The sequence below is a fragment of the Roseburia inulinivorans DSM 16841 genome (genome assembly GCF_000174195.1).
In the GTDB taxonomy this organism is placed as follows: domain Bacteria; phylum Bacillota; class Clostridia; order Lachnospirales; family Lachnospiraceae; genus Roseburia; species Roseburia inulinivorans.
In genome coordinates this window covers 1-57,671 of record NZ_ACFY01000165.1, presented here as the reverse complement: position 1 = coordinate 57,671, position 57,671 = coordinate 1, and the positions used below count along the sequence as shown (strand labels likewise).

Genomic DNA, 57,671 nt, shown 5'->3' with positions numbered 1-57,671 from the left:
GAAAAGGAAAACCGTAGAAATCTGGTGGCGGACAAAGAATTTTTAAATACAGCGTTCAGCCTGTTGTCACATGCAAGGGATATCAATGGTTCTCTGAATGTGCTCTTAGAACAGATTGGCAGAAAATATCAGATGAATATGGTATCTGTTTTTGAATATGCACCCGATGGAAAGAATATGCTACTTACCAACTGCTGGAGTGACATGGGACAGATTTATGAGAAGAATATACTTCCGATTACCTGGCCGAAACTGATGAAGGCTGACGTGGGAGAATTTGTACAGACAACTCCAAAGTGGCAGGAAAAACGGAAGAAAGAGTGGCTAGAATGGTCAGGAAATGCCATCCCGATCCAGTCAATCGCTGCAGTAAAGTTTGAGTATTCGAATGGAAAAACCGGATGCATCGATGTTGGCTCGGTTGAACAGGGCAAGCAGTGGCGCACAGAGGAGATTGGAACTATCTGCGAACTGAGCAGAGTGGTTGCCGTATTTGTGACGCTGCGTGAGAAAATGCAGGAAGATCAGCAGGCAATCCATAAATTAAAAACAGAGACCGGCTGACGGGCTTATATAATATGGAAGCTTTCAGGATAAAACTGGTACAGCTTCTGGAGGCAGAGGAAAATCCACAGGAGAATACTTATGCACTGACCATGGTGGATGTCAATAACTTTTCTTATGTCAACGAAAATTTCGGCGCAGAGATGGGAGACAGTATACTGAAAGAATTTTCCCGGCTGCTGGAACGCAAAAAAGTAATGGCAGCATGCCGTATGTACTCGGATTATTTCCTTGTATTGTCCAGGGGAAAGAGCCAGCAGGAGATCCGGAGGCGCGTTAAGGAAGGAAATGAAGAGTTTGAGGCAAAGCTGCAGGAACGTTATCCCGCTGGAGGAATGAAGCTTTCGGCAGGAATCTGCTTCCTGTCAGGAAAGAGTTCGTTTGAGACGATACTGGAGAGCGCAAATCTTGCAAGAAAATATGCAAAAGAACACAATATCACATCCGGTGTTGTCTATATAGAAAAAATGCGTCAGACACGTGACGAACAGGTGCTGATCGCAACACGGTTTCATGCTGCGATCCAGCGTGGGGAGTTTGAAATGTTTTTACAGCCAAAGTTCCGGCTGAAAGAGAATACGATTTATGGGGCAGAGGCACTTGCAAGATGGCATTTCGGAGAGGACGGATACTTACAGCCAAACCGCTTTGTGCCGGCACTGGAATTGATGGGATATATCAAAGACCTTGATTTCTTTATATTAGAGCAGCTGCTGAAATATATGACAAAGTGGAAGAAATCCGGAAAAAGCCTGTTTACGATCTCAACTAATTTTTCGAGAAAACACTTTGAAAACGGTGGCGAGGCATTTTTGCAGCGGATGCATGAGACAATGGACAAGTATGACATTGATCCTTCCTATATTGAAGTGGAAGTTACCGAGAGCGTCATGACAGAAAAACTCGAAGACCTGAAGCACTGCATGATCGAACTGGCACAGATGGGATTCCGCATTGCCATTGATGACTTTGGTACGGGGTATTCGTCTTTGAGTGTCCTTTATGAAATACCGGCGAATGTTGTCAAGATAGATAAAAGTTTTACCGACAAAGTGATGGTGGACAACAAGGGGGAATTTGTATCCCAGATGGGAAAATTTATCCGTGCAGCCAAAGAAGAGATCGTTGTGGAGGGAATTGAGACGGAAGAACAGCGTCAGTTCTTGGAAAGCCATGGGTTTGAATATGGGCAGGGGTATCTGTTTGACCGGCCGATCCCGGCAGATGAATTTGAAAGAAAATATTTATAAATCTGTGCTTTTGGCAAGTGTTTTACTGCCGGGTGAGCAGTAACGTTTATAACTTTGTACTTTGTTTTGTACAGTCTGAATTCTTTACAACGGACAAATTAAATGCTAAAATGTGAATTAAGTCGAAAGCTGGCGGGGATAGTATTCTGCCCCGGGTTAGCAAAGACATTCTATCAATTTTTTATAATTTTAAGGAGGAATAAGTAATGTCCAGAGCAAAACAGTCAATGGACGGTAATACAGCAGCAGCTCATGTAGCATATGCGTTTACAGATGTTGCAGCTATTTACCCAATTACACCATCCAGCCCTATGGCAGATACTGTCGATCAGTGGTCAGCAGCAGGACAGGAAAATATCTTTGGCAATCAGGTCAAAGTTGTAGAAATGGAATCCGAAGCAGGTGCTGCAGGTGCAGTTCACGGTTCCCTTGCTGCAGGTGCATTAACAACAACATTTACAGCTTCCCAGGGTCTTTTATTAATGATCCCTAACATGTACAAAATCGCTGGTGAGCAGCTTCCATGTGTATTTGATGTTTCTGCACGTACCGTTGCAACACAGTCTTTAAATATTTTCGGTGATCACAGTGACGTATATGCCTGCCGTCAGACAGGTTTCGCTATGTTATGTGAGACAAACCCACAGGAAGTTATGGACTTAAGCCCGGTTGCTCATTTAGCAACAATCGAAGGAAAAGTTCCATTCATCAACTTCTTTGACGGATTCCGTACATCCCACGAGATCCAGAAGATCGAGAAATGGGATTATGCAGATTTGAAAGAAATGTGCAACATGGACGCAGTTGCTGCATTCCGTGCACATGCATTAAATCCAGAGCATCCGGCTATGCGTGGATCTCATGAGAATGGTGACGTTTTCTTCCAGCATCGTGAAGCTTGTAATACAGCTTACAATGAATTACCAGCTATCGTTGAAAAATACATGGCTAAGGTTAATGAAAAATTAGGAACAAACTACGACTTATTCAACTACTACGGAGCAGAAGATGCAGAGCGCGTTATCGTAGCTATGGGTTCTGTAAATGACGTAGCAGAAGAAGTAATCGACTACTTAACAGCTAAGGGCGAGAAAGTCGGATTAGTTAAAGTTCGTTTATACCGTCCATGGGTATCTGAAGCATTCTTAAAAGTTCTTCCAAAGACAGTTAAGAAAGTTGCAGTACTTGACAGAACAAAAGAGCCAGGAGCGCTTGGTGATCCATTATACTTAGACGTAGCAACAACTCTTCGTGAGGCAGGTCTTGATACAATCGTATTAACAGGCGGACGTTACGGATTAGGTTCCAAAGATACACCACCTTCAAGCTTATTCGCTGTATACAAAGAATTAGAGAAAGATGCTCCAAAAGCACGTTTCACAATTGGTATCGTAGATGACGTTACAAACTTAAGCTTACCAGAAGTAAAACCAGCTCCTATCACAGCTGCTGAAGGAACTGTAGAGTGCAAGTTCTGGGGACTTGGTGGTGACGGTACTGTAGGTGCTAACAAGAACTCTACAAAGATCATCGGTGACCACACAGACAAATACATCCAGGCTTACTTCCAGTATGACTCCAAGAAAACAGGTGGTGTTACAATTTCCCACTTAAGATTTGGTGACAAACCAATCAGAAGCCCATACTACATCAACCAGGCAGACTTCGTTGCATGTCATAACCCATCTTATGTAACAAAAGGATTCAAGATGGTTCAGGACGTAAAACCAGGCGGAGTATTCATGATTAACTGCCAGTGGTCTGATGAAGAGTTAGCTCATCACTTAAATGCAGAAGCTAAGAAATATATTGCTGATAACAACATTCAGTTATATACAATCAACGCTATTGACAAAGCAATTGAAATTGGTATGGGTAAACGTACTAACACAATTCTTCAGTCTGCATTCTTCAAATTAGCAAACGTAATGCCAATTGAAGAAGCTGTTGATTTCATGAAAGCTGCTGCTAAGAAATCTTACGGTAAAAAAGGTGACGCAGTTGTAGAGATGAACTACAAAGCTATCGACGCAGGTGTTGACGCTGTACATAAAGTTGAAGTACCAGCTTCCTGGTCTAACCCAGAAGCAGATCCAGCTCCTAAGAAATTAACAGGTCGTCCAGAGACAGTTAAGATGGTAGAAGATTTAATGAATCCAATCGCATTAATGGATGGTGATTCTCTTCCAGTATCTGCATTCATGGGCAACCCAGATGGACAGTTCGAGCAGGGTGCATCAGCATATGAGAAACGTGGTACAGCTGTAACAGTTCCTACATGGGATGCTGCTAAATGTATCCAGTGTAACCAGTGTGCATTTGTATGTTCACATGCTACAATCCGTCCATTCATGTTAAGTGAAGACGAAGTAAAAGCTGCTCCGGCTAATATCAAACTTGCTGATACAAAACCAAAGGCAAGCGAATACAAATATACAATGAGCGTATCTCCATTAGACTGTATGGGATGTGGTGAGTGTATCACTGTATGTCCAGTAGGTGCTATCGAGATGGTTCCACAGGAATCTCAGGCAGAAGAACAGCCAGTATTTGACTACTTAGTAGCAAACGTTGGCAAGAAACCTGGTATGCCAGCTGACAACACTGTAAAAGGTTCTCAGTTCAACCAGCCATTACTTGAGTTCTCCGGATCTTGTGCAGGATGTGCTGAAACATCTTACGCTCGTTTGATTACACAGTTATTTGGTGAGCATATGTACATCTCTAACGCTACCGGATGTTCTTCTATCTGGGGTGGCCCGGCTGCTACATCACCATATACAGTAAACAAAGATTCCAAGAAAGGACCAGCTTGGGCTAACTCCTTATTCGAGGATAACGCTGAGCATGGTTTAGGTATGCAGATTGGTCAGGAAGTATTACGTGACCAGGCTATCGCAAGCGTTGAGAAATGTGTTTCTTCTGATAAAGCAAGCGCAGAATTAAAAGATGCATTTGCTAAATTCATGGAGACAAAACAGGATACAAAAGCAAATACACCTGCAACAGAAGCTCTTGTAGCTGAATTAGAGAAAGCTGCAGCAGCTGGATGTCCAGATGCAAAAGCTGCTCTTGAGAAAAAAGATTACCTTGCTAAGAAGTCCGTATGGATCTTCGGTGGTGACGGATGGGCATATGATATTGGTTTCGGTGGATTAGACCATGTACTTGCTTCCGGACATAACGTAAACGTTATGGTATTCGATACAGAGATGTACTCTAATACAGGTGGACAGGCTTCTAAAGCTTCCAACATCGGTGAAGTTTGTCAGTTCGCTGCTGCTGGTAAAGAAGTTGGCAAGAAGAGCCTTGCTGAGATCGCTATGAGCTATGGTTACGTTTATGTAGCACAGATTGCTCTTGGTGCTAACATGGCTCAGGCTGTTAAAGTTCTTGCAGAAGCAGAAGCTTATGACGGACCATCCCTGATCATCGGATATGCTCCATGTGAGTTACACGGTGTGAAAGGTGGAATGAACCACTGCCAGGATGAGATGAAGAAAGCAGTAGCTGCTGGTTACTGGAACCTCTTCTCCTTCAACCCAGCTCTGAAAGCTGAAGGAAAGAATCCATTCACATTAACATCTAAACCAGGCGATGGAACATATCAGGAGTTCTTAAATAACGAGACACGTTACAGCAGATTAACAAGATCCTTCCCAGAAAGAGCTGCAAAACTCTTTGCTGCATCTGAGGAAGCTGCAAAAGCTCGTTACGAACATCTGTTAAGATTAGTTGAGTTATACAAATAAGATTTGGACATTGTCTGAGTCATTGTAAATTCCAGAAAGCCCGGAAAGGCGTAAGCCTTTCCGGGCTTTCTGCATTCAGGACAATAGAATGTTCGCGGAACATTCATTTTATTGTTTATAGAGAAAATGAAAAAAAGATTTTTTGTAGATAGTAGATTTTAAAAGATAGAAAGTTTATAATAACAATCATCAATCCGAATGATAAGAAAAGGAATTGTGACAAACCTATGAAATCAGTTTTAGAAATCTGCTGCGGCAGTTTTGAAGATGTAAAAACAGCATATGAAAATGGTGCCGACAGGGTAGAATTAAACAGTGCATTATATCTTGGCGGTCTTACCCCATCACTGGCAAATCTGATCTGCGCGAAGGAACAGTGTGAGATTCCTGTTGTGGCGATGGTACGTCCGAGAGGTGGTGGATTCTGTTATTCTGCGGAGGAATATCAGACAATGATTTTGGATACAAAACTTTTGCTGGAGCATGGAGCAGACGGGATTGCTTTCGGATTTTTAAAAGAGGATCAAACCTTAGATACAGAACGTACAAAAGAAGTCATCTATCTGATACATGAGCAGGGAAGGGAAGCGGTGTTTCACCGCGCTTTTGACTGTGTTGCCGATCAGAAGAAAACGATCGAGCAATTGATTGGGCTTGGGGCAGACCGAATCTTAACGAGCGGCGGCGCACCGGATGTGTGGAGTGGAAGAGAACGGTTAAAACAGCTTCAGAAGGAATATGGAAGTGAGATTGAAATTCTTGCCGGAAGCGGTGTGAATGAGAACAATGTTAGAGAACTAATGACATATACAGGAGTTCATCAGGTACACAGTTCATGCCGGGTATGGAAAAAAGACATCACAACTTCGAATGAATACGTTGATTTCTCCTATGCAGGAATACAGGAAAAGAATCAATATGAAGTGGTGGATGCAGCAAAAGTACACAGACTGGCAGAATTGTGTTGACAAATACTTTGTGAAAACTTATAATAAAATTATATTTTAAGGATAGTTCACATGCAAATGTACTAAACCGGAAAAGTAAGACGCCGTTGGCTGCGTGAACTTTTTCGGCTTTTTTAATTTTGACGGCAGATTCCCAAAATGGTATCAGCTGTCTGGTGAGGAGGAGCAAATGCAGAACATAACTGGAAAGATTGCATTCGGGGGAATCGCAATCGGAAAAATCAAAGAGATTTCCAAAGAAAACAATGTAGTCAGACGAGTGAAGATTGAGGATGCGAAAGCAGAGATCGCACGTTTTGAGGCAGCCAGAGATCAGGCGGCAGAAGAACTGAAAGGACTTTATGACAAAGCGGTCAAAGAAGTAGGAGAGGCAAATGCAGCCATTTTTGAAGTGCACCAGATGATGTTGGAGGATGAAGACTATCTTGATTCTGTCCGGAATATCATCGAGGCACAGTCCGTCAACGCAGAGTTCGCCGTGGCAACGACTGGCGATAACTTTGCCAGAATGTTCGCAGATATGGACGACGATTATATGAAGGAACGTGCAGCAGATGTGAAGGACATCTCGGAGCGTGTGATCCGTGTTTTATCGCAGAAAGAAGAAAAGGTGAACACTTCTGGAGCAGAAAAAGAAAAATATATCATAGCAGCAGATGATCTTGCACCGAGTGAGACGATCCAGTTAGACCGTGAGACAGTGCTTGCCTTTGTGACACGACATGGCTCTACGAATTCACATACCGCAATCCTGGCGAGGACGATGAACATTCCGGCTCTGGTATCCACAGCAGTTCCGAAAGAAGTGAATGGAAAAATGGCGATCGTGGACGGATTCAAGGGGATCGTGATCATTGATCCGGATGAGGAGACATTAAGAGAATATGAGAAAAAGCAGCAGGACGAAAAGAACCGTCAGGAATTACTGCAGCAATTAAAGGGAAAGCCGACCGTCACGAAAGAGGGCAAAGAAATAAAATTGTATGCCAATATCGGCGAAGTGAAAGATTTAGGCGCTGTTTTACAGAATGATGCAGCAGGTATCGGACTTTTCAGAAGTGAGTTTTTATATTTGCAGAGTGACCATTTCCCAACAGAGGATGAGCAGTTCCAGTCCTATAAAACGGTTGCGGAAGTGATGGCAGGAAAAAAAGTCATTATCCGTACTCTGGATATTGGAGCAGACAAGCAGATCGATTACTTTGGACTCGAACACGAGGACAATCCGGCGCTTGGTTACCGTGCCGTGAGGATCTGTCTGGATCAGCCGGATATTTTCAAGACACAGTTGAGAGCACTGCTCCGCGCCAGCATGTTCGGCAATATTTCCATTATGATCCCGATGATCGCATCGGTATGGGAAGTGAGAAAAGTCAAAGAGATTATGGAAGAGGTAAAAGCAGAGCTGACCTCAGAAGGCATTCCGTTTAAAAATGTGGAATTTGGCATTATGATCGAGACACCGGCAGCTGTGATGATCGCAGATGAACTGGCAAAAGAGGTTGACTTTTTCAGTATTGGAACCAACGACCTGACACAGTATACGCTCGCGATCGACAGGCAGAATGCAAAGCTTGACCAGTTTTATGACTCCCATCATCCAGCAGTGCTCAAGATGATCCAGATGGTCATTGACAGCGCACACAAAGCGGGAATCTGGGCAGGTATCTGTGGGGAACTCGGGGCAGACTTAACGCTTACGGAGACATTTGTAAAAATGGGAATTGATGAATTATCGGTATCACCGGCGATGGTGCTGCCTGTAAGAGATAAAATATTAAATGCTTAATGTTTAAGGAGGAAATGAAAATGAAATCATTCAGTTACACAGTAAAAGACGAGTTGGGAATCCATGCAAGACCGGCAGGGATGCTTGTAAAGGAAGTGAAAAATTTCCAGAGCAAAGTAACACTTGAAAAAGATGGAAAATCCGTAGATGCTTCTCGCCTGATGGCAGTTATGGGAATGGGAGTCAAAAAAGATCAGACTGTGACTGTAACGGTAGAAGGCGACGACGAAGATGCAGCATGTGATGCAATAAAAGCGTTCTTTGAAACGAATCTGTAAAACTCCGGTAGAAGATGGCAGGGATATTGGCTATTATGTATAGGTTTTAGATGCATATATAGTAAATGCTTACAAAAAAGAAAATAAGCAGGAATAAAACTTGACATAATAAACAATGAATGTTAAAATTTTCTTAAATCAAGCGAATAAAATATTGGATTGTTACTGATAAGCAGGCAAAACCAGATTTTACATTTCTATACTTGGATTTTGTAAAATTTGGTTTTTCTTTTTAGAATGCACAGTAAAACAGAGGCTTTTATCAAATAAAAACGGAGTGGCATATGGTTATCCAGAAAGTGATTAATAACAACGTAATATCAGCATATGATGAGAATCAGCAGGAAGTTGTTATCATGGGTAAGGGGATTGGATTCAAGGCACATACGGGTGATGCGATTGATGAGAGCAGGATCGAGAAGGTTTTCCGGATTGAGAACGAGAAGCTTTCCCGGCAGTTTCAGGAGATTTTAGAGAACATTCCATTAGAGCATATGCAGCTCACGAGTGATATCATTACCTATGCGAAAAAGAATCTGAATGTACAGTTGAATCAGAGTATTTATATCACACTGACAGATCATATCAATTTTGCGATTCAGAGACAGGCGCAGGGAATCCAGCTGAAGAATGCACTGCTGTGGGAAATCAAGAAGTTTTATCATCAGGAATACCTGATGGGAAAATATGCGATCGATCTTTTGAATGAAAAACTCGGAACAAAGTTTTCAGAGGATGAGGCGGGATTTATCGCACTCCATTTTGTGAATGCAGAGTACGATACAACGATCAACGATACCTTTGCAATGACGAATATGATACAGGGGATCTTAGAACTGGTCAAACAGGAGATGGGCATTGAATTTGATGAGGAATCGCTCCACTATGAGAGATTTGTCACACATCTGAAGTTTTTGGCACAGCGTCTTTACCGGCATGAGTTGTTGAAAGATGAGGAGATCGAATTTGCAAAGCTGATGGAGAACAAGTATCCGAGAGAGTATGAGTGCAGTAAACATATTGCAGAATATATCGAAAAAGAGTACGGCGGTCAGATATCCGGCGAGGAGATCATGTTTCTTGCGATACATATTAAGCGTGTCTGCATGACAGACTAAAGTACATCATAATACAGAAAAGAGGGATTAAGGTGTTCGATTTTTTGAAGAAAAAAGACAAAGGAATTGAGATTGGTGCACCGGTCAAAGGAAAGGCAGTTCCAATCAGTCAGGTAAGTGATCCGACATTCGGAGAAGAGATCTTAGGCAAGGGTGTTGCAATCCAGCCGGAAGATGGTAAGATATACGCACCGGCAGACGGCACGATCGAGATGTTATTTGATACGAAGCATGCAGTGAGCATGACGACCACAGAGGGCGTGGAATTGCTTGTGCATATCGGATTAGATACTGTCGCATTAAAGGGAGAACATTTTACCGCCCATAAAGGAAATGGGGATGCGGTGAAAAAAGGAGATCTGCTGATCTCGGTTGACCTTGAGGCAGTGAAAGCAGCAGGTTATGATGTGATCACACCGATGGTTGTATGCAACACGTCGGATTATCAGACCGTGGAAGCAGTGACGGGATCTGATGTCAATGCGGGTGATACAGTTCTGATCTTAAAGAAATAAACAGACAGGGATCTGTGATATGAAAAACGTATTTTAGCCGTGTTTCTAACGGTATAAAATAAAACTAAAAGGGATTATAAAAAAAGGAGGAGCTTTTAGTATGATGAAGTATTTGCAGAAATTAGGAAAAGCTTTAATGCTTCCAGTTGCGTGTCTTCCAATCTGTGGTATCTTAATGGGTATTGGATATGCGCTTTGTCCATCTACCATGCAGGGTGGTGATGTTACCGGTATCGTTCAGATGATCGGTTTCTTCCTTGTAAAAGCAGGTGGCGCTTTAATTGATAACATGGCAATTCTTTTTGTTATCGGTGTCGGTGTCGGAATGGCAGACGACAATGATGGTACAGCAGGTCTTGCAGCATTAGCATCATGGTTAATGATGACAAACCTTCTTTCCGTAGGAACAGTTACAACATTAATGCCAGCAATCGCTGACAATGCAACAAAATCTCTTGCATTTGGTAAAATTGCAAACCCATTTATCGGTATCCTTGCAGGTATTATCGGTGCAACATGCTACAACAAATTCAAAGGTACAAAATTACCTGACTGGTTATCATTCTTCAGTGGTAAACGTTGCGTAGCAATCGTTGCAGGTGTTGTTTCTATTATTGTTTCAGCAATCCTGTTATTTATCTGGCCGGTAGTATTCGGTGCTTTAGTAGCAGTAGGTCAGGGTATTGAAGGTCTTGGCGCAGTTGGTGCTGGTATTTATGCATTCTTAAACAGATTACTGATCCCAACAGGATTACACCATGCATTAAACAACGTATTCTGGTTCGATACGATCGGACTTGGTGACCTTGGACACTTCTGGGCAGGTGAGACATCTGCTGATGTAACATGGGATTTAGGTATGTATATGTCTGGATTCTTCCCATGTATGATGTTCGGTATCCCGGGTGCAGCTCTTGCTATGGTTCACACAGCTAAGAGTGACAAGAAGAAAGTTGCAATCGGACTTGTAGCTTCCGCAGCTCTTTGTGCATTCGTTTGTGGTGTTACAGAGCCATTCGAGTTTGGTTTCATGTTCCTTGCACCAGCTCTTTACGTTGTATATGCAGCATTATATGGTATCTTCACAGTTATTACTGTATTAGTTGGATTCAGAGCAGGTTTCTGTTTCTCCGCCGGAGCAACTGACCTTCTTTTCTCTGCATCCCTTCCTGCAGCAAAGAATACATGGATGATCATTCCTCTTGGAATCGCAGCATTTATCGTATTCTACGTTGTATTCCGTTTCGCTATCACAAAGTTTGACTTAAAGACTCCTGGTAGAGAAGATGATGATGTAGAAGCAGAGAAAAAAGTTGATCTTGGAAGCAGCGATTACACAACTGTAGCAGCAACAATCTTAGAAGGTGTTGGTGGTGCAGCAAACGTTACAAGCATTGATAACTGTATTACAAGACTTCGTCTTGAAGTAAAAGACAGCTCTTTAGTAGATGAGAAGAAAATCAAATCTGCCGGTGCAGCTGGCGTTATCAGACCAAGTAAAACAGCTGTTCAGGTTGTTGTTGGAACAAAAGTACAGTTCGTAGCTGATGAGTTCAAAAAATTATGTAAATAATGAACGGCAATTTTGAAGTATGAATATCATTCATAACAAAATAAGCAAATAAGTATAATCCCTTTCTTATCAGAAGCGGTTCCGTCTGGAACCGCTTCTTTTAAATCCACAGGATACCTTAAACTGTCAGCTACAGGATAACATAATGTAAAGGAAGGTTTTTCCTTTACAAGAAAAAGCGCAAATGGTAAAATAAATATAGTTTATTTTAGGCTGGCTGTGGGAGGAGACGTAAATGGCAGGTCTGTTTCAGAGAATAGCACAGAATTACCGGAAGAAGAAAAAAATTACACAGCCGTCTGCAAGGCTGTATGCAAAAGAAGATAAAACAGAACACGCAGGAAAAGCGGTGCGTGCTAAGGAAAGGATACATAGTAAAGTGGAAAAAGAAGATTTTTTATTAAGTCAGATCGATGAATTCAGGGAGAAAGCAAAACAGTTACAGAATTTATTGACATCCAAGGAGAGCAAGGTACAGGAGCTGCAGAATCTTGTGAATGAGAGAGAAGACAAAGCGCAGGAACTAGAGCAGATCTTAAGTGAGAGACAGGAAGAGGCAGATGAGATCGTATCTGATTTCAGCAAAAAAGTAGACGAGCTTGCAGAACGTGTCACCGCGAAGATGAATGAGATTGAAATAAGTGTCTCAAAGCAGGTCGCAGATGTGAAGAGAGTGACTGAGGAACAGTTAGAGGCAAACCGCAAGTTAAATGAGAATCAGATCGCAGCCAGCAAAAAGCTTGGAGAAGATCAGATCGAGGCAGGCAGGCAGTTTATCGAAGAACAGACAGCAGCCAATAAGAAAGTAAGCGATGAGCAGGTCGCAGAAGTGAAGGCATTGCTGGAGAATGCAACCTCCCAGCTGGATTCTATCAAAACGGATCTTTCAGAGAAAGTTCACTCCGAGAATGTAAAATGCTATCGCAATATTCAGGATCTGTTCAACGAGTTTGATTCTAAAAATTGAAAAAATGGATGAGATGGAGAAAAGCGTTGGCGCTGTAAAGGGATATGTCAAAGTACTTTCCTGGTTTTCCATTATCAATTTTGTGATGTTGGTTGCATTTATTTTATATTCATTAGGCGTTTTTAATTTTTAAGGTAGTGAGGAATTTATGAATATTGAACCAAAAAAAGTATGGGTTGTCGGACATAAGAATCCGGATACGGATTCGATATGTGCGGCAATTTCTTATGCATATCTGAAAAATCAGCTGGGAGAGCGCCAGTATGTACCAAAGCGTGCTGGAGCGATCAGTGAGGAAACCCGGTATGTGCTGGATTATTTTAAGGTGGAGGATCCGAAATTAATTACAGATGTAGGGGCACAGCTCAAGGATATTTCCATCCGCAAAACAGCCGGAATTAGTTCTCAGATTTCATTAAAAAAAGCATGGGAAACCATGAAAAAATTAGATGTCGTAACACTTCCGGTGACAAACCGGCTTGGAAAGTTAGAGGGTGTGATCGTAACAAAGGATATTGCAACCTCTTACATGGATGTTTACGACAACCGGGTGTTGTCCAAAGCGAGAACCCAGTATAAGAATATTGCAGAGACACTCGATGGTAATATTATCGCGGGTAATGAACATGCGTATTTTATCCGTGGAAAAGTTGTTGTCGGAGCGTCTGATCCTGCATATTTATCGGAATATATTGAAGCAGATGATATGGTGATCTTAGGACCACAGAAGGAAGCGCAGATCCGTGCGTTGGAGTCGAATGCAAGCTGCATTATTGTTGGACGTGGTTTTGAAGTGGATCCGGAAGTGGTACAGATGGCAAATAAAAAGACTGTATCATTATCACAACATCATACGACACATTTTCCATTGCAAGGCTCATCAATCAGAGTATGCCGATCAAAGAATTTATGACGAGAGAGCATCTTGTGACATTTGATATTGACGATTATGTGGATGACATCAAGGAGACAATGTCTAAGATCAGGCATCGTGATTTCCCGATTCTGGATGAAAATGGAAACTATCTCGGAATGGTATCCAGACGTAACCTGATGAGCATGCAGAAAAAACAGATCATTCTGGTGGATCATAATGAGAAGTCGCAGGCAGTTGATAATATCAATGAAGCGGAGATTTTAGAGATCATCGATCATCACAGGATCGGAAGCTTAGAGACAATCTCTCCGGTCTATTTCAGAAATCAGCCGTTGGGATGTACGTCCACGATCATTTACCAGATGTTCGGTGAGAAAAATATCGAGATCCCGCAGCATATTGCAGGATTGTTATTGTCAGCGATTCTGTCAGATACGTTAATGTTCCGTTCTCCGACCTGCACACAGCTAGACATTCTGGCTGCAGAGGCTCTGGCAAAGATTGCAAAAGTAGATATTGAGACACATGCAAAGAACATGTTCAAGGCGGGAAGCGATTTCAAAAATAAGACGACTGAGGAAATTTTCTATTCTGATTTCAAGATTTTCCATACGGATGAGTTTGACTTCGGAGTTGCACAGATCAGCGCCATGAGCCGTGAAGAACTTGATAAAGTAGCAGAGAAGCTCCGTCCGTTCTTAAAAGAAGTTCTGGGTGAGAAGCGAATCGACATGGTTTATGTGATGCTGACAGATATTTTAGAAGAGTCTTCCAAGGTGATTTTTGAGGGACATGATGCAGGCAAGATTCTTGCAGATGCATTTGAAAGAGAAGAAAATGAAAATGGCATCCTCTTAGAGGGAATCATTTCAAGAAAGAAACAGTTGATTCCGACTCTTATGAATGCCATGGCTGAAAAAGTGTGATCGGTCATGAAAAGAACAAGAAACGAAAGAACCTGATCATTTATTGGATAAGAGTGCTTTGGCGTAAATCTCTCGGAGATTCGCCAAAGCATTTTTTATAGGCACGGGAAAATGTGGAATAGTTCTTAAATCCACATTCGTAACAGACATCTGTGATCGGTTTCCCGGATAAAATCAGTTCTTTGGCGAGCAGCAGACGCTTGGTGGAGAGATAACTGCCGATGCTGTAGCCGGTCTGTTCCTTAAATGTGTGCATGAGATAATAGCGGCTTAAGTAAAAACGGGAGGAGAGATCGTCAATACTGATGGATTCTGTTAAGTGTTCATTCAGATAATTTAAAATGGACAGTATTTTTTCACTCGAAGCGGAAGTCTCGATAAATTCTATTTTATTGTGTCCGGCGGCGCGGTTTAATTGGATCAGAAACTCTAAAAATAAAAGTTTATGATGCAGTTCATGTGCAAAATCAGAATCCGAGAGGGAAGCATCCAGATCTTTGGTAACCGCACCTAACCGACTGTTTCCAAAGGAGTGGACACGCAGTACATGGGACTTTTCTTCATAAGCTTTTTGAAAACACAGGCTGAGATCGCTGTCCGAATCCCGGTATGCGGTCAGAAAATCCGGCGAAACGTAAATAATAATACGGTCATAGACAGCATCGGAGTGAATGACCGGTTTGTGGACTTCCCCGGCGTGCACTAGGACAATATCATTTTTTTCAGGTCATAAGAACGTCCTTCGATACAGTAGGTCACATCTCCATTCAACAGAATCAGAATCTTGTGAAAATCGTGATAGTGGTAGTGGAAGGAGCGCATTTCCTCGTCTTTTAAATGAAACATTTTTAAAATCTGTTGTCAGATAGCCTACTTTTTTATATTCTGGCATAATAAGTATCCTTTCCGTTTGTAAAATAGCCTGTTTTAAAGTTCAGACAGGTTTTTCGCATGGGTAAGTAAGCCTGCATCGCAAATGATAGATTTATTATAAAGAAAAAAAGCACAATTTGCAATATAGACAACACAGAAGTTGTATATGTTTTAAATTGTGTTTTGTATAATTAGCTTATATATGGAAGGCAGACAGATTTTCTGAGGCTTTACATAGGCAGTTTCAAAACAGGAAAAGATAAAGACAGAAGAACATGATAAGCAGAAAGGCGGATTTATATTATGAAGAATTTCAGCAATTATACAGATTATGACAAAAAAGATAATTTACATTTTGAATCCAAAGCGGTACATGGGGCGCTCGGAACAGAACCGTTGACCGGAGCAGTCAGCATGCCGATTTTCCAGGCAGTGACTTACAGACATCCGGCACTTGGAGAATCCACAGGCTTTGCGTACAGCCGTCTGGAAAACCCTACCAGACAGGAGTTAGAGCGTACCATGGCAATCCTTGAGGGTGGAATCAAAGCATTTGCATTTTCCAGCGGACAGGCTGCAAATATGGCTGTATTTTCTCTGCTGAATCCGGGAGACCATGTTCTTCTTTCTGATGATATTTATGGCGGAACCTTCCGTATTATCGGTGACGTGTTCGGAAAATACGGCATTGAGCACACTTACGTGGAGATGGATGATCTTGACGCAGTGAAGGCAGCAATCAAGCCAAATACAAAAATGTTTTTCGTTGAGACACCGACCAACCCGATGATGAAAGTGGCAGATATTCAGGCTTTATCTGAGATTGCAAAAAGCGTTGGGGCACTTATGGTGGTTGATAACACATTTTTAACACCATATTTCCAGAATCCATTAAAACTGGGAGCTGACATTGTAACACACAGCTCCACAAAATATCTTGGCGGACATAACGACACACTTTCCGGAATCGTTGTGGTGAAAGACAATGAGGAGATCGCAGAGAAGATCCATGTGCATATCAAGTCTCATGGAAGCCAGTTAGCACCGATGGACTGCTGGTTGTTACTCCGCGGAATCAAGACACTTCCGGTTCGTATGGACAGACATAACGAGAATGCAAAAAAAGTGGCGGAGTGGTTAAGAACCCAGCCAAAAGTAAAAAAGTTTACTATGTTGGATTTGAGGATCACAAAGATTATGCGACAACCATCAAACAGACGAGAGGCTTTGGAGGTATGATCTCCTTTACCGTGGATTCTTTTGAGACCGTTCAGAAAATCCTTCGAAACGTGGATATGATCATGTTTGCAGAGAGTCTCGGCGGAACAGAGACACTGATCACTTATCCGACCACACAGACACACGAGGATACACCGAAGGATGTCAAGGAAAAATTAGGCATTACAGACCGCTTCCTGCGTATGTCTGTCGGTATTGAAAATGTGGAAGATATCATTGCCGACCTTGACCGTGCAATGAATTCATAAAAGAAATGGATAGGGACTGTCAGAAGATGGCAGTCCCTGGATTTGTCTCTAGGATATAGGTAAAAAGACACAGAAAGAGGGAAAACTATGAAATTTACAAAAATGCAGGCGTTTGGAAACGATTATGTATATATAGATGCAATTCATCAGGAACTTAAAAATCTGCCGGAACTTGCAAGATTCGTAAGTGACAGGCATTTTGCGATCGGTTCTGACGGAATGGTTTTGATCTGCCCGTCAGACAAGGGGGATTTCCGTATGCGTATGTTTAACCCGGACGGAACGGAAGGCGAGATGTGCGGAAATGCACTGCGCAGTGTCGGAAAATACGTGTACGACCACAGACTGACCGATAAGACAGAGCTTGTGATCGAGACTCTGGGCGGCATGCAGCATCTGACACTGACAGTGACAGACGGTTATGTATCTAACATCCGGGCAGATATCGGGGAACCGAGACTTTCTACAAAAGTGATCCCAATCAACACAGAAATGGATACATTTGTCGATCAGCCGGTACAGGTATTAGACCGCACCTTTCACATTACTGCGGTTTCATGGGGAAATCCGCACTGTGCAATGTTTGTCGATTCTGTGGCAGAACTTGACGTGGAAAAATACGGAAAAGAGATTGAATATATGACATCCATTTTCCCTAATAAAACGAATGTTACTTTTACGGAGTTTGTGAGCAGGGATTATCTGAAGATCCGTGAGTGGGAGCGCGGAACCGGTGAGACGATAGGTTGTGGAACCGGATGCGCTACTGCGGTAGTGACTGCGATTCTGACCGGAAAATGTGACCGCAAGGTGACCGTGGAACAGATTGGCGGACCACTTCTGATCGAGTGGGATGAGAAAACGAACCATCTTTTTATGACAGGTCCATCCCATACCGTATTTGAGGCTGAGATCGATGCATCCCATATTTTAAAATAAGATGATCACGGAAACCTGTATGCGAAAAGAATAATTGTTTTACGAGTATTTTTATAGCCAGATCAGAAAATAAGAAAAACGATACGTTGAAAGAAAAAAGGAAACGATAAAATGAAATTAAGTAAGATTTGTGAGGAAATTGAATACACACTTCTTCAGGGAAGCCTTGAAACAGAAGTGCGTGATATTATTTATGATTCCAGAAAGATTGCACCGGAAACGATGTTTGTCTGCATGGTAGGGGCAGTGACAGACGGTCATAAATATATCCCGGATGCGGTCGAAAAAGAAGCTTCCGTGATTGTGCTGGAGAAGGAAGAGGAGGCAGCGCAGATTCCAGAAAACATCACTGTGTTAAAAGTGGAGTCCGCTCGTCTGGCACTTGCGCTGATGTCCGCTGCATTGTTTGACCATCCGGCAAGAAAGCTTGTCACCATCGGACTGACCGGAACGAAAGGAAAGACGACCACCACTTATATGATCAAAAAAGTACTTGAGATGGCAGGAAAGAAAGTCGGACTGATTGGAACCATCGGTGCGATGATCGGTGAAGAACATCTTCCATCAAAAAATACAACACCGGAATCCTACGAATTACACCGCATGTTTGCTGCTATGGTGGAGGCTGGCTGCGAGTATGTCGTGATGGAAGTTTCCTCACAGGGATTGAAATTAGACCGCACTGCGGGAATCCTGTTCGATTATGGTATTTTTACAAATCTGTCACCGGATCATATCGGACCGGCAGAGCATGCCTCATTTGAGGAATATATGGAGTGCAAGAGCCTTCTGTTCCGCCAGTGCAGGATTGGAATTGTCAACGCAGATGATGAACATGTGGACGGTATCTTAAAAGGACATACATGCGAAGTGAAAACGTTTTCGGCAGAAAGAGAAGCAGATCTCATGGCATCTGATATTGGATTTATCAACGAGGATGGAAAGCTTGGAATGCATTTTAACGTGACAGGCTGCATGGACTGTCAGGCGAAAGTTCATATTCCGGGAAGATTTTCAGTATACAATTCCATGGTGACCATGTTAGTGTGTCATCTGGCTGGAATTTCGGACGAGGCAATTTTAGAGGGACTTTCCAAAGTGCAGGTAAAAGGCAGGGTGGAAATGCTTCCGGTATCCAAAGACTATACGCTGATCATTGACTATGCACATAATGAAGTGAGCACAAGAAGCGTTCTCACGACATTGATGGAATATCACCCAAAGCGTCTGATCTGTGTGTACGGCGGCGGCGGCAACCGCTCTAAACTCCGCAGATATGATATGGGTGAGGTGACAGGTGAGATGGCAGATCTCTGTGTGCTGACCTGCGATAACCCAAGGGATGAGGAAATCCGTGATATTAACAATGATATCAAAGTCGGTCTGGCGAGAAGCAACGGCAAATACATCGAGATTGACGACAGGAAAGAAGCGATCGCTTACTGCATGAAAAATGCAAAGCCGGGCGATATGATCGTGCTCCTCGGAAAAGGACACGAAGATTATCAGGAGATCAAAGGTGTGAAATATCATTTTGATGAGAGAGAAGCGGTGGCTGAAATCTTGGATGAGATGAAGGCAGGAAAACGTTAAGTTTTTATCAGACAAATGAAAATAAGAAAACGCCGGGTTTAGAGCGTTGATGAACAAAAAAGAAAAGCCCTGAGGGAATGTATGCAGACATTCTTTCAAGGCTTTTCCAAATTAAGAAGGGGGTTATAATTAATAAAACCCATGTCGTGGTATCACCACAACAATTAATATTATGCACCAGATTCGACAAAAAATCCAGTGAATTTATTGTGAACAAAAAATGTACGAATGTGGTTATAGATTGTAGAAATTCAGTAAAACGTCATATGTTTTGAGGTGGAAAGATGATATAATGTACGCGAAGGCAAAAGTGTGCATGGAATGGGTGAAATTTATGACACGAAAGTACGATATAGGAATGTTTTTGGTATATATAATAATATTATGTCTGATTGTTTCACATAAATATCCTCAAAACAGTGAGAACCTTATGAAAATGACATCAGATGATCCATTCGTGATAGAAAATAAAGAATTCACGTTAGCTGATTATGCGTACACAGAAAATAAGTCATCCTTCTTTTTCATGTTAAAAGATGAAAATGACAACACTTACATAATGTCTGCAACTAAATTCCCACTTGTAGACAGATATGAGTTATTGGATCGCAAAATATTTTATGATAAAGAGATTTTAGAAAAGAAAGATTTTTACAACAAAGTAGTTGTTGTGAATGAAAACGACAAGTTAGTCCTTCAAGAAAAAAAGATATTTCCGATACAGTACTTGTGTATTGTATTAACGGCAGTTGTTTTGATAATTCGGATTCTTGCTGGATTTATAAAAAAAAGATGAATGAAAGTCCAATTTTCGATACGGAAAATTGGACTTTTCGGCAAGTTGGGAGAAGATAGAAAAATGGGATTAGATATTGGTAGACTTTTATATGGGATACGAACAAAATATCAGATTAGCGTGAATGATATTTGTAGAGGTATTTGTGGAGTATCAACCTATTGCCTGTATGAAAATGATGAAATGATACCAGATATATTATCGGTAAATATATTTTTGGACAGGATGGGATTTGGAATATTGGGATTGACGGCTTATATTTCTGAAAAAGAAGTAGTTTATTTTAAATGGAAAGAAAGTACCAGAGCGTGTATTCGAAATGAAAACTATAAAAAACTGGGGATGTTACTGGAGCATATGCCGACCGGAAATGTTTCACTAAATAAGAAGATCAGAGAGCAGTATGCATGGTTCATAAAAGGGATTGTGGCTGAGAAAGATACTGCAGATTTAAAGAAAGCAACAGAATGTTATGAGAAGGCATTGGAATGTACCTGTGGTTTTTTGATAAAATCGCAGAAAATAGAGGGAACTTTCAGTGTAAGAGAGATACATATTTATGCTATATATCTGAATTTGTTATGCAAAGTAAATCCAAAGGAAAAAGAAGAAGTTATTTCAAGATTTTATCAGTTAATGCAGTATGTTAATGTTCATTATGTAGAAGAACAGCAGAAAGTAAAGATATATCCGCTTCTTGTCTGTCTTTGGGGCAATCTTGTAATAGAGGGGAAAGATACAGAAGGCTCATTTGAAATATTTGAAAAAACACTTGAATTATTGCGAAAACAAAAATCGTTGTATTGTTTATTGGAAATTATGCGTCTGCATATTTTGGTAGGTTTGAAAGAAAAGCGGGATATGAGCAAAGAGCAGGAAGATATCAAGATATTACAAAGTTTTTTTGAAGAATTTGGCTATCGAGCTCAAAGTCAGATATATGTGCCGCAGTCAAATGAAATTATGCTGGAGCATGTAGGACAATATCTTTCAACAGAAAGAAAAAAAGTAAATTTCACACAGGAAAAAATCAGTGATGGAATCTGTAGTGTGGAAAGTTATTCAAGGATTGAAAATGGTCGTAAACCAACACGGAATAATTATAAAGCATTAACAGAAAAAATTGGTACGGAGAATCGATATTATATAGAATTGGTCAATACAGGAAATATTGATGCGTTACTTTTGCGTAGAGAAATCTCATATGAGTTGTTTATGGAAAAAAATGAAAGATTGCCAGAATTATTAGAGGAGTTGAAGACGGTTTTAGGCGAAAAAGAAGTGGCGAAAAATAGACAGTATTTGGAATTTTTTCAAGTTTCTATAGAAGAAAACACAGGAAGAAAAACATGGAATCAGTGCTGTGATATGTTTCGTAATATTTTGTCTTATACGATGAACGAGAAAGAAATTGGTAAAAAAAGACATGTTTATACTATGCTTGAAATTAATTTAATTGATCACATATCTGTATGCATGGCGAAAGATGGAAAATCAGAAGAAGCAATGCATCTTATAAAAGCTTTTTTAGATGATATGGATTTCATGAAAACAGAAAAATATTATGAAACTTTTTTGGCAAAACTAAACTATGCTAGATGGAGATCGGATAGGGGAAATTTTGATGAGGCAGAATGTATATATAGAGAAGGAATAGAACAAAGAATACGGAGAAACAAAACGGAATTATTAGATGAATATATTGGAGAGTATGCATATAATAAATATTTAAAAAATAATATTAATGAAAAGCAAGATGTGAAAAGATATTTATTATATGCATTGGTATTAAGCAGAATGTATGGAACTCAAAGAGTCTACAAAACTATCTTACAGTTTTTGAAAAAGATAAATGAAGAAGATTAAATATTTTTGTTATCATTTTCACCTAAAAGTGATGTCGGAGCAACAGACGAAGCAGAACTGATAAAGGTGTATTTTCCGAAATTCACGGTGACAAGTAATAATAATAAAATAAATAAAGTTTTGTTTTTTTCATATGAAGTTATTCTCCTTTTCTTTTGAATACACTCATTTTAGGCGCAAGTAGTACAAAATAACATGACGTTTTATTGAAAAAATATTTTAATGAAACGTCATGTTATTTCGAAGATGAAATTGGTATTATTGAAGTATAGAATAATTTATTTATCATAACTTTGGATAACGGAAATGATAAATAAAAAATCAGCGCTGGTTAACGATTAAATGATGATGTGTAGTTGTGAAAGGGGTGAAAATATCAATAATGGTGTTTGGAATTAAAGAAAGTTTAATTCAGTAGAGCAAGATGTAGTGACTTCTTGATATTGGCAGCATGAAGAAAATTATTTTGTGATCAGTTGACAAAAGTTAATTATTTAGTAGAAGGGAGTTTTAACAAATGAGTTTGAATTTAAAAAAGATATCTGGAAAATGTATTTGTTTTTTAATTTTGTTTTTTCTAGTTTGTTTTATAAGTTATCCGGTTAAAGCAGGAGTAATAACAAATTCTACTCAAAAGAAACAATTATTTGCAGTTCCGGGGGTGGGTGGTCTACAATAACCGTTGAGGTTCATTACAATGAAAATTATACAGCGAGTGGAAGTAACAATAAATTTACAGGAAGATCAAAGACAGTATTTTTTAATAGGGCATATACAACATCATGTCCTGTATGTAGTTTGGACAACGTCAAACATTCAAATGGAACCGTTTTTTCGAGCTGGACGAAGGGACAATTATATGTTGATACATCTAAATGGGAAAATGGTTCAACATATGATAATACGACATCTGTAACATATTCTGCAACAACAAGTAATACAGGAACATTAAGTTTTATGCTGTCTTGTAGTGGAGGTATGCCAGCTTCGTCAGCAGATTCTGTTAGATTAAATTTGAATACAAAGTAGGAGGCGGGGTTATATGAAAAAAAAGATACAGGCATTGTGTGCATCTTTTTTTATGGGAATTTTATTTTTAATGGTAGGAATCCCAATATTAGCAGAACCATCTTATGAGACCAAGTTTTCTGATTGGGGAAATTTGCTTAAACAATATGCAAATGATGAAAATGGAAATGAAATGATATATGCGAGAGGAAAGAATGGAGTTATAACAAATAAGGAAGTAGAACAGGCAATGATGTTTTATACTACTTTTGGAATGAATCAAGAGGATGCAAGGAAACAGGCTGTTTTATATGTGGAGGAGAGGGAAGCGTTATATCAGCAGGCAATTGAAGCAGGGTATACAGTGACAGATCAAGAAGTATATGATTATCTAGAAAAGTTAAAGGTATTTATTAAACAGTCTGATAATAAAGAAGATGCAATGGCGATTATAGAGCAATTCGATTCAGAAGAAGATTATTGGAATTATGAATTCGAAGTATATAAAAAAGATTTGCCGATACAGAAGTATATGGCAGCAAAGGAAAAAGAGTTTAAAGAAGTTGCGCCACAGGCAAAAAGCATAAATGAAATAGAAGAAGAATGGCAGGATTATTATGAACAAATAAAAGCGCAGGCTGTTGAAAACGAAGAGTTTAAAGTAGTAGATTAAATTGCATATATATATTATAATCGAGTTTAGAAGAGGAAAATGAAATGAAGAAAAACTTATCGGAATCAAATCTTTATTTTAACAATAATGTCAGCGGCTAAGGAGGATATATATGGGGAAAAAGAGAATATATGTGGCATTATGCCTCATCGCATTGGCGATGCTTGGAATATGTTTCTTCTATTTAAAGAAAACAGGATGGGGAATGACAGGTGACAAAGCATGGAATGAATTATTGGATCTGGATAAAAATGTGACAGTAGAACAACTTGAGGCAAAGGGATATATAAATGTAACGGGATGTCTGGATGAAGAAAACGAAACTATTAGTGAATTTATCGATAATGCAGGAAACAGGCGTCCGGCTGTTCTTAGACTTACAAGTAATGAGAATGATGATTTGTGTGCTAAGATACTGTTATATGATAAGGATTATAACCTGATTCAGATGTGGACGATGTATCCCAACAGACAGCAGGCTGTAGCTCCGGGAAAGTGTTTTTCAACGGATGTGGTTTCAAGTTATAAAGATGGAGTTGTAACAGTAACATTAAAAAATATCCAGAATCCAACGGTTCCGACAGAAGAAATACTGCAGGATGAGATGCTTTATAAATGGAAAAATTAAAATTGTCAAAAAATTAACAAAATAGCTTGTTTTTTCATGTTGTGTGATAGAATAAAAAAGCAATTGAATAATGAGAGGAAAAAGCAATTCGAAGAGGAGAAGAGCAAATTATGAAAAAAAGATTACACATTCTTTTCATGGCACTTCTGGCAATGGCTGTACTGGGCGGATGTGGCGCAGATGGCACAGGAGAGTCTTCGGAGGATACTTCCTCTAAGGAGCAGAATGTACAGGAGACAGAAATCAGTGAAGGACCTGTATACGGCGGCTCCGTTGTTGTAGGCATACAGCAGGATATTGACAGTCTTGACCCACATAAGGCAACTGCGGCAGGAACTAAAGAGATTCTGTTTAATGTTTTCGAAGGTTTGGTAAAACCGGATGAGAACGGTAACCTGATTTGCGCTGTAGCAAGTGATTACAGCATCTCAGACGATGGATTAGTATATACTTTTACATTGAGAGATGGTGTGAAGTTTCATAATGGTAATGATGTGACATGTGAGGATGTGAAGTACTCATTAGAAAGAGCAGCAGGTCTTTTAGATGGAACACCATTAGTAGCAACTTTACAGACAATTCAGTCAGTTGATATTTTAGATGACAAGACGGTCCAGGTGACAGTGGATACACCGAATACAGAACTGATCTACAGTTTTGTAACTGCAATTATTCCTGCAGGAAGCGGAGAAGATGCAGAGGCGAATCCGGTTGGAACAGGACCGTTTTCTTTTGTTTCTTACACTCCACAGGAGGGAATCGTTCTTGCGAAGAATGAAAATTACTGGCAGGAAGGACTTCCTTATCTTGATGAGGTAGATTTTAAAATTGTGGGAAGTGCAGATACTGCATTGTTAGAGCTTCAGGGTGGAAGCATTGATATTTATGCATACCTGACAGATTCCCAGGCGAATGAGTTAAAGGACAGCTTTAATGTGATCTCATCCCCATCCAATGTTGTGCAGGCATTGTTCTTAAACAATGACTATGAACCGCTTTCTGATGTGAAGGTACGTCAGGCGATCTGCTACGCACTGGATAAAGATATGGTGAATGAGTTCGTAGCCGGTGGAAACGGAACACTCATCAGCTCTGCAATGCTTCCTACATTAAAATATTACTATGAGGACTTAAATGATCTTTATGGTACTTCTGCAAATGTGGAAAAGGCAAAAGAGCTTCTTACAGAGGCAGGATATGCAGATGGATTTGATCTTGCGATCGCAGTTCCGTCTGTTTATGAGTTCCATATGCAGACCGCAGAGGTTGTGGTAGAACAGTTAAAAGCAGTAGGAATCAATGCAACAATTGATGCTGTAGAATGGAATACCTGGTTAGAAGATGTTTATACCAACAGAGAGTATCAGGCAACGATCAGTGGTATCACATGCAGTGACCTCACACCGGGATATCTGCTGAACCGTTTCCAGACAGATTCGAAAAAGAACTTTGTGAACTTCAAGAGCACAGAGTATGATGAACTCTGGAAAGCGACACAGGCAACACAGGATGCAGCAGAGAAGGCAGCAGATTATAAGAAGCTTCAGACGATCCTTGCCGATGAAGCAGCCAGTGCATTTATCCAGGTTCCGGCGAACACAACAGCATTTAATAAGAACCTTGCAGGATACAAATTCTATCCGATTTATGTACAGGATATGAGTACAGTTTACTTTGTAAAATAAGACGGACACAAAAAATAGTGCCGTTATCATCTGATCAGAAAGGAAAGCAGACACATGAAATTTTTAATAAAAAAAATAATGCACTCTCATTATGACATTGTTTCTCGTTTCAGTAGCTGCTTTCCTTGCTTTTCAGGTAATTCCGGGAGATGTGGTACGTTCCATATTAGGAACGGAGGCAACACCGGAGAGAGAGGCACAGCTTCGAGAAGAGCTTGGATTGGATAAACCACCGGTAGAACGGTATATTTCCTGGGCAGATGATGTGCTGCACGGGGATTTTGGCGTGAGTTACCGGTATTCCAAGAATATGAATGAAATGATGCCCGTGAAGGAATTGATAGGAGATAAGCTGCCGGTGACACTTTATCTGGCAGTGCTTTCATTTGTCATGATCGTACTTGTGTCAATTCCTTTGGGGTATTGTGGGCAAAATGTGGAAGCAGGTTCTTAGATGCAGTCTTTGGAGTCTTGACGCAGGTCACGATGGCGGTTCCATCATTTTTTCTTGGAATTTTAGTGACTTACCTGTGTGGCATTGTATTAAAATGGTTTGTACCGGGCGGGTACATAAGTTATCAGGAGAATATGACCGGATTTTTAGCATATTTACTGTTCCCGGCAATTTCGATCGCTTTACCGAAAATAGCGATGACTGCACGCTTTTTGCGTAATTCCATGTTGACGGAGATGAAGCTTGACTATGTGAGGACTGCTTACAGCAAGGGCTGCAGCAAGAATCAGGTCATGTTTGGCCATGTCTTAAAAAATGCCATGATGCCGGTCATTACATTTCTCGGCATGATGATCGCAGAAATTTTGGCAGGAAGTATCGTGGTAGAACAGGTGTTTGCACTGCCTGGGATCGGCAGGCTTTTGATCAGTTCGGTCGGAACAAGAGACCTTCCGGTTGTGGAGATTTTGATTTTGTACATTACATTCGTGGTGATTTTTGTTTATTTTATCGTGGATATTCTTTACCGGGTGATCGATCCGAGAATCCGTAAGAGTGAATAAAAGCCGCAGGACAGATGTTTCCTTTTGCAGAGGAGCAGGCGGCATTGTGCAGGGATAGGCTTGTGATACGGAGTGTGAAACCTATGGAAAATAAGAAAAGAAAAAAATGGAACGGATATCTTGCAGCAGGCCTGTTTATGACAGGTCTTGCTGTGTTTTTGGGGATTTTAGGATATTTCTGGACACCATACAGTACAACTGCCATGTCGGCGGCAGAGAAATTTACAGCACCTTCCATGCATCATATTTTTGGAACAGACAATTTCGGAAGGGATATTTTTTCAAGAGTGATGCAGGGATTGGGAACAACGCTTGTGATCAGCACATCTGTTGTCCTTTTTTCAGCTGTGGCAGGTGTTTTGTTAGGAGCATTTACCGGATATTTCGGAGGCATTTTAGATGAGATCCTCATGCGTATCACGGATGCGGTGAACGGATTCCCAAGTATTCTGCTTACGCTTGTGATCATATCTTTACTTGGAAAAGGCAGGCAGAATGTGATCATCGCACTTGGGATCGTATTTATCCCAAGCTTTGTGCGGATTGTCCGTGGAGAGTTTTTACGTCTTCGTGATGCGGATTATATAAAAAGAGCAAGGCTGATGGGAGTAGGCAGACTCCGGATTCTGTTTATACATATTTTACCTAATATTTTTTCCGTGCTGCTTGTTTCGGTGATGATCGGTTTTAATAACGCGATCCTTGCGGAGTCCGGTATGAGCTATCTTGGAATCGGAGTACAGGCACCGGATGCGAGTCTTGGCATGATGCTGTCAGATGCACAGGGATATTTGCAGACCGCACCATGGTATGCACTATTTCCGGGACTTGCGATCGTATGGATCGTGCTTGGATTTTCACTGCTGGGCGAGGGTATCCGGAAATGGGATGGGAGCAGGGCAGAGTAGAGGCTATGTGGTAGAATGAATGACAGACTGGGGATAAGTATATGAAAGTGGAACAGCAAAAAGACAGCAAACAGAAAAAAATCGTTCAGATAGAAGATTTATCCGTTTCTTTTGATGGCATGGAAGTTGTTAAGCATGTAAATATAGAAGTGAACAGTGGTGAGATCGTAGGAATTGTCGGAGAATCAGGATCCGGAAAATCAATCACCTCACTGACACTCATGGGGCTTCTGTCAAAGCAGGCACAGGTGACATCCGGGAAAATAATCGTGGATGGGGAAGTATTAAGAGAAGCAGACAGACCTTTTGATGAGCGGCTGTACCGCAGATTTCAGGGAAGCCGGATGTCCATGATATTTCAGGAGCCGATGACCTCCTTAAATCCGACAAAAAAAGCCGGTGTCCAGGTGGATGAGATCGTAAGGCTTCATACGGATCTAGAGAAAGAGAAGCGTTACGAAAAAGTACTGGAAACATTTCAGGCAGTCGGGCTTAAGGATGCGAAGAAGGTTTATGACAGTTATCCGCACCAGCTGTCCGGAGGCATGAGACAGCGGGTGATGATCGCCATGGCGGTGATCCTGCATCCGGATCTGATCATAGCAGATGAGCCTACGACAGCATTGGATGTGACGATCCAGACACAGATCGTGGAATTGTTAAAAGACATCAACAAGAGTGAACAGAATGCAATGCTTTTTATCACACATGACCTGAATCTGGCAAGACGTATCTGCCATAAGGTCGTTGTCATGAAAGACGGAGTTGTGGTGGAAGCAGATGAAACAGAGAAGATTTTCATGCACCCGAAGGAAGCATACACAAGAAATCTGATCGAGGCAGTTCCTTCCAGGTTAAAAGCCGAGGATTTCCGTAAAAAAAGAAAGCAATACAAAGGTTCTTACGGTAAAAGATCTGTCTGTATATTATGAAGACAGAACCAATTCCATTTTCAAAAAGAAAGAAAAACAATATGCGGTAGAACATGTCAGTTTTGATGTGTATGAGGGAGAAAGTCTCGGTCTGGTCGGTGAGAGCGGCTGCGGAAAGACGTCGCTTTCCAAGGCAATCCTTGGAATGCAGGAGCATATGTCGGGAGAGGTGAGCTGTCATGTCAGCCGCCCCCAGATGATTTTTCAGGATCCGTACAGCAGCCTGAATCCATCCAAAACGATCGGGTGGCTATTGATGGAACCGCTCAGGGCAGCCGGTATTCTGGATAAAAAGTGTGCAATGTCTAAGGCTGACCGTAAGGCGGCGGCTTATGATATGCTTGCCCGCGTCGGAATGGATGAGAAGTATTTCCATCGTCTGCCATCCGAATTGTCCGGGGGACAGAGACAGAGGATCAGTATCGCACAGGCGCTTATCACAAATCCGGGGTTTATCATTGCAGATGAACCGGTGTCTGCACTGGATGTGACCATTCAGGCACAGATCATGGAACTTTTACAGAAGCTGCAGGAAGAAATGAACCTGTCATATCTGTTCATATCCCATGATATCAATGTAGTTTATCATATGTGCGACCGTATCATGGTTATGAAGGATGGAAGAATGATTGAAATAGGGGAGACAGAAGATATTTTTCACGATCCGAAAGAAGCCTATACGAAGAGTCTGCTCGTATAACAAAATAAATGTATGATAGTATAGCCGGGATTTCATATAATAATTGCCGAAACAATGTGAGTATGGTAACATATATAGGCAAAAGAAAAGCTTTGAAAGAGAAATTTTCTATTTTTAAGAAACAGGAGAAATAAAGAGTGGCAATTGATCAGAGTAGAATTCGTAATTTTTGTATTATCGCACATATCGATCACGGCAAATCAACGCTGGCGGATCGTATCATAGAGAGTACCGGAACACTCACAAGCCGTGAGATGCAGGCACAGGTGCTCGACAATATGGATTTGGAAAGAGAGCGTGGAATCACGATCAAATCGCAGGCAGTCCGTATTATTTATAAGGCAAAAGATGGGGAAGAGTATATTTTTAACCTCATTGACACACCGGGACACGTGGATTTTAACTATGAGGTATCCAGAAGTCTGGCGGCGTGTGACGGAGCAATTTTAGTTGTGGATGCAGCACAGGGCGTGGAGGCGCAGACACTTGCTAACGTGTATCTGGCGTTAGACCATGATCTGGATGTTATGCCGGTCATCAATAAGATTGACCTTCCGAGCGCACAGCCGGATGAAGTGATTCAGGAGATTGAGGATGTGATCGGAATTGAAGCGCATGATGCACCGCGGATCTCTGCAAAAACCGGACTGAATATCGATCAGGTGTTAGAGCAGATCGTGGAGAAAATCCCGGCACCGACCGGTGATCCGGATGCACCGTTAAAAGCACTGATTTTTGATGCGCTTTATGATTCCTACAAGGGCGTGATCGTGTTCTGCCGTGTGAAGGAAGGAACGGTAAAAGTAGGGGATAAGATCAAAATGATGGCAACCGGAGCTATGGACGAAGTGACTGAGGTTGGATACTTTGGTGCAGGTCAGTTTATTCCGTGTGATGAGCTGTCTGCAGGTATGGTAGGTTATATCTGTGCGAGCATTAAGAACGTGCGGGATACCCGCGTGGGCGATACAGTAACGAATGCAGACCGCCCATGTGCAGAGGCACTTCCGGGATACAAAAAGGTCAATCCGATGGTTTATTGTGGTCTTTACCCGGCGGACAGTGCAAAGTATCCGGATCTGAGAGATGCACTGGAAAAATTACAGATCAACGATGCCTCTTTGTATTTTGAGCCTGAGACATCCCTTGCTTTGGGCTTTGGATTCCGCTGCGGTTTCCTTGGACTGCTTCATTTAGAGATCATCCAGGAACGTCTGGAGAGGGAATTCAACCTTGATCTTGTGACAACGGCTCCGGGCGTTGTATACAAGGTGCATAAGACAAACGGCGAAGTCATTGACCTGACAAATCCGTCAAACTTGCCGGATCCGTCCGAAATTGATTACATGGAAGAACCGATCGTCTCAGCGGAGATCATGGTGACAAAGGATTATGTCGGTGCGATCATGACCTTATGCCAGGAGCGGCGCGGTGTCTATATCAGCATGGAATATCTGGAGGAAACACGTGCACTCATCAAATACGATCTTCCGTTGAACGAGATCATTTACGATTTCTTTGACGCATTAAAATCACGTTCGAGAGGATATGCGTCTTTTGACTATGAGATGAAAGGATATGAGCCGTCTGAGCTTGTAAAACTCGATATTCTCATCAATAAGGAGCAGGTGGACGCCCTTTCCTTTATCGTGTTCAAAGACAGTGCTTATGACCGCGGAAGAAGAATGTGCGAGCGCCTGAAAGAAGAGATCCCAAGACATTTATTTGAGATCCCGATCCAGGCAGCTGTCGGTGGCAAAGTCATTGCGCGAGAGACGGTAAAAGCAATGCGTAAAGACGTACTTGCCAAGTGTTATGGTGGTGATATCTCCCGTAAGAAGAAACTTCTGGAGAAACAGAAGGAAGGTAAGAAACGTATGCGTCAGGTTGGTAACGTGGAGATCCCGCAGGAAGCCTTCATGAGCGTATTGAAATTAGACGAGGATTAAGATTTTGGAGTTATATATTCATATTCCATTTTGTGTGAAAAAATGTGATTACTGCGATTTCCTTTCTTTTGCGGCAGACGAGCAGACGCAGAAGAGTTACGTGGCGGCACTGCAGAAGGAACTTGCTTTTTACGGAGCAAAGTATAAAGATCGCAGGATCACGACGATTTTTATCGGCGGCGGTACCCCTTCCTGGCTGAAGGAAGACTATATGCAGGCAATCATGGAGACGGTATATCACTATTTTTCGGTGGAACAGGATGCAGAGATCACGATCGAGTGCAATCCGGGTACAATCACGGAGCATAAATTTGAAGTTTATCGCAGAATCGGAATCAACCGTCTGAGTATCGGATTACAGTCGGTGCACAATGAGGAGCTTAAGATTCTTGGAAGGATCCATACGTTTGAGCAGTTTTTAAAGACGTATGACATGGCGAGAAAACATGGATTTTCCAATATCAATATCGACCTGATGAGTTCATTGCCGGGGCAGACACCGGAGATTTTCTGTGATTCCCTGTATCAGGTTTTAAAATTAAAACCGGAACATATTTCTGCCTACTCACTCATCATTGAGAAGGGCACGCCGTTTTATGAACTGTATCGGTTTGATGCAGTCAGGCAGGAGGCGGGCATGCAGACAGAATCTCTCCCGACGGAGGAGGAGGAGTACCAGACCACGAAGATGATACAGCACATTTTAAAGGAGGCCGGTTATCACTGGTATGAGGTTTCCAATTTTGCAAAGCCGGGATATGAGTGCAGACACAATATCGGTTACTGGAAACGTGTCGATTATCTCGGTGTGGGACTTGGTGCATCTTCCCTGATCGACAATGTACGGTATTCCAATACGAGGGATCTGTACACGTATCTGTCAGAATGTGAAAATATTCACGATTGCTATATGCAGTATCCGTTAACTGAGGGTGTGACAGGCAGTGCGGTTTATTCTGCTGACGGCACGCACATACTGGTTCCGGCAGTAAACCTGCATGCGGCAGCAGAGCAGACTACAAGGAACGAGCAGATGGAGGAATTTATGTTTTTGGGTCTCCGCATGAGGGACGGCTTTTACCGGGAAGAATTCACACAGGCATTTGGCATTCCAATCGAGGCAGTCTACGGAGACGCATTGAATCATTTGCAGCAGGAAGAACTGCTCTTAAAACGTGAGGGCAGGATTTATCTGACTGACAAAGGGATGGACTTAAATAATTATGTGGTGGCACAATTTATGCTGTGATCTTGTGTAGATGAATGTTGTATTATCGGAAATTCGGTTTCGAGATTGGATGTTTCGGAAAGCAGTGTCAGTATCTTTTGTCCATGATTCTTTCTTTTGATATGAAAGATGGCTATTTTGTATTGGTGGATGAATCCAACCGGAAACAGGTGCTTTCAGATGTAAAGCAGTTGTACGGAGCATGGGAAGTGAAGTATAACGGTATGATCCACAATGAAGGTTATGAATATGCGTTTGTGACAGAGTCTAATCCGTATAAGGATCAGGAGTTTACATACCTGTATTACCGTGGCAGTGGGAAGCCGTCAGCTTATTTTACCATCCATAAAGAGATGCGGAACGAGGGACAGATTGTTGTCTGCACTCGGTTAGTTTATGCAGGGAAGGAAGGCCTTCAGGGATTTTTAGCACTGGTAAAAACAATGGAAAGCGATCATGTGCAGGTAATCTTTACGATTCCTGCATGCAAGACGATGGAATGTCTGGTAAAGGAATGGTCTATGGGAGCTTTTTCTGAAAATCAGATACCGCTTGGCATGGTGAGAGTGGTGAATGTGGAGCGTGTGTTGAAAAAGGCGGCTTACCGTGGAAACGGACAGGTGATCCTTGGGATAACCAATTCTGTATTACCACAAAATAACGGCAGTTACTGGATTCGTTTTACCAACGGAACACTGACTGCGATTGAGCGTATGCCACAGGATCAGGTGCCGTAGATTACCATGGATATTGCAGATTTTGCACACGGTATTTTCCGGGGATTTGCAGAGGGTGAGATATCAGATTACGATTCGGTAGAGATACTGGATCAGAAGGTAATACAGAATGGAACCATCGGGCAGATTTTTTATCCAAAGAAAAACTTTATTATGGAGTACTTTTAAAAAAATATTTCTATATGGAAAAAGGATACCTTTGTGAAAAAAGGTGTCCTTTTTTTGTGCCCGGATACCGTTATGCTGATAAGGGAGAGGGAGGAAAAAATCATGAAAAAAGGACACTGTGGGAAAATGCTGCTTTTATTCGGGGCAGCGTGTATGCTTATGACGGGGTGTGGAACAAAGGAAAGCAGTAAAATGGATACAAAAGATATGACAACAAGGGATGCAGAGTTTCATACAGAATTATTTGGCGAAAATACCTATATTTTTTCGCCGGAGGATGATCCGGGGCAGGTGGCACAAACATTGGATGCTATTTATGAGAAACAGGAAGCAGATCAGTTTGGGGAGGCGCGTTATGCCATATATTTTATGCCGGGAGAGTATGACGAGACGATCGAGGCGGATGTTGGGTTTTATACACAGGTGGCAGGGCTTGGAGAACTTCCGACTGACACAAAATTACAGAGCCTGCAATGTACCGCAAGATGGCTTTCGGACGATCCGTCGAATCACAATGCGTGCTGCAATTTCTGGCGCGGAGTGGAAAACATCGAGCTGAAAACGAACACGATGTGGGCAGTCTCGCAGGCAACGTTTATGCGGAGAGTGCAGGTCGATGGTGCATTGTTTCTGCATGATGAATACGGATGGTGCAGTGGCGGATTTCTGGCGGACTCCAACACCGACCTGATGACAGATTCCGGGTCACAGCAGCAATGGCTTTCCAGAAACTGTAACTGGAAAGCGTGGATGGGGGCTAACTGGAATATGGTCTTTGTCGGCACAGAGGAAGGAAAAAAATCCAACCGGAACCTGGCCGGTCGTTCCGTACACAGAGGTGGAAAAGACCGAAGCCATGCAGGAAAAACCGTTTTTGATCTATGATGATGAGGAAGGTTATATGGTCTATGTGCCAAAAGAGCGGGAAAATGCTATCGGTGTTTCATGGGAAAATGGCAGCGAGGGAGAAAAAATTCCGATTGACCAGTTTTATGTTGCAAAGCCGGAGAAAGATACGGCAGAGACGATGAATCAGGCATTGGAAGAAGGAAAAAATCTGCTTCTGACACCTGGAATTTATGACCTTGAGGAACCGATTGCTGTAAATCGTCCGGATACAATCGTGCTTGGCATGGGACTGGCAACCCTGCGTGCAGCAAAAGGAAACGTCTGCCTGGAAACAGGGAATGTGCAGGGACTGATCCTTGCAGGATTACTTTTTGATGCCGGGGAAATAAAATCAGACAATCTTCTTGTCATCGGTAACGAGGGTCAGAAATCAGAGGATAATGGAAAAAATATTTATTTAAGCGATCTGTTTTTCCATGTCGGAGGAACAGATACAGACACACCGGTAAGCGTAAAGTGCTGCGCTACGATCAACAGCAACCATGTGGTCGGGGATAACTTCTGGGTATGGCGTGCAGACCACGGAGACAATGTTGCGTGGGAGAAAAACGAGGCAGAAAATGGAATCATCATCAACGGGGATGATGTCACGATGTATGCGCTGATGGTAGAACATTTTGAACAGTATCAGACGGTATGGAATGGAGATCACGGAAAAGTGTATATGTATCAGAGCGAGATCCCATATGATGTTCCAAACCAGGAGGTTTGGATGAGCCATGAGGGACAGAAGAATGGATACGCTTCTTTTTATGTGGATGATGCTGTGGATACGTTTGAGGCATGGGGGCTTGGCGTTTACCTGTATAACCGTGATGCGTCTGTGGAACTTGACACCGCCATGGAGGTGCCGGATAAGAATGGAGTGAAAGTACACAATATCTGTACCGTGATGCTGACCGGATATCCGGGCATGAACCATATTATCAATGAATCGGGAGATTCGGTGACTTTTGCAGGAGAACGAAAAGTGATCTGTGAATATGAGAACGGTCTGATCCGGTAAGATATAAAAAAAGGATACCTTTTTGAAAAAGAGTATCCTTTTTTTGTGCCTTGCTTTTTTAGAATAAAAATATCAAAGTAGGAAGGGTAGGATCAGGATGAAAGGATATCAATTTGAAGATACACAGGGAACATTCCATTTGAAAAAAGCGGAAAATATCAGCTATCTTTATTTTCCAATTGCAGGGGAAGCAGGGTTGAAAAGTTCCTTAACACCGAATCTCGGCGGTGATGCGAAGATAGATCAGAATACATTTTTACTGGAGCCGGTAAGTGCAGAAAATCTTGTCAATAACCGGAACAGCAGAAACTTCTGGTGCAATGTGAAGGGAATCGGAAGCTGGTCTTTGACTGGTAATGCAGCAGAAGCGTTAAGTAAGAAATTTACGGAAATGCAGGATGACAGTGAAGTGACAGCCGGATTTATGTGGCAGAAGACGACAAGGGAATCCAAAAAGTATCAGCTTCGCGGAGAAATACTTTCTTTTATTCCAGTAGAGAAAAACGTTGAGGTCATGCTGGTGACGATCACAAACACAGGACGCATGGCACAGACAGTTACACCGACGGCGGCGATACCATTATATGGAAGAAGCGCGGACAATATCCGTGACCACAGACATGTAACATCTTTATTACATAGAATTGAAACGACAGACATAGGCGTTCTGGTGACACCGACATTGTCTTTCGATGAGAGAGGACATCAGGTCAATCATATGACTTATTACTGCGTGGGCTGGAGTGGCAATGGAGAAAAGCCGGTAGATTTTTATCCGACAGCAGAGGATTTTGTCGGAGAGGGCGGTAACTTTGAGAGACCATATGCCATTGTAAAAAATGCAGAGGGTGTCAAAGCAGGAACAAGGATCGAAGGATTAGAGGCAGTTGGAGGTCTTCATTTTTCAGAGGTCACATTAGAGCCGGAAGAGGAATGCAGTTATCTGATCTTTACCGGAATTACAGAAGATATTCAGGAGATCAGGAATCTTTCCAAAACTTATACAACCAGAGAGATGGTATTGGAAGAACTGGAAAAAACAAAGGCATACTGGCAGGAAAAAGTAAATGTCGCTTATCATACCGGAGATTCGGATTTCAACCAGTTTATGCACTGGGTAAGTTTTCAGCCAATCCTGCGCCGTATTTATGGCTGCTCCTTCCTTCCGCATCATGATTACGGAAAGGGAGGAAGGGGCTGGCGTGATCTCTGGCAGGATTGTCTGGCACTTTTGATCATGAATCCAGATGGAGTAAGACAGATGCTGCTTGATAATTTTGCCGGTGTCCGTGTAGATGGAAGTAATGCAACGATCATCGGAAGTAAACAGGGAGAGTTTGTTGCAGACCGGAATCATATCACAAGAGTGTGGATGGATCATGGTGTATGGCCAATGATCACAACAAAGTTTTATATTGACCAGACCGGAGATCTTGAACTGTTAGAAAAAGAGGCTGCTTATTTTAAAGACAAACAGATCGCAAGAGGAACCAGGACAGATACACTGTGGGATGAATCCTATGGCTGCTGGCAGAAGACCAAGCGTGGCGTGCGGGAAGAGGGCACGATTTTAGAGCATCTGCTGTTACAGAATCTTACCGCTTTTTACGAAGTTGGAGAACACAATAACATAAGACTGCGCGGCGCAGACTGGAATGATGCGCTGGATATGGCTTCTGAGAAGGGCGAGAGCGTGGCATTTTCCAATGCTTATGCAGGCAACCTTGCCGATATTGCAGAATTGCTGGAAGCATACCGGAAGAAAACCGGAAAAGAAACGGTTTCCCTTCTGGCAGAGATTGTGAGCCTTTTGGAAGATAATCCGGCATTATACGATTCTGTTGAGAAGAAGCTGCATGTATTAGAGGAATATTTACATGCGTGTGAGCATGACACAAGCGGAGAAAAAGTAGAGATCTCCATTGAAAAACTGACTGAAAACCTGCGTCACAAATCGGAGTGGTTAATGGAGCATATCCGGAAAAATGAGTGGGTAAAGGATTCGGAAGAAAGCGGCTGGTTTAACGGTTACTATGATAATCATGGACGTCAGGTAGAAGGAGATACAAAAACCGGTGTCCGCATGATGTTAACCGGTCAGGTATTTCCCATCATGGCTGGCACTGCGACAGACGAACAGATCCGGCAGATCACGAAGAGTGCAGACCGTTATCTCTATGATGAAAAAGTAGGTGGCTACCGTCTGAATACAGATTTCGGGGAAGTCAAGACAGATCTTGGAAGAATGTTTGGATTTTCCTATGGAGATAAAGAAAACGGAGCAGTCTTTTCCCATATGGCAGTGATGTATGCCAATGCACTTTACAAACGTGGATTTGCAAAGGAAGGTTATAAGTCTTTGCATGCATTGTACAGACAGTCGGCAAACTTCGAAGTAAGCCGCATCTATCCTGGAATTCCGGAATACTTCAATGGAAGAGGACGTGGTATGTACCATTATCTGACAGGAGCTGCAAGCTGGTATATGCTGACGGTGATCACAGAGATGTTCGGAGTAAGAGGTCAGGTCGGTGATATGATCTTAGAACCAAAACTTTTAAAAGAGCAGTTTGATGAAGAGAAAAAGGCATCCCTTACACTGCAGTTCGCAGACAAAAACTGGAAGATCACTTATTTGAACCGCGAAGAAAAGGATTATGGAGAATATCAGATTGCAGATGTAACGGTGGACGGAGAGAAGATAAATTTTGTGCCAAAACAGCATGAGGCAATTCTTCCTAAGAATATGATCGAGAAACTTTCTGGCAATGAGACACATCAGATCGAAGTGGTTCTTGCCCAGGGAAATATTACATTATAAAACAGTTGCAAAAAATGGAATGGAGAAGAATATGGCAGAGGAAAAATTTTTAATTGAAAACTATGGAAAAAAAGGGCACTTTTGCAAGCTTTCTTCCAGGTATTTCCGGAGAGAAGGGAATCCCTATCTGGTGTTATTATGTAAATCGTGGACAGTGCGTGGTCAGTTTCGGAGTCGACAATAAAGATCATTCGATCATGGAATTTTATCCGGCGCATCAGGCGTACCAGAATGTGAAAACGACAGGATTCCGTACTTTTGTAAAAAAAGATGGAAAAGTGACCGAGCTTTTTGCAGATGAAAACCAGACACACCGCATGGAAATTGCCATGAACGGATTAAAAATTGAAGAGGAAAATGACGTACTTGGAGTGAATGCAAAGGTAACATATTTTACACTTCCGGGAGAAAAAATCGGTGCACTGGTGCGTAAGGTAGAACTTACCAATGCAACCGGGGAACATGCCAAAATAGAAGTTTTAGACGGTATGCCGGCACTGATTCCATATGGAGTTGGAATTGACAGTATGAAAAACATGTGCCAGACATCCAAAGCGTGGATGCAGGTCGAGGATGTGAAAGAGGGACGCCCGTATTTCCGCGTGCGTGCCAGCATGGCAGATACCGCCGCAGTCACAAAGGTGGAGGGGGGTAATTTTTCCATTGGATGTCTTGCAGATGGTACGAGAATACAGCCGGTCGTTGATCCGACGGTTGTATTCTCCTATGATACTTCCTTACAGAAACCGATTGGATTTGAAGAGACGGCATTAAAAGAACTGCTCGCAAAAGAGCAGATCACCATGAACCAGTTGCCATGTAGTTTTTATGGAACAGAGGCAGATCTTGCAGCGAATGAGAGCATTTGTTTCTATGAGATCATCGGACAGGTGGAGAACAAAGAACTGTTGAAGGCATATGCAGCCAAAAAACTGGACGCAGTTTATTTTAACGCAAAAGCAAAAGAGGCAGAAGAACTGGTAGAACATCTTTGCAGCGGAATCGCAACGGAGACAGCGTCGAAAGATTTTGATGCTTATTGCCAGTATACTTATATGGATAATGTCTTAAGAGGTGGTTATCCGATCAAACTTGGCAACCATAAGATTTTTTACGTGTACTCCAGAAAACATGGCGATCTGGAAAGAGATTACAACTATTTTTCCATGCTGCCGGAGTTTTATTCACAGGGCAATGGAAATTTCAGGGATGTCAACCAGAACCGCAGATGTGACACTTTCTTTGCACCTTTTGTGGGAAGAGAGAATATCAAAACATTTTACAGCCTGATCCAGTTAGATGGTTACAACCCACTGGGCGTGGAAAAACTGACTTATCAGGTAGCAGAAGAAAAAGCGGAAAGTCTGCTGGCTCTTCACGAAAATTTACTTACAACCGAGCAGGAAAAACAGGAGTTTTGTGAATATATCAAAAAACCATTCACACCGGGGGCTTTGTACAGGAAGTTAGAGGAACTGTGTGGAGAACAGGACACAGAATTGTTATTTTCCCAGATCATCGATCAGGCGGACGGACTTGTGAACGGCAATTTCTTAGAGGGCTACTGGAGTGACCACTGGACTTACAATCTCGATCTTGTGGAAGATTATCTGGAAGTATTCCCGGAAAAAGAGAAAGAGTTACTGTACGAGAGAGATTACACGACCTTCCTCTCACAGGTGAATATCAATCCGAGATACAAACGTTATGAGGAGACGAAAAATGGTTTGAGACAGTACCATGCATTGAATGAGAAGAGCCGCAGAAATACGGAAGAAAAACTGGTGCATGAAGCAGGTCAGTCTGGAGAAGTTTTAAAGATGACGCTGCTGGAAAAATTAGTGTTACTGTGCGCCACAAAATTTGCAGCACTGGATGCTTACGGTATGGGTGTGGAGATGGAAGGCGGAAAACCTGGCTGGTATGATGCGTTAAACGGTATGCCGGGAATGTTTGGTTCTTCGATGGCAGAGACCTATGAGCTTGCCAGAATGTTGGAATACACGATCGGAGCATTAAAACGATATCCGGGAGAACTGGAACTGATCGAAGAATTTTCGGATTTCTTACAGCAGCTTGACCTGATCAATGCAAGCGAAAAAGAAGCGGTTGGCTACTGTAAAAAACAGGGCTGTACGACTGCCGAAGAGGTGAAAAAAGAGGGCGAAGTCCTCTCCTTCTGGAATCAGATCAACGATGCAAAAGAGGCTTACCGTGAGAAAGTATTCTCCGGAATATCCGGGGGGAAGTATCTTGTTTCCACAGAGAAAGTGGTAAAAATTTTAAATGATTTTCTGGAAACAGTAACATTCGGAATTGAAAAAGCATGCATTTTGGGAAATGGCATCTGCCCGACCTATTTTACTTATGAAGTTTTAGAGTATGAGAAAGTAAAAGACGGCTGCAAGCCATTAAAATTTATGGTTCGTGAAGTTCCATATTTTCTGGAGGGACCGGTTCGCTATCTGAAATTAAAGACCGGAAAAGAGAAAAAGGAAAACTTATATGAGCAGGTAAGACACAGTGATCTCTATGATGAGAAGCTTTCCATGTATAAGGTCAACGCTTCTTTGCAGGATGCATCCTTTGAACTTGGCAGGGCGAGAGCCTTCACACCGGGCTGGCTGGAGAATGAGTCTATCTGGCTTCATATGGAATATAAGTATCTGTTGGAATTGATCAGAAATGGCATGTATGAAGCTTTTTTTGAGGATTTCCATAAAGCTGCGATCCCGTTTTTGGATAAGGAAGTATACGGAAGAAGTATTTATGAGAACTCATCCTTTATCGCAAGCAGTAAAAATCCAAACAAAGCATATCATGGCAAAGGTTTTGTGGCACGTTTAAGTGGATCGACCATCGAGTTTATCAGTATGTGGAAACAGATGATGTTTGGCAGCCATATTTTATCCATGAAAAACGGAGAACTGCATTTCACACCACAGCCGGCGATACCGGCATATCTGATTCCGGAAAATGGAAAAGTATCTGCCATGCTGTTTGGAAAGACAAAGGTAACGTATCAGTTTGCAGATGTCACCGACTACATTCCGGGACATTATGAGATTGCTTCCATGAAGTTTATCTATCAGAATGGAAGCGTTGCCAATGTGGGCAGCGGCGTTGCAGGAGAAAAAATAGCAGTGGATGTCCGTGAGGGGCTTGTGACATCCATTGAGATTGATGTTCGATAAGAACGACACATATAGTACAATATCGCATGAAAATTATCACAACGGACTACGAAAACAAAAAGTTCTGGGAAGAAACAGAAAAAGAATCCGCGCTGATGGGAGAAAGGACACCTAAAAAAAAGACACCATTTTAAAATTTAAAGCATTTTTACAAGAGGGGATTGAACTTATAATTCAATTATCAACAAACAACAAAGTGTTGTGTAACAGCAGAAAGCAAATTCACTTTTCTGCAGAACAATAAGGAGGCAAAATCCTCTCCTCACCAATGGGTTCGGATTTTGCTTCGTAAAACAAGGAGGATTATATATGAATTGGAAAAAAGTAGTATCAGTATTGCTCGTAAGTGCAATGACATTATCCATGGCAGCATGTGGCGACACAGCAGGCACAAGTGATAATGCAGCAGGAACAGAGGCAAAGGGGAGCACAAACACAGCAGATGCATCCAGCGATGAGAAGTTAGTTGTATGGACATTATCAAACGACTTGATCGATTTTGGCAAGAGATTTCAGGAACAGACAGGTGTAGAGGTTGATACGGTTGTTATCGAGCCAGCTGATTACCCAACAAAAGTTCAGACAGCATTACTTGCAGGAGAAAAAGAACCGGATATCATCGTTGGTGAGCCAAAGATGTTAGAGGATTTCTTTGATGCAGGTTTCTTCGAGGATTTAAACCAGGCACCATACAATGCACAGGATTATGCAGATCAGATCGTTGATTATGTATGGCAGGTTGGACAGGATGACGATGGTATCCAGAGAGCAATCTCTTACCAGATCACACCAGCAGGTATCTACTACAGAAGAGATATCGCAAAAGAAGTATTCGGAACAGATGATCCGGACGAAGTTGGAAAATTATTCAAAGATTATCCTACTATCTTAGAGACAGCTCAGACATTAAAAGATGCTGGATACAGAATCTTCTCTTCTGATGCAGAGATGAACGTATTCTCCGGTGATAGTGCATGGGTAGTAGATGGAACATTAAATGTTGACCAGTCCAGAATTGATTACATGGATCTTTGCGTTGACTTATATCAGAATGACTTAACAGCATATGCAAGCCAGTGGTCAACACCTTGGTATCAGGCTATGGCTGGCGAGGTACCTATCTTAACAGCAGATATCCAGTCTAATGCAGATGATTCCGTTAACGTTTGGGATGCAGATCAGTTCGCAGAGGCAACAAAAGGACTTGATACAACAACTGTATTCGCATTTGGTCTTCCTTCCTGGGGTGTACTTACTATGAGAGATAACGTAGGCGAGACATCTGGATTATGGGGCGTTTGCTCTGGACCAGCAGCAGGATTTGACGGTGGTACATATATCGGTATTTCTTCTCAGTCTGAAAGAAAAGACACAGCTTGGGAATTCGTAAAATTCTGTACATTAAATGAAGATACAGCTAACTGGTGGATTGAATACTCACAGGGTGATACAGTTTCTTTGAAATCAGCTCTTGATAAACACAAAGATGATGAGAACCAGATTTACGGTGGTGAGAAATTATACCAGTTCTGGTTAGATCAGGCACAGTACATTGATACTTCTAAAGTAACAAGATACGACAAAGGTATCGGCGATGCTTGGGGAAATGCAGTCTCTTCTGTTAAAACTGGTGAGAAGACAAAGGATGAGGCAATCTCTGACTTCTACGATACAATTGAAGCAACATATCCTGAAATCACAGTAAACAGATAAAAATATCTCCAAAATCATTTTTCTTACAGTCTGCACAGTGAATGTGCAGACTGTAAGAAAAGACAAAAGAGTACAGGAAAAGAATGGCTATCCTCTGAGATAGTTATGAAGAAGGAGAATGGCAGAATATGGGAAAGAATAAAAATGGTTTGAAAAAATATGATAACGTGGGATACTTCTTCGTTTTACCATTTGTTATTGTATTTTGTATTTTTAGTGTTTATCCGGTATTAAGAACCTTATATTTCAGTTTTACAAATGCCAAGATTGCAGGAGTCGGTGTGACATCCTGGGTCTGGTTTGACAACTACAAGCGTGTATTCACAGACAAATTTTTCTGGAGAGCGCTTTGGAACACGGTAAGGATCTGGGGTGTGAATATCGTATTACAGCTCGGACTTGCATTTTTACTTACCATTGTATTTAGTGATATCAAATACAAAATCAAAGGACTTGGAATTTTCCGTATTATTTATTACTTACCGAACTTAATTGCAGCAACATCTGTTGCATTCTTATTTCAGACATTACTGGATTGGCGTTATGGAACGTTCAACCAGATTATTGCAAGCATCTATCGGTTATTTGGTGCAAATTACACTCCGGTCGACTGGCTTGGATCATCTGCAACAGCAGGTGTGACCATCGCAGTGATCAGTTCCTGGATGTGGTTTGGTAACTCCTTTATTATGTTAATGGCTGGTGTGCAGGGAATCTCAAAAGATTATTTCGAGGCAGCAGCAATTGACGGAGCCGGAAGATGGACCGTATTTGGAAAAATCACATTACCATTATTAAGACCGATGTTACTTTATGTAGCAATCACATCACTGATTGGTGGATTACAGATGTTCGATCTGCCGTATCTGATGTCAAATCCGGCAGGGGCATCTTATAACTCCGTATACACCGTGGTAATGTATCTCTATAAATTTGGATTTACAACAGGAACAACACAGACTGGTTATGCATCCGCAATCGCCTATGTATTATTCCTTATCATTTTAGCTGTTTCCATTATACAGTTAAAAGTGTTTAACCAGGATGAAGAGAAAGCAGCAGCACGCCGTGCAAAAAAACGGGCTTCATCTAAGACGAAATAAGGAGGATTACTATGAACGGCATTGGATATAAAATCAAAAAAACAATTTTATATATCTTACTAATCCTGCTTAGTGTAGTGTGTATGTTTCCATTTTTATTAATGATTGTCAACGCAACACGAAGCGGATCTGAGATTATGAAATCATTTACTCTGATTCCGAGTGTTTATTTAAAAGAAAACTGGGCTACTGTATTTAAATACTTCAACCTGTTTTTAGGTATGTGGAACAGTTTGAAAGTAGCAGTTCCATCTACATTACTCTGTGCATACTTTTCCGCTATGACAGCTTATGCACTGGCAATGTACAAATTCAAGGGAAATAAAGTATTATTCATGACGATTTTAATTTTCATGATGATACCTGGACAGCTTGGTCTGATCGGTTTTTATAACTTATGTACCAAACTTCATCTGGTAAACTCTTATATCCCATTGATTATTCCGGCAATTGCTTCACCGGGAACCGTATTTTTCTTAAGACAGTATGTACTTTCCGTTATGCCACCTTCACTGATCGAGGCAGCCAGAATTGATGGAGCAAGCGAGTTATATACATTCCACAGAATCGCAATCCCAATCATGTCACCTGGGATTGCAACCATGAGTATCATGGGATTCATCGGTGGATGGAATGCTTACCTGTTACCTATGATTATCTTAAATAAAAATGAGAAATTTACATTACCGGTTATGATGGCAACTTTAAGGGCATCAACAGATATTACTGCAAACCAGGGCGCAATTTATCTCGCCGTTGCAATTTCTGTTATTCCGATTTTACTCGTATTTGCATTCTTCTCTAAATACATCATCAGCAGTATTTCTGCAGGTGCTGTAAAAGAATAATGACAGTACATAAAATAGTTTCCTTACCATATTCTTCTCTAAATAGATAAAAACAGAAACGCTACTCAAAAAATTGGGGTAGCGCTTTTGTGTGTTTAAAAAGAAAGTAAAAAGAACTCGGAAAATGTCATGAAAACAGGAAATTTGCTCTGTCGGGGTTTGCGGGAAACGAAAGAAAATGGTATGATAAAGATACTTGGAAACAGAAATAAAGGGGAAGTTTTATGGTTACATACAGAATCAGAAAAATGATCGCATGGGGCATGGCAGTGACCATGACAGCCGGGATGACAAATGTTTTGACGGGCTGCGGAGCGGAAAGAGAAGGACAGGCTGTGGAGACATCTCAGGTGGAGGACACCTCACAGGGTGATGAGGATACACCGGCATGGAAAAAATATGCCGGAGAACCTGTTACGTTAGACTGGTATGTCAATTATTCCTAGTTTGCAATACCGTGGGGAGAGAATGCAGTCTCTCAAAAGATTACAGAGGAGACAGGAGTAAATATTAATTTTATTACACCAATCGGGAATGAAACAGAAAAATTAAATGCACTGATCGCATCGGATTCTCTGCCTGATCTGATCACATTAGGGTATTGGGAGCCACAGGTGAACCAGATGATCGAAGAGAACATGGTCTATGCATTAAATGAACTTGCAGATGATTATGATGCCTATTTCTGGCAGGTCACAGATGCAGATGTGGTGAACTGGTATACAATGGATGATGGCAATATTTATGGATATCCGTGTTCCACGGTTACACCAAAACAGGTGAAAGAGCATGATGACATCATATCCAATCAGACGTTTCTGGTACGTAAAGATATTTATGAGGCAATTGGAAGTCCGGATATGACAACACCGGAAGGATTTAAAGCAGCAGTGGAGAAAGCGGCAGAGATGTTTCCTGAGGTGAATGGGGAAAAATTGATCCCGGTGGGATCCCATGTATTTGATAATCAGGGAAATGTTTCCTTTGACAAATATCTGATGAATTTTCTTGCGGTTCCGTGGGAAAAGGATGGGAAATATTATGACAGATATACAGACCCAGAGTATGTTATATGGTTAAAAATGTTCCGTGAACTGGGGGAGGAAGGGCTGCTTGCCAATGATATCTTTGTGGATACACGGATACAGATGGAAGAAAAACTGGCAAAAGGTCGGTATTTTTGTATGCTCTATCAGTACAGTGATACGATCTCACAGCAAAAAGCATTGTATGAGAATGATCCGGACAGCATTTACATGGCGGTTGAGGGACCGAGAAATTCCAATGGGGATGATCCGACACTGCCGACTAACAATATGAATGGATGGACATTGACGCTGATCTCAAAAAATTGTAAATATCCGGAACGCGCCATAGCGTTTATGGACTATATGATGAGTGAGCATGGACAGATGTTGATCTATCTCGGTGTGGAAGGGGTTACTTACGATATCGTGGATGGTAAGCCGGTATTAAAAGAGGACGTCAGCAAAATTTTAAATTCCGACCGGGAGACTTACGACAGGTTATACGGCGCAGATGATGCTTATTGGATGCTGCAGAATAATGTCATGCAACTTCAGTGGGAGCAGAAGGCAGGTCCTGCTACTGAACAGTTACTCGTGTGGGCATGCAAATATACAGTCTACAATGGACAGTATGATGTGAGTTTGTCGACAAGTCCTGAAATTGCAGCTATGGATGAAAAATGTACCAAACTCTGGAGTGAGACACTGCCAAAGCTTCTTCTCGCATCAAATGAAGCACAGTTTGATGAAATATTTGAAGAATTTGTGGGAAAAAGGAATGCCATGGGCTATCAGGAAGTTTTGAAACAGAAAACAGTATTAATGAATGCAGCAAAGGAAAAAATGGGAATTAGCGAATAGAAAAAAATAAGAGAGCTGTTTCGAAATACAAAGCTAAATATCAAATTTACCAGTATTATCATTCTGTTTATGGTGATTCCAATCGGGGTGTTAGCAGGGGTTTTGTTCTATGTTATGGAGCAGAATGCGGTGCAGGAGAACATGGATTACATGGAATATACAATGCAGCGGAATGAGGATGGAATCAAGACAAAGATTGATTCTATCAATATGTCCACACAGTTTTTCTTAAGTGATGATTCCCTGCTTCAAATGTTGAATGCATCTGCGATTGGGGGAGAAATCTCTACGGCCGACTGGCTGGATTTTAAAAATAACGAAGTGTCGGCGTTGGAACGGTTAGTTGACAATAACCCATTGCTGTATGGTGTCCGTGTCTATGCGGTGAATGACAGTGTGCAGGAGATGATGCCCATTTTATACAATGCATCCCGTATGAAAAAACAGGAGTGGTCCAAGCAGGATAAATATGTCGGCTGGAATTTTGATTACACAGATAATATTTTCAATTCCTATACGATGAACCAGAATCGGAAGATTATTTCACTTGTCACACCGATTATTGACAGTGCCAATGGAAAAGTTGGTGTGATCGAGTCTGCCATGACGATGGAGAATATGTTTCCAAGCCTGTACGAGGGAATTGAGGATGAGTGGAGTTTCTTTTATTCGGATGAGGGAGTAACCTATTTTGGACAGAAAGAGCAGACAGAATCTTCAGCGCTGCTTGACGATATTTTAAAACAGCGTCCCACAGAGGACAAGATACAGACCATTTATAAAAAATTGGATGGAAAAAATCTTGTAATCTCTTATATGCAGGTGCGCGAACTCTCCGGTACACTGATCTGTGTGAAGGATATCACAAAAAATGTTCATAATGTATATTTTATGCGTGATGTGTTTGTGGCTGTCATGCTGGCATTTATCATATTGCTGGCGTTCTTTATCAACCGTATTGTGCAGCATCTGTTAAAGCAGTTTTATGAGATCTTAAAGTCCATTCGAAAAGTACAGAAGGGTGATCTTGATGTCGTGATCGAAAACTGTGGCAAAGATGAGATGGGCGAACTCGGAACGCAGATCAATAAGATGTTGGAACGTATCAAGGAGCTGATGGAAGATAATTTAAACCGTGAGATGTTAGCAAAAAATTCTGAGATCCGGGCTTTGCAGAATCAGATCAATGCACATTTTATTTATAATGTGTTAGAATCGATTAAGATGATGGCAGAGATTGATGAAGAATACGCCATTTCTGATGCGGTGACCGCATTGGGGAAACTGCTGCGTTACAGTATGAAGTGGGTATCAGGAAATGTGCTTGTGGAGCAGGAGTTAGAGTACATTAAAAACTACATGGCTCTGATCAATCTGCGGTTTGATTATGAGATTTATCTGTCGTTAAACCTGCCGGAACTGGTATTAAAACAGGAGATTCCGAAGATGTCCCTGCAGCCGATCGTCGAGAATGCCATTTATCATGGAATCGAACAGATGGCAGAGGACACAAATATCTATATCAAGGGCATTTTAGACGGAGATGACTGTGTGATCGAGATCACAGATGCCGGAAAAGGTATGTCAGAAGAAGAAGTGGAGAAGCTTCGGTTAAAGATTGCAGGAAAAATTGATTCCAACGGAGGCTCCGGCAATGGAATTGGTCTGAAAAATGTACAGGACCGTATCCATATTGCATTTGGAGATCAGTATGGAATCGAGATCGCATCCAAATTGGGGTGTTATACAAAAATTATGGTCCGGATTCCAATCACGCATAGACAGTCAGAGGAAAATGACCCGGAGCATAAGTGAAAAATAAAGGCACAGGGGACTGTGACAGAAGAGAGATACAGGATTAGAAGAGGGTAAGGAAGATAATGAAAACAGTTTTGATCGTTGAAGATGAGAAAATGATCCGTCAGGGAATCAAAACAATGATTATGCGAAGTGGTGTGCCAATCGAGACCATTATGGAGTGCAACAATGGAGAGACTGCGCTTGAAATTCTGAAAGAGCAGGAGATTGATGTGATGTTTACGGACATCCGTATGCCGAAGATGGATGGCATCGAACTGGTACAGAAAATGCAGAGCCTCGAACATATTCCACTTACCGTGGCAATCAGTGGTTATGATGATTTTGCCTATGCGGTGGAAATGTTAAGAAACGGGGTGCGGGAGTATATTTTAAAACCGATTGAGCGTGAAAAAATCACCGAAATCTTAAAAAAACTCAATGCAGAGATTGAGAGCCGGAAAGAGAAAGAGGAGAACAATCAGAAAATTGGTTATCAGCAGATGCGGCACCTGATGCTTTCTGATGAGATTTCCGGGGAGGAACAGCGCACAATCGAAAGTCAGTATGCAGATCATTTTTATACCGGAAATTATTATGTGTGCTGCCAGAATCAGGTCAAGAGAGGAGAACTGTCCGACGATAATTATATTTTCATGAAAAATATGAATGACAATGATATTTTTATTGTTCCGGCAGAGAACCTTTCCCTCTTATTGAAAAACGAATTGCAGGATGGTTACATTGGAATCAGTGCGGCGCATTGTGGCTTAGAGAGCATCCGTCAGGCATATGCGGAGTCTGTCATGATGCGAAAGAAAGCATTTGTCCGCAATAAAGTGGAAGCGCAGTACGGTGTATTTCAGGAAAAGATACCGGAAGGTCTTATCACGGAGGCCGCTAAGTTGACAGAGGAGGCAGCCAGAATCCAACGCGTCCAGTTGATCGGAACAGATCATACAGACGATCTGGAAAAGAGTTTTCATCAGTTCTTTTATGAAGTGAAAAATGGAAGAATTGATGAGGCTGTTTTTGAGAGCTGTATGAAAGATTTCTTTACGGAGGTAGAGAAAACCTATCAGAATGCTTTAGAGACAGAGGGAGAACTTTTATTGGAATGCAAAGAAATCTGGAGTGAAAATTGTATCGATTCCTACGAGGACAAGGTAATGGAATTTGTGTTGCAGCTTCATGAGAAGATCAATAGCAGCTATGACCAGAACAAGAATGTACAGAAAATCAAAATGGCTGTGGATTATATAGAAGAAAATTATGCAAAGGATCTGAATATGGCGGTTGTCTCCAATTATATTTCCATGAATTACTCCCTGTTTTCCTACTCATTCAAGCAGTATACCGGAAGCAATTTTGTGAATTATCTCAAGGAAATCCGCATGAGAGAGGCAAAAAAACTCCTGACCGAAACCGATATGAAGATTATCGAGATCAGTCAGGCAGTCGGGTATGACAATGAAAAGCATTTTATGAAAATTTTTAAAGCAACCTGTGGAGTATCTCCGACAGAATACCGTCACAATGCTTATTTATCCAAATCCTGATGAAAAATCTGTTTTTGCTGGTACATATGTTCATCTGCCTTGGAAAATAAAGCTTTGACATCTTCTTTGGAAAGGGATGCACCCGGTGTGGACTGGGCATAGCCGCCGCTGGCAGAGATCTTATATTCCTTGTGGCTTATTTTATTATAATTATCTAAGTACTTATAGACGCGGGTGAGGAGTTCATCGGCATCTTCTTTTGTGTAATCCATTGTCAGCAGATAAAATTCATCGCTACTGAATCTTGCGCAGATATCGGTGGAACGGGTGACACTGGATAGGGCATGTCCGATGACCTGAATCGCAAAATCCCCCTCATTATGACCATAGTGGTCATTGATATATTTCAGGCGGTTTAAATCAAACAGAAAACAGGTCACAGTACTTTGGTTTTCTGCAGCTTCCTGAAGTAACAGCGTTTCACGGTGCAGATAGCCGTGTTTGTTATAAAGTCCGGTCAGCGCATCCTTGGTGTAAATGTCCTCCAAGTGAGAGACGAGGATGGAAGTACGTTTTGCGTCACTCAAACGTTTTAATAACTGGTTGATATTCATGAACCAGTGCACGAGCTGGAAGTGATAGTCAATGCGGTTGTTCTCGTAAGCTAAGGCAATATAGCCAAAAGTCTTATTCTTGAAGAACAGCGGAAAATAAAGGTAGGCAGAATCTGACTGTCTGTAGATATGTTCCGGCAGGAGGGAACGCTTGGTAAAACTGCATTCCGGCAGTCTTTTGCCATCCCGCAGACTTAATTTTAAAATAATCTCATCCTGACTTGGCTCAAAATCCATTTCATTTTCCGTTAATTCCAGTATGTGCTGGGAAACGCTGTCCCAGTTGGCGTACAGACACAGATAAAATTCGGAACAGTTTGGAATAGAATGAACGTAATTCTCCAACAGATCCATCGCTTCATCTATGTCGGCAATATTTTGGAATTCAGCAGACATTTTCATGGAACTTAAAATAGAAGACTCCAGAGAAGCAATCTGACTGGTCAGTTTCTGCTCAAAGTAAATAGCAGGAGTCTCTTTTGTAAGACTGCATCCACAGGAATTTTCCAGAACCATCTGTGCATGTACCACAGTGATGGCAGGAACATTTTCCTCATGGATTAATTTCATCAGTTTTTCTACGGAAGCTTCCCCAAGTTCATAGACAGGGAAAGAGACGGTCGTGAGAGAAGGTGTGAGATTCTGTCCTTCTTCACTGTGGTCACAGCCGGTGATCGCAAGGTCCTCTGGAATATGATAACCGGCAGAGATGGCAGCAGTCATTAATAAAAGTGCCAGTTTATCATTGTAACAGACAACCGCATCCGGTTTTGTTTCATTTTCTTCAAAGAAGCGGAGTGCTTCAGCAGCGGACTGCGCAGTGTAGGTTCCGGTATAGATGGAATGTGCGTGTGGTGCAATGCCATGTTTTTTAATGCGTCCCGGTAAAACTTTTCTCTGGCATCCGAAAAGAAACTCTCATCGGCACATCCAAAATAACAGATATTTTTGTAGTGATGTTCTGTGATGAGATGTTCTGTAATATCAAAAAAAGGATGGTTATTTTCTAAGGAAACCGAAGGAAACTGCTGCTTATAAACAGCAATCTCTATGATAGGACAGTGACATTTTTCTTTCAGCAGGGAATAGATCTGATCCTTTAACTGTTCGTTTGGATAAGTTTCAGACGCAAAAATAACACCGCTTAAATCATCAAAATTCGGCAATGTCAGAATGCTTTCCTCTCCCAGACTGTAGTCCCCGAGATTCTCCCCATCCATAGAAGCAAAAATCTCAGCAGTGTAACCGTATTCCAGAGCTTTGTCAATAATACCCTGACATACATTCTTCTGGTAAAATCCCATAATGTGGGAGATAAAAATCCCGATTTTTTTATTGTGATACATGATAAAAACCCCTTGGAAGCAGCCATGATCCGGCAGCCTCTTTTTTTACAACAATATAATCTTATTGTACAAAAAATCAAAATGTTTTACAATAGGAAAAGCTTCAAAATGAAAGGAATCTAAGGAAATGATACAGGATATTGCACCAATGCAATTGGATAATTCATATAAAAAGAAAGTACCGCATGCAGGCAGCAGGATGTTTGGTTTTGGAGAGCGAACGGTATATCTGGAATATAATGGAGAATTGCAGTTTTTGACTTATGAGCAGTGGAAGGATTACAACGAAAATATACTGGGAAGAGAAGTGCCGTCTTGTATTTATCTTTTTTCTATAGGGGAGGAAGAATACTTTCTGACTGAAATAGGAGCGGATACCAAGATTGGCGAGTTTCGTTTTTATAAGATGTTTGATGTCCGTCCAATGCAGCCGAAGGAACGTGTCCTCGCAGCTGCTACTGCATGGCATTTATTTGTGTGGTATCGTGACAATCAGTTCTGCGGCAGATGTGGGAAAAAACTGGTTCACAGCGAAACACAGCGGATGCTTCAGTGTCCGTGCTGCACGAACATGGTATTTCCGAAGATCGCACCTGCGGTCATCGTGGGAGTCACGCACGGCGATAAAATCCTCATGACAAAATATGCGGGCAGAGAGTACAAAAGGTATGCGCTTATCGCCGGATTTACAGAGATCGGAGAGACAGCAGAGGAGACAGTCAAAAGGGAAGTCATGGAGGAAGTCGGACTTGCTGTGAAGAACATCCGTTACTATAAGAGCCAGCCATGGGGCTTTGACAGCAATCTTTTACTCGGCTATTTCTGTGAGCTTGCAGAGGAGGAAGAGATCCACTTAGACGAGGAAGAGCTCTCCGTGGCAGAGTGGGTGGATTATCACGATGTCCCGGAGGATAGGGAGAAGTTAAGCCTGACACATGAGATGATGACGTATTTTAAGGAGCAGAGGAGACGATGACAGGAAGCTTTTGGAGGCAGGAAAATATATGGATAAACTGAAAGGACACTTAACAAATCCTAAGGATTTCAGTAAGAAATATTAAGATTGCCTTAAACCCCTTTTTTCTGAAAACAATATGGTACAATTTGCCATAGGTCAAAAAAGACAAGGAAAAAAAGGAGATCATGTAAGCATGGAAGACAACAATGTAAAGGAAAAAAAGCATTTCTTTCATAAAAAAGAAAAAAGACAGAAGTGGCTGAAGTACCAAAGAAAAAGAAGAAAGTATGGCTGATCGTTTTAGTGATTGCAGCTATTGTAATTGTATTGATCGGCAGCGCTGTTAAAAATATGACTTCACAGATTGAGACAGCAGCGAATACGGTTGAGGTAGAACCGGTAGAGAAAAGGGATTTATCCGATTCAGTTTCTTTGAAGGGAACGATCGCAGGACAGAGCAAGACAAATGTCATGTCCCTTGCAGCAGCAGAGATCACAGCCGTGAACGTTCAGGTGGGTGACATTGTAAAAGAGGGTGATCCGCTTGTGACATTGGATCAGAAGGATATTGAAAAACAGATTGCTGAGTTAAAGACAAATATTAATAATGCGAATGCTGTTGCAGCAAACGATGAGGCACAGAAGCAGAACAGTCTTACCCAGAACAAACAGGATCAGCAGGATGCACTGGATGCAGCACAGAAGACGATCGATAAAGCACAGGCTGATGTTGATAAATATAAGAAAAAGGTATCAGAGTGTGAGGATTATATTTATTATCTGAAAAACAACTACAAAGATACTTCTGAGTATGATGGAAAATTAGATGTTTTTAAATCATCTTTGGAGACAGCACAAAATGCATTGGATTCCGCAAACGACAATTATGCATCTGTGCTAAAAAACACAGACAGAAGCGTTGCATCTGCCCAGAATACCGTTGACATGCAAAAATACCAGACAAGCACGACCAGAGATTTAAAAGACCAGCTGGAGCAGTTACAGAAGCAGCTTGCAGACTGTACACTTTCTGCACCGATCGGTGGAGTTGTCACAGCCGTCAATGTATCAGTCGGAGATAAAAACACAGCAGGAACGACCATGATCACGATCGAGGATACATCTTCCTTAAAAGTGATCGTAAATGTTGAGGAAGCTGACATTTTAAAGATCCAGGAAGGAATGCCTGCAACCGTTTCAACGGATGCAACAGGGGATGAAGAAATCAAAGGTACGGTAACACGTGTGGTCAGAGTAAAAAATCAGTCCACCAACACAAATGGTACAGATACCAATACCTCAAGCGGTTATTCTGCTGAGATCACGATCGACAACACAGAACTTCTGGTTGGAATGAGTGCAAAAGCCAAAATTGTGATCAAAGACAGAGGCACACAGCTTGCAGTTCCATATGATCTGATCCGGCAGGATGACAACGGAGATTCCTATGTTCTGGTAGCGGAAGCAAATGAAGATGGAACAGCAACCGCAGTCCGGAAAAATATCAAAGTCGGTGAAGAGGTAGACTATTATACAGAAGTGACAGGCGGCGATCTGAAAGAGGGCGACCAGCTGATCTACGATAATACATTTTCTGTCACCGAAGGTCAGGTGTTTACTCCGGAACAGATATATTCCAATCAGGCACTTGACACAGAAGGCATGATGAGTACGGAGGCAGAATGATCGTGAGTGAACCAGTAATCCGTATGGAGAATATTATAAAACGTTATTACATAGGCAAGCCGAATGAACTGCAGATTTTAAATGGGATCAGCCTGTCAGTCGATCAGGGAGAATTTGTCTCCATCGTCGGTGAGTCCGGTTCCGGAAAAAGTACATTGATGAATATTATCGGTGTCCTGGACCGTCAGACTGAGGGAACTTACTTTCTGGAGGGAAAAGATGTAAATAAAATGGATGATTCCATGCGAAGTGCAATCCGAAACAAGAGGATTGGTTTTGTATTCCAGAATTTTAACCTTCTTCCGAAAGCCAATGCATTAAAAAATGTCATGGTTCCGCTGTTATATAGTACTGAGAGGGAAAAAAATCAAAAAGAGCGAGCCATGGAAATGTTAAAAATGGTTGGCATGGAGGAACGTGCTTTCCATAAACCAAACGAGCTTTCCGGTGGACAGAAACAGCGTGTGGCGATCGCGCGCGCAATGATCAATGATCCGGCGATCATCTTAGCGGATGAGCCGACCGGAGCGTTGGATTCCAAAACCGGACATATGGTCATGGATCTTTTTCATAAGCTGCATGAGGAGCAGGGAAAAACCATCGTTTTGATCACACACTCACAGGAACTTGCGGCGGAGACAAAACGGATCGTTACGATCTTAGATGGTAATATCGTGTCAGATAATGGAGGTGAAGGCTGATGTTTTTGGAAAATATAAAAGAGGCGATCACCAGCATTTTCAGCAATAAAATGCGTTCGATTCTGACCATGTTAGGAATTATCATCGGTATCAGTGCAGTCATCACGATCACGACGATCGGTAATTCCATTCAGACTACTTTGACATCCACCTTAAATTCACTGGGTGGCAATACGGTTCAGGCATATGTGGATGCAAGATATCCGGAAGATGATGCAGACTGGGATACCTGGGAATACCCGGAAATGAAAACATCGGACTTTGTGACACAGGAGATGATCGATGAACTGGTGGAAAAATATCCGGATGAATTTGATGGAATAGCAGCTTCTGAATTTCTTGGAAACGGACAGATCCGGCAGGATAAAAATACTTATGCCAATGTATCTGTTCAGGGGACTACTTCCGAGTATATTGATTATATGAAATTAAAGATGTATGCCGGAAGAAACCTTACAAAACAGGATAACAAAACAAAGAAGAACGTCTGCATTGTGGCAGATACCATGGCAAAGCAGTATTTTGGAGATGAGAATCCAATAGGAGAACAGATCACTTATGCAGACAGCGATGGAAATCTATATAATTTTACAATTGTAGGCATATACGAATATAATGCAGCACTTTTTGGCAAGGTGGACACCAGCGTCCCAGAAAAAGACCGTTATACTACAATGTTTATTCCAATCCAGACCTGTTTTAAGCTGATGGGAAAGGATCAGTCCGGTTACACAAACTTTAACCTGATGGTCAATTCCCTGGCTGATATCGATCAGGCAACGACAGATGTTACAAACTTTTTTGAAGAGAAATATGCAAACAATGAAAATTTCCATGTTACTACCTATAATATGGCGTCTGATATGGGAATGATCAATACCGTCATTAATGTGATCACGATCGCAGTGTCCGGCATTGCATTGATCTCATTGATCGTAGGCGGTGTCGGTGTCATGAACATCATGCTTGTGTCTATTACCGAGCGTACAAGGGAGATCGGTGTCCGGATGGCACTTGGAGCGAAGAGGAGCACCATCCGTATGCAGTTTGTCATAGAAGCGATCGTACTCTGTATCTTTGGTGGAATGATCGGGATATTGATCGGGGTGTTTAATGGATTTGTATTAGGCAAAGCAGCGGAGTTTGTGATCCAGAATATGTATTCTGAATATTCAAGCTACATTATTATGTCGGTACGGCCGTCTTTATCCGCTATTGTACTTTCCTTATTCTTCTCCATGCTGACAGGAGTATTCTTCGGATACTATCCTGCAAACAAGGCAGCCAAGATGGAAGTAATCGATGCATTGAGATATGAATAACCCGGAGTTTAATTGACGTAGTGTCGCAGATTCTGTAGTGCTTTTATAGGTTGTGAAGGGGCAACCATAAGCGTCCTTTCACAAGTCAGAATTTTATATGTAATGAAAAAGAAAAACGGTATAAACGAAATATTATGTTTCTGTTCGCTGGGCATTCCGATAGGCTTCTGAGCAACAATCTTGAGAAGCAGTGCTTCCCAAGATTGTTAGAATCCTATCTCCATAGCTCACAAAGAAAATAATATTTGTTTATATCGTTTTTCTTTCATTTACGTTACGAATGACTTGTGAGAGGACGCTTATACATGCCCAATCAACACTGTGAATCGCACCACAGAATCTGCCAATTTGCGTTATGGAACTCACGGTTATGGGATGAGTGCCTATAAAGGAGGTAACGACAAAATGCAGTCGTTTTCAATGTCTTGTGATTCGTCGATGATAAAGGGCACACTTCCCAGAGTTTCATCTTTGGGTTCTGCCGCTTGCAATATGGATTAA

43 protein-coding genes and 3 pseudogenes (1 of these 46 running past the window's edge) are annotated in these 57,671 nt (G+C 41.7%); 43 read left to right on the top strand and 3 right to left on the bottom strand.

Annotated features, from left to right (window positions below; translation table 11 throughout):
• The 11 genes and pseudogenes from ROSEINA2194_RS22400 to ROSEINA2194_RS23705 all read left to right on the top strand — a co-directional run.
• A protein-coding gene (locus ROSEINA2194_RS22400; RefSeq protein WP_009861020.1) for a sensor domain-containing diguanylate cyclase crosses the window boundary here: on the top strand, positions 1 to 564 show its 3' end. Its footprint begins 1,362 nt before the window's first position; only the last 564 of its 1,926 coding nucleotides appear in the window; its start codon lies beyond the left edge, outside the window; its stop codon occupies positions 562 to 564.
• A gap of 14 nt (positions 565 to 578) precedes the next feature.
• A complete protein-coding gene (locus ROSEINA2194_RS22395) occupies positions 579 to 1,814 on the top strand; it encodes a GGDEF domain-containing phosphodiesterase (protein ID WP_009861019.1) in 1,236 nt (411 codons plus the stop codon).
• A gap of 206 nt (positions 1,815 to 2,020) precedes the next feature.
• Entirely contained in the window at positions 2,021 to 5,566 is a 3,546-nt protein-coding gene (gene nifJ / locus ROSEINA2194_RS18005) for a pyruvate:ferredoxin (flavodoxin) oxidoreductase (protein WP_009861018.1), read from the top strand.
• A 227-nt stretch (positions 5,567 to 5,793) separates the two neighbouring features.
• Positions 5,794 to 6,534 carry a copper homeostasis protein CutC gene (locus ROSEINA2194_RS18000; protein ID WP_009861017.1) on the top strand — a complete coding sequence of 247 codons (741 nt, stop codon included), beginning with the start codon at positions 5,794 to 5,796 and terminating at the stop codon, positions 6,532 to 6,534.
• 169 nt (positions 6,535 to 6,703) lie between these two features.
• A complete protein-coding gene (gene ptsP, locus ROSEINA2194_RS17995) occupies positions 6,704 to 8,323 on the top strand; it encodes a phosphoenolpyruvate--protein phosphotransferase (protein ID WP_021923200.1) in 1,620 nt (539 codons plus the stop codon).
• Between the two features lie 20 nt (positions 8,324 to 8,343).
• A complete protein-coding gene (locus ROSEINA2194_RS17990) occupies positions 8,344 to 8,601 on the top strand; it encodes an HPr family phosphocarrier protein (RefSeq protein ID WP_044928818.1) in 258 nt (85 codons plus the stop codon).
• Between the two features lie 284 nt (positions 8,602 to 8,885).
• Complete coding sequence (gene licT, locus ROSEINA2194_RS17985; protein ID WP_009861014.1) at positions 8,886 to 9,719, top strand: BglG family transcription antiterminator LicT; 834 nt, start codon at positions 8,886 to 8,888, stop codon at positions 9,717 to 9,719.
• Between the two features lie 32 nt (positions 9,720 to 9,751).
• Positions 9,752 to 10,234, top strand: a complete 483-nt coding sequence (locus ROSEINA2194_RS17980) for a PTS sugar transporter subunit IIA (RefSeq protein ID WP_009861013.1) — start codon at positions 9,752 to 9,754, stop codon at positions 10,232 to 10,234.
• Between the two features lie 103 nt (positions 10,235 to 10,337).
• Positions 10,338 to 11,807 carry a PTS transporter subunit EIIC gene (locus tag ROSEINA2194_RS17975; protein WP_217284425.1) on the top strand — a complete coding sequence of 490 codons (1,470 nt, stop codon included), beginning with the start codon at positions 10,338 to 10,340 and terminating at the stop codon, positions 11,805 to 11,807.
• Positions 11,808 to 12,042: 235 nt separating this feature from the next.
• Positions 12,043 to 12,774 (top strand): hypothetical protein, encoded by a 732-nt coding sequence (locus tag ROSEINA2194_RS17970; RefSeq protein WP_009861011.1) that lies wholly within the window; start codon positions 12,043 to 12,045, stop codon positions 12,772 to 12,774.
• A 148-nt stretch (positions 12,775 to 12,922) separates the two neighbouring features.
• A pseudogene (locus ROSEINA2194_RS23705) lies at positions 12,923 to 14,577 on the top strand (putative manganese-dependent inorganic diphosphatase).
• A 40-nt stretch (positions 14,578 to 14,617) separates the two neighbouring features.
• On the opposite strand, the pseudogene ROSEINA2194_RS17960 reads toward ROSEINA2194_RS23705, so the two are convergent.
• Positions 14,618 to 15,469 (bottom strand): annotated as a pseudogene (locus ROSEINA2194_RS17960) (AraC family transcriptional regulator).
• Between the two features lie 284 nt (positions 15,470 to 15,753).
• Between ROSEINA2194_RS17960 and ROSEINA2194_RS17955 the strand changes: the two are divergent.
• The 28 genes and pseudogenes from ROSEINA2194_RS17955 to ROSEINA2194_RS17830 all read left to right on the top strand — a co-directional run bounded on the left by ROSEINA2194_RS17955 (position 15,754) and on the right by ROSEINA2194_RS17830 (position 50,603).
• Positions 15,754 to 16,937, top strand: a pseudogene (locus ROSEINA2194_RS17955) (trans-sulfuration enzyme family protein).
• A gap of 87 nt (positions 16,938 to 17,024) precedes the next feature.
• The gene (gene dapF / locus ROSEINA2194_RS17950) at positions 17,025 to 17,876 is read left to right on the top strand and encodes a diaminopimelate epimerase (protein ID WP_009861002.1); all 852 of its coding nucleotides are present in this window, start codon (positions 17,025 to 17,027) and stop codon (positions 17,874 to 17,876) included.
• Positions 17,877 to 17,987: 111 nt separating this feature from the next.
• Entirely contained in the window at positions 17,988 to 19,469 is a 1,482-nt protein-coding gene (locus ROSEINA2194_RS17945; RefSeq protein WP_009861001.1) for a UDP-N-acetylmuramoyl-L-alanyl-D-glutamate--2,6-diaminopimelate ligase, read from the top strand.
• 334 nt (positions 19,470 to 19,803) lie between these two features.
• Positions 19,804 to 20,265, top strand: coding sequence for a hypothetical protein (locus tag ROSEINA2194_RS17940; protein WP_172727170.1), 462 nt, complete (start codon positions 19,804 to 19,806; stop codon positions 20,263 to 20,265).
• Positions 20,266 to 20,328: 63 nt separating this feature from the next.
• Entirely contained in the window at positions 20,329 to 22,131 is a 1,803-nt protein-coding gene (locus ROSEINA2194_RS17935; protein ID WP_044928817.1) for a helix-turn-helix domain-containing protein, read from the top strand.
• A 1,042-nt stretch (positions 22,132 to 23,173) separates the two neighbouring features.
• On the top strand, positions 23,174 to 23,812 hold the full coding sequence (locus tag ROSEINA2194_RS17925; protein ID WP_009860997.1) for a hypothetical protein: 639 nt from the start codon (positions 23,174 to 23,176) through the stop codon (positions 23,810 to 23,812).
• 112 nt (positions 23,813 to 23,924) lie between these two features.
• The gene (locus ROSEINA2194_RS17920; RefSeq protein ID WP_009860995.1) at positions 23,925 to 24,440 is read left to right on the top strand and encodes a hypothetical protein; all 516 of its coding nucleotides are present in this window, start codon (positions 23,925 to 23,927) and stop codon (positions 24,438 to 24,440) included.
• 110 nt (positions 24,441 to 24,550) lie between these two features.
• Entirely contained in the window at positions 24,551 to 26,125 is a 1,575-nt protein-coding gene (locus tag ROSEINA2194_RS17915; RefSeq protein WP_009860994.1) for an ABC transporter substrate-binding protein, read from the top strand.
• 91 nt (positions 26,126 to 26,216) lie between these two features.
• Positions 26,217 to 26,579 carry an ABC transporter permease family protein gene (locus ROSEINA2194_RS23295; protein ID WP_009860993.1) on the top strand — a complete coding sequence of 121 codons (363 nt, stop codon included), beginning with the start codon at positions 26,217 to 26,219 and terminating at the stop codon, positions 26,577 to 26,579.
• On the top strand, positions 26,549 to 27,142 hold the full coding sequence (locus tag ROSEINA2194_RS23290; RefSeq protein WP_330370612.1) for an ABC transporter permease: 594 nt from the start codon (positions 26,549 to 26,551) through the stop codon (positions 27,140 to 27,142). The genes ROSEINA2194_RS23295 and ROSEINA2194_RS23290 overlap by 31 nt, the downstream gene beginning before the upstream one ends.
• An 83-nt stretch (positions 27,143 to 27,225) precedes the next feature.
• On the top strand, positions 27,226 to 28,050 hold the full coding sequence (locus ROSEINA2194_RS17900; RefSeq protein WP_044928836.1) for an ABC transporter permease: 825 nt from the start codon (positions 27,226 to 27,228) through the stop codon (positions 28,048 to 28,050).
• 41 nt (positions 28,051 to 28,091) lie between these two features.
• On the top strand, positions 28,092 to 28,982 hold the full coding sequence (locus ROSEINA2194_RS17895; protein ID WP_009860990.1) for an ABC transporter ATP-binding protein: 891 nt from the start codon (positions 28,092 to 28,094) through the stop codon (positions 28,980 to 28,982).
• On the top strand, positions 28,918 to 29,682 hold the full coding sequence (locus ROSEINA2194_RS17890; RefSeq protein WP_044928813.1) for an ABC transporter ATP-binding protein: 765 nt from the start codon (positions 28,918 to 28,920) through the stop codon (positions 29,680 to 29,682). The genes ROSEINA2194_RS17895 and ROSEINA2194_RS17890 overlap by 65 nt, the downstream gene beginning before the upstream one ends.
• A gap of 137 nt (positions 29,683 to 29,819) precedes the next feature.
• Positions 29,820 to 31,631: a translation elongation factor 4 gene (gene lepA, locus ROSEINA2194_RS17885; RefSeq protein ID WP_009860987.1), complete on the top strand. Its 1,812-nt coding sequence runs from the start codon at positions 29,820 to 29,822 to the stop codon at positions 31,629 to 31,631.
• Entirely contained in the window at positions 31,627 to 32,880 is a 1,254-nt protein-coding gene (hemW, locus tag ROSEINA2194_RS17880; protein ID WP_044928811.1) for a radical SAM family heme chaperone HemW, read from the top strand. Before lepA ends, hemW begins: the two co-directional genes overlap by 5 nt.
• A 14-nt stretch (positions 32,881 to 32,894) precedes the next feature.
• On the top strand, positions 32,895 to 33,596 hold the full coding sequence (locus ROSEINA2194_RS17875) for a GNAT family N-acetyltransferase (RefSeq protein WP_009860985.1): 702 nt from the start codon (positions 32,895 to 32,897) through the stop codon (positions 33,594 to 33,596).
• Positions 33,597 to 33,602: 6 nt separating this feature from the next.
• The gene (locus tag ROSEINA2194_RS21385) at positions 33,603 to 33,764 is read left to right on the top strand and encodes a hypothetical protein (protein ID WP_009860984.1); all 162 of its coding nucleotides are present in this window, start codon (positions 33,603 to 33,605) and stop codon (positions 33,762 to 33,764) included.
• Between the two features lie 102 nt (positions 33,765 to 33,866).
• Complete coding sequence (locus tag ROSEINA2194_RS19970) at positions 33,867 to 34,649, top strand: hypothetical protein (protein WP_172727169.1); 783 nt, start codon at positions 33,867 to 33,869, stop codon at positions 34,647 to 34,649.
• On the top strand, positions 34,540 to 35,679 hold the full coding sequence (locus tag ROSEINA2194_RS19965; protein WP_172727168.1) for a pectate lyase-like domain-containing protein: 1,140 nt from the start codon (positions 34,540 to 34,542) through the stop codon (positions 35,677 to 35,679). The genes ROSEINA2194_RS19970 and ROSEINA2194_RS19965 overlap by 110 nt, the downstream gene beginning before the upstream one ends.
• Positions 35,680 to 35,776: 97 nt before the next feature.
• Positions 35,777 to 38,500: a GH36-type glycosyl hydrolase domain-containing protein gene (locus tag ROSEINA2194_RS17865; RefSeq protein ID WP_009860981.1), complete on the top strand. Its 2,724-nt coding sequence runs from the start codon at positions 35,777 to 35,779 to the stop codon at positions 38,498 to 38,500.
• Between the two features lie 62 nt (positions 38,501 to 38,562).
• Positions 38,563 to 41,694, top strand: coding sequence for a hypothetical protein (locus ROSEINA2194_RS17860; protein WP_009860980.1), 3,132 nt, complete (start codon positions 38,563 to 38,565; stop codon positions 41,692 to 41,694).
• Positions 41,695 to 42,003: 309 nt separating this feature from the next.
• Entirely contained in the window at positions 42,004 to 43,407 is a 1,404-nt protein-coding gene (locus ROSEINA2194_RS17855; RefSeq protein ID WP_009860979.1) for an ABC transporter substrate-binding protein, read from the top strand.
• Positions 43,408 to 43,535: 128 nt separating this feature from the next.
• Positions 43,536 to 44,510, top strand: a complete 975-nt coding sequence (locus ROSEINA2194_RS17850; RefSeq protein ID WP_009860978.1) for a carbohydrate ABC transporter permease — start codon at positions 43,536 to 43,538, stop codon at positions 44,508 to 44,510.
• Between the two features lie 11 nt (positions 44,511 to 44,521).
• Positions 44,522 to 45,358 (top strand): carbohydrate ABC transporter permease, encoded by an 837-nt coding sequence (locus ROSEINA2194_RS17845; protein WP_009860977.1) that lies wholly within the window; start codon positions 44,522 to 44,524, stop codon positions 45,356 to 45,358.
• Positions 45,359 to 45,582: 224 nt separating this feature from the next.
• Positions 45,583 to 45,804: a hypothetical protein gene (locus tag ROSEINA2194_RS22390; protein ID WP_227970655.1), complete on the top strand. Its 222-nt coding sequence runs from the start codon at positions 45,583 to 45,585 to the stop codon at positions 45,802 to 45,804.
• Between the two features lie 6 nt (positions 45,805 to 45,810).
• On the top strand, positions 45,811 to 47,247 hold the full coding sequence (locus ROSEINA2194_RS17840) for an extracellular solute-binding protein (RefSeq protein WP_330370618.1): 1,437 nt from the start codon (positions 45,811 to 45,813) through the stop codon (positions 47,245 to 47,247).
• Positions 47,248 to 47,361: 114 nt separating this feature from the next.
• Complete coding sequence (locus ROSEINA2194_RS17835; protein ID WP_252832744.1) at positions 47,362 to 49,062, top strand: sensor histidine kinase; 1,701 nt, start codon at positions 47,362 to 47,364, stop codon at positions 49,060 to 49,062.
• A 65-nt stretch (positions 49,063 to 49,127) separates the two neighbouring features.
• The gene (locus tag ROSEINA2194_RS17830; protein WP_009860972.1) at positions 49,128 to 50,603 is read left to right on the top strand and encodes a response regulator transcription factor; all 1,476 of its coding nucleotides are present in this window, start codon (positions 49,128 to 49,130) and stop codon (positions 50,601 to 50,603) included.
• Here ROSEINA2194_RS17830 and ROSEINA2194_RS17825 read toward each other — a convergent pair.
• Both ROSEINA2194_RS17825 and ROSEINA2194_RS17820 read right to left on the bottom strand, forming a co-directional pair.
• The gene (locus tag ROSEINA2194_RS17825; protein WP_252832746.1) at positions 50,585 to 51,997 is read right to left on the bottom strand and encodes a substrate-binding and GGDEF domain-containing protein; all 1,413 of its coding nucleotides are present in this window, start codon (positions 51,995 to 51,997) and stop codon (positions 50,585 to 50,587) included. The two genes, ROSEINA2194_RS17830 and ROSEINA2194_RS17825, sit on opposite strands and share 19 nt — an antisense overlap.
• A complete protein-coding gene (locus tag ROSEINA2194_RS17820; protein ID WP_044928803.1) occupies positions 51,880 to 52,503 on the bottom strand; it encodes a type 1 periplasmic-binding domain-containing protein in 624 nt (207 codons plus the stop codon). Before ROSEINA2194_RS17820 ends, ROSEINA2194_RS17825 begins: the two co-directional genes overlap by 118 nt.
• A gap of 127 nt (positions 52,504 to 52,630) precedes the next feature.
• On the opposite strand from ROSEINA2194_RS17820, the gene nudC reads away from it, so the two are divergent.
• The 4 genes from nudC to ROSEINA2194_RS17800 all read left to right on the top strand — a co-directional run bounded on the left by nudC (position 52,631) and on the right by ROSEINA2194_RS17800 (position 57,170).
• Complete coding sequence (nudC, locus tag ROSEINA2194_RS17815; protein WP_009860968.1) at positions 52,631 to 53,479, top strand: NAD(+) diphosphatase; 849 nt, start codon at positions 52,631 to 52,633, stop codon at positions 53,477 to 53,479.
• A 237-nt stretch (positions 53,480 to 53,716) separates the two neighbouring features.
• A complete protein-coding gene (locus ROSEINA2194_RS17810; RefSeq protein WP_044928800.1) occupies positions 53,717 to 55,147 on the top strand; it encodes an efflux RND transporter periplasmic adaptor subunit in 1,431 nt (476 codons plus the stop codon).
• The gene (locus tag ROSEINA2194_RS17805; RefSeq protein WP_009860965.1) at positions 55,144 to 55,848 is read left to right on the top strand and encodes an ABC transporter ATP-binding protein; all 705 of its coding nucleotides are present in this window, start codon (positions 55,144 to 55,146) and stop codon (positions 55,846 to 55,848) included. Before ROSEINA2194_RS17810 ends, ROSEINA2194_RS17805 begins: the two co-directional genes overlap by 4 nt.
• A complete protein-coding gene (locus tag ROSEINA2194_RS17800) occupies positions 55,848 to 57,170 on the top strand; it encodes an ABC transporter permease (RefSeq protein WP_009860964.1) in 1,323 nt (440 codons plus the stop codon). Before ROSEINA2194_RS17805 ends, ROSEINA2194_RS17800 begins: the two co-directional genes overlap by 1 nt.
• The last annotated feature ends 501 nt before the right edge of the window (positions 57,171 to 57,671 follow it).

Bases quoted from the DNA above. Each gene is read 5' to 3' on its own strand.
- ROSEINA2194_RS22395 (WP_009861019.1), top strand. From the start codon at position 579: ATGGAAGCTTTCAGGATAAAACTGGTACAGCTTCTGGAGGCAGAGGAA.
- nifJ (WP_009861018.1), top strand. From the start codon at position 2,021: ATGTCCAGAGCAAAACAGTCAATGGACGGTAATACAGCAGCAGCTCAT.
- ROSEINA2194_RS18000 (WP_009861017.1), top strand. From the start codon at position 5,794: ATGAAATCAGTTTTAGAAATCTGCTGCGGCAGTTTTGAAGATGTAAAA.
- ptsP (WP_021923200.1), top strand. From the start codon at position 6,704: ATGCAGAACATAACTGGAAAGATTGCATTCGGGGGAATCGCAATCGGA.
- ROSEINA2194_RS17990 (WP_044928818.1), top strand. From the start codon at position 8,344: ATGAAATCATTCAGTTACACAGTAAAAGACGAGTTGGGAATCCATGCA.
- licT (WP_009861014.1), top strand. From the start codon at position 8,886: ATGGTTATCCAGAAAGTGATTAATAACAACGTAATATCAGCATATGAT.
- ROSEINA2194_RS17975 (WP_217284425.1), top strand. From the start codon at position 10,338: ATGAAGTATTTGCAGAAATTAGGAAAAGCTTTAATGCTTCCAGTTGCG.
- ROSEINA2194_RS17970 (WP_009861011.1), top strand. From the start codon at position 12,043: ATGGCAGGTCTGTTTCAGAGAATAGCACAGAATTACCGGAAGAAGAAA.
- dapF (WP_009861002.1), top strand. From the start codon at position 17,025: ATGAAATTTACAAAAATGCAGGCGTTTGGAAACGATTATGTATATATA.
- ROSEINA2194_RS17945 (WP_009861001.1), top strand. From the start codon at position 17,988: ATGAAATTAAGTAAGATTTGTGAGGAAATTGAATACACACTTCTTCAG.
- ROSEINA2194_RS17940 (WP_172727170.1), top strand. From the start codon at position 19,804: ATGACACGAAAGTACGATATAGGAATGTTTTTGGTATATATAATAATA.
- ROSEINA2194_RS17935 (WP_044928817.1), top strand. From the start codon at position 20,329: ATGGGATTAGATATTGGTAGACTTTTATATGGGATACGAACAAAATAT.
- ROSEINA2194_RS17925 (WP_009860997.1), top strand. From the start codon at position 23,174: ATGAAAAAAAAGATACAGGCATTGTGTGCATCTTTTTTTATGGGAATT.
- ROSEINA2194_RS17920 (WP_009860995.1), top strand. From the start codon at position 23,925: ATGGGGAAAAAGAGAATATATGTGGCATTATGCCTCATCGCATTGGCG.
- ROSEINA2194_RS17915 (WP_009860994.1), top strand. From the start codon at position 24,551: ATGAAAAAAAGATTACACATTCTTTTCATGGCACTTCTGGCAATGGCT.
- ROSEINA2194_RS23295 (WP_009860993.1), top strand. From the start codon at position 26,217: ATGACATTGTTTCTCGTTTCAGTAGCTGCTTTCCTTGCTTTTCAGGTA.
- ROSEINA2194_RS17900 (WP_044928836.1), top strand. From the start codon at position 27,226: ATGGAAAATAAGAAAAGAAAAAAATGGAACGGATATCTTGCAGCAGGC.
- ROSEINA2194_RS17895 (WP_009860990.1), top strand. From the start codon at position 28,092: ATGAAAGTGGAACAGCAAAAAGACAGCAAACAGAAAAAAATCGTTCAG.
- ROSEINA2194_RS17875 (WP_009860985.1), top strand. From the start codon at position 32,895: ATGTTGTATTATCGGAAATTCGGTTTCGAGATTGGATGTTTCGGAAAG.
- ROSEINA2194_RS21385 (WP_009860984.1), top strand. From the start codon at position 33,603: ATGGATATTGCAGATTTTGCACACGGTATTTTCCGGGGATTTGCAGAG.
- ROSEINA2194_RS19970 (WP_172727169.1), top strand. From the start codon at position 33,867: ATGAAAAAAGGACACTGTGGGAAAATGCTGCTTTTATTCGGGGCAGCG.
- ROSEINA2194_RS17865 (WP_009860981.1), top strand. From the start codon at position 35,777: ATGAAAGGATATCAATTTGAAGATACACAGGGAACATTCCATTTGAAA.
- ROSEINA2194_RS17860 (WP_009860980.1), top strand. From the start codon at position 38,563: ATGGAAAAAAAGGGCACTTTTGCAAGCTTTCTTCCAGGTATTTCCGGA.
- ROSEINA2194_RS17855 (WP_009860979.1), top strand. From the start codon at position 42,004: ATGAATTGGAAAAAAGTAGTATCAGTATTGCTCGTAAGTGCAATGACA.
- ROSEINA2194_RS17850 (WP_009860978.1), top strand. From the start codon at position 43,536: ATGGGAAAGAATAAAAATGGTTTGAAAAAATATGATAACGTGGGATAC.
- ROSEINA2194_RS17845 (WP_009860977.1), top strand. From the start codon at position 44,522: ATGAACGGCATTGGATATAAAATCAAAAAAACAATTTTATATATCTTA.
- ROSEINA2194_RS22390 (WP_227970655.1), top strand. From the start codon at position 45,583: ATGGTTACATACAGAATCAGAAAAATGATCGCATGGGGCATGGCAGTG.
- ROSEINA2194_RS17835 (WP_252832744.1), top strand. From the start codon at position 47,362: ATGGAGCAGAATGCGGTGCAGGAGAACATGGATTACATGGAATATACA.
- ROSEINA2194_RS17830 (WP_009860972.1), top strand. From the start codon at position 49,128: ATGAAAACAGTTTTGATCGTTGAAGATGAGAAAATGATCCGTCAGGGA.
- ROSEINA2194_RS17820 (WP_044928803.1), bottom strand. From the start codon at position 52,503: ATGTATCACAATAAAAAAATCGGGATTTTTATCTCCCACATTATGGGA.
- nudC (WP_009860968.1), top strand. From the start codon at position 52,631: ATGATACAGGATATTGCACCAATGCAATTGGATAATTCATATAAAAAG.
- ROSEINA2194_RS17805 (WP_009860965.1), top strand. From the start codon at position 55,144: ATGATCGTGAGTGAACCAGTAATCCGTATGGAGAATATTATAAAACGT.
- ROSEINA2194_RS17800 (WP_009860964.1), top strand. From the start codon at position 55,848: ATGTTTTTGGAAAATATAAAAGAGGCGATCACCAGCATTTTCAGCAAT.